The 56635-nt window shown below is 70.7% G+C and carries 53 protein-coding genes and 2 tRNA genes (1 of these 55 running past the window's edge); 8 read left to right on the top strand and 47 right to left on the bottom strand.

The features are described from left to right. From carB to pyrR, 6 genes are all read right to left on the bottom strand, one after another. Positions 1-36 carry the beginning of a carbamoyl-phosphate synthase large subunit gene (gene carB / locus ACFYPJ_RS13010; RefSeq protein WP_389014829.1) on the bottom strand. It extends 3273 nt beyond the left edge of the window, so the window shows 36 of its 3309 coding nt (coding positions 1-36); it begins with the start codon at positions 34-36; the stop codon falls past the left edge of the window. After that, complete coding sequence (gene carA / locus ACFYPJ_RS13005) at positions 29-1186, bottom strand: glutamine-hydrolyzing carbamoyl-phosphate synthase small subunit (RefSeq protein WP_389014826.1); 1158 nt, start codon at positions 1184-1186, stop codon at positions 29-31. Before carA ends, carB begins: the two co-directional genes overlap by 8 nt. Next, positions 1183-1776: a hypothetical protein gene (locus ACFYPJ_RS13000; RefSeq protein WP_389014823.1), complete on the bottom strand. Its 594-nt coding sequence runs from the start codon at positions 1774-1776 to the stop codon at positions 1183-1185. Before ACFYPJ_RS13000 ends, carA begins: the two co-directional genes overlap by 4 nt. Next, positions 1773-3059 (bottom strand): dihydroorotase, encoded by a 1287-nt coding sequence (locus tag ACFYPJ_RS12995; RefSeq protein ID WP_389014820.1) that lies wholly within the window; start codon positions 3057-3059, stop codon positions 1773-1775. The genes ACFYPJ_RS13000 and ACFYPJ_RS12995 overlap by 4 nt, the downstream gene beginning before the upstream one ends. A 5-nt stretch (positions 3060-3064) precedes the next feature. Next, on the bottom strand, positions 3065-4099 hold the full coding sequence (locus ACFYPJ_RS12990) for an aspartate carbamoyltransferase catalytic subunit (protein ID WP_389014817.1): 1035 nt from the start codon (positions 4097-4099) through the stop codon (positions 3065-3067). Positions 4100-4194: 95 nt separating this feature from the next. Next, the gene (gene pyrR, locus ACFYPJ_RS12985) at positions 4195-4764 is read right to left on the bottom strand and encodes a bifunctional pyr operon transcriptional regulator/uracil phosphoribosyltransferase PyrR (RefSeq protein ID WP_389014814.1); all 570 of its coding nucleotides are present in this window, start codon (positions 4762-4764) and stop codon (positions 4195-4197) included. A 253-nt stretch (positions 4765-5017) separates the two neighbouring features. On the opposite strand from pyrR, the gene bldD reads away from it, so the two are divergent. After that, entirely contained in the window at positions 5018-5521 is a 504-nt protein-coding gene (gene bldD, locus ACFYPJ_RS12980) for a transcriptional regulator BldD (RefSeq protein WP_376536443.1), read from the top strand. Between the two features lie 201 nt (positions 5522-5722). Here the strand turns inward: bldD and nusB are convergent, their stop codons facing one another. From nusB to ACFYPJ_RS12890, 18 genes are all read right to left on the bottom strand, one after another. Continuing rightward, positions 5723-6151 (bottom strand): transcription antitermination factor NusB, encoded by a 429-nt coding sequence (gene nusB / locus ACFYPJ_RS12975; protein WP_389014811.1) that lies wholly within the window; start codon positions 6149-6151, stop codon positions 5723-5725. 2 nt (positions 6152-6153) lie between these two features. Then, the gene (efp, locus tag ACFYPJ_RS12970) at positions 6154-6720 is read right to left on the bottom strand and encodes an elongation factor P (RefSeq protein WP_389014808.1); all 567 of its coding nucleotides are present in this window, start codon (positions 6718-6720) and stop codon (positions 6154-6156) included. A gap of 88 nt (positions 6721-6808) precedes the next feature. Then, positions 6809-7915, bottom strand: coding sequence for a M24 family metallopeptidase (locus ACFYPJ_RS12965; protein WP_389014805.1), 1107 nt, complete (start codon positions 7913-7915; stop codon positions 6809-6811). Positions 7916-8170: 255 nt separating this feature from the next. After that, complete coding sequence (locus ACFYPJ_RS12960) at positions 8171-9034, bottom strand: Pro-rich N-terminal domain-containing protein (protein WP_389014803.1); 864 nt, start codon at positions 9032-9034, stop codon at positions 8171-8173. Between the two features lie 194 nt (positions 9035-9228). Next, entirely contained in the window at positions 9229-10320 is a 1092-nt protein-coding gene (gene aroB, locus ACFYPJ_RS12955; RefSeq protein WP_389014800.1) for a 3-dehydroquinate synthase, read from the bottom strand. After that, complete coding sequence (locus tag ACFYPJ_RS12950; protein WP_389015100.1) at positions 10317-10799, bottom strand: shikimate kinase; 483 nt, start codon at positions 10797-10799, stop codon at positions 10317-10319. The genes aroB and ACFYPJ_RS12950 overlap by 4 nt, the downstream gene beginning before the upstream one ends. Positions 10800-10831: 32 nt before the next feature. Next, the gene (gene aroC / locus ACFYPJ_RS12945) at positions 10832-12016 is read right to left on the bottom strand and encodes a chorismate synthase (RefSeq protein ID WP_389014797.1); all 1185 of its coding nucleotides are present in this window, start codon (positions 12014-12016) and stop codon (positions 10832-10834) included. Positions 12017-12207: 191 nt separating this feature from the next. After that, entirely contained in the window at positions 12208-13059 is an 852-nt protein-coding gene (locus ACFYPJ_RS12940; protein WP_389014794.1) for a shikimate dehydrogenase, read from the bottom strand. Positions 13060-13132: 73 nt separating this feature from the next. Further along, positions 13133-14860 carry an endolytic transglycosylase MltG gene (gene mltG, locus ACFYPJ_RS12935; RefSeq protein WP_389014791.1) on the bottom strand — a complete coding sequence of 576 codons (1728 nt, stop codon included), beginning with the start codon at positions 14858-14860 and terminating at the stop codon, positions 13133-13135. A 122-nt stretch (positions 14861-14982) separates the two neighbouring features. After that, positions 14983-15447, bottom strand: a complete 465-nt coding sequence (gene ruvX, locus ACFYPJ_RS12930) for a Holliday junction resolvase RuvX (RefSeq protein WP_389014788.1) — start codon at positions 15445-15447, stop codon at positions 14983-14985. A 16-nt stretch (positions 15448-15463) separates the two neighbouring features. Then, a complete protein-coding gene (gene alaS / locus ACFYPJ_RS12925; RefSeq protein WP_389014785.1) occupies positions 15464-18136 on the bottom strand; it encodes an alanine--tRNA ligase in 2673 nt (890 codons plus the stop codon). Continuing rightward, a complete protein-coding gene (locus ACFYPJ_RS12920; protein ID WP_389014782.1) occupies positions 18136-18480 on the bottom strand; it encodes a hypothetical protein in 345 nt (114 codons plus the stop codon). The genes alaS and ACFYPJ_RS12920 overlap by 1 nt, the downstream gene beginning before the upstream one ends. 5 nt (positions 18481-18485) lie before the next feature. Continuing rightward, entirely contained in the window at positions 18486-18956 is a 471-nt protein-coding gene (locus tag ACFYPJ_RS12915; protein ID WP_389014779.1) for a DUF948 domain-containing protein, read from the bottom strand. A 294-nt stretch (positions 18957-19250) separates the two neighbouring features. Continuing rightward, on the bottom strand, positions 19251-19865 hold the full coding sequence (rpsD, locus tag ACFYPJ_RS12910; protein WP_389014776.1) for a 30S ribosomal protein S4: 615 nt from the start codon (positions 19863-19865) through the stop codon (positions 19251-19253). A 347-nt stretch (positions 19866-20212) separates the two neighbouring features. Next, a complete protein-coding gene (locus ACFYPJ_RS12905) occupies positions 20213-21568 on the bottom strand; it encodes a replication-associated recombination protein A (RefSeq protein WP_389014773.1) in 1356 nt (451 codons plus the stop codon). An 80-nt stretch (positions 21569-21648) separates the two neighbouring features. Continuing rightward, on the bottom strand, positions 21649-22308 hold the full coding sequence (locus tag ACFYPJ_RS12900; RefSeq protein ID WP_389014770.1) for a vitamin K epoxide reductase family protein: 660 nt from the start codon (positions 22306-22308) through the stop codon (positions 21649-21651). A 576-nt stretch (positions 22309-22884) separates the two neighbouring features. Then, on the bottom strand, positions 22885-24147 hold the full coding sequence (gene hisS / locus ACFYPJ_RS12895) for a histidine--tRNA ligase (protein ID WP_389014767.1): 1263 nt from the start codon (positions 24145-24147) through the stop codon (positions 22885-22887). 12 nt (positions 24148-24159) lie between these two features. Then, positions 24160-24870 (bottom strand): MBL fold metallo-hydrolase, encoded by a 711-nt coding sequence (locus ACFYPJ_RS12890; RefSeq protein WP_389014764.1) that lies wholly within the window; start codon positions 24868-24870, stop codon positions 24160-24162. Between the two features lie 169 nt (positions 24871-25039). Here ACFYPJ_RS12890 and ACFYPJ_RS12885 point away from each other — a divergent pair, with 169 nt between their 5' ends. Then, positions 25040-25864 (top strand): peptidylprolyl isomerase, encoded by an 825-nt coding sequence (locus tag ACFYPJ_RS12885; protein ID WP_389014761.1) that lies wholly within the window; start codon positions 25040-25042, stop codon positions 25862-25864. Between the two features lie 144 nt (positions 25865-26008). Further along, positions 26009-27238 (top strand): DUF349 domain-containing protein, encoded by a 1230-nt coding sequence (locus ACFYPJ_RS12880; RefSeq protein WP_389014757.1) that lies wholly within the window; start codon positions 26009-26011, stop codon positions 27236-27238. 181 nt (positions 27239-27419) lie between these two features. Here the strand turns inward: ACFYPJ_RS12880 and ACFYPJ_RS12875 are convergent, their stop codons facing one another. From ACFYPJ_RS12875 to pgsA, 15 genes are all read right to left on the bottom strand, one after another. Continuing rightward, positions 27420-29933: a RelA/SpoT family protein gene (locus tag ACFYPJ_RS12875; RefSeq protein ID WP_389014754.1), complete on the bottom strand. Its 2514-nt coding sequence runs from the start codon at positions 29931-29933 to the stop codon at positions 27420-27422. A gap of 240 nt (positions 29934-30173) precedes the next feature. Next, complete coding sequence (locus ACFYPJ_RS12870) at positions 30174-30713, bottom strand: adenine phosphoribosyltransferase (RefSeq protein ID WP_389014751.1); 540 nt, start codon at positions 30711-30713, stop codon at positions 30174-30176. Continuing rightward, entirely contained in the window at positions 30710-31816 is a 1107-nt protein-coding gene (secF, locus tag ACFYPJ_RS12865; protein ID WP_389014749.1) for a protein translocase subunit SecF, read from the bottom strand. The genes ACFYPJ_RS12870 and secF overlap by 4 nt, the downstream gene beginning before the upstream one ends. Positions 31817-31819: 3 nt before the next feature. Next, positions 31820-33577 (bottom strand): protein translocase subunit SecD, encoded by a 1758-nt coding sequence (gene secD / locus ACFYPJ_RS12860; RefSeq protein WP_389014746.1) that lies wholly within the window; start codon positions 33575-33577, stop codon positions 31820-31822. A 130-nt stretch (positions 33578-33707) separates the two neighbouring features. Then, complete coding sequence (gene yajC / locus ACFYPJ_RS12855; RefSeq protein ID WP_389014744.1) at positions 33708-34259, bottom strand: preprotein translocase subunit YajC; 552 nt, start codon at positions 34257-34259, stop codon at positions 33708-33710. A gap of 165 nt (positions 34260-34424) precedes the next feature. Next, on the bottom strand, positions 34425-35519 hold the full coding sequence (gene ruvB, locus ACFYPJ_RS12850; RefSeq protein WP_389014741.1) for a Holliday junction branch migration DNA helicase RuvB: 1095 nt from the start codon (positions 35517-35519) through the stop codon (positions 34425-34427). A gap of 30 nt (positions 35520-35549) precedes the next feature. Continuing rightward, positions 35550-36155: a Holliday junction branch migration protein RuvA gene (ruvA, locus tag ACFYPJ_RS12845; RefSeq protein ID WP_376525095.1), complete on the bottom strand. Its 606-nt coding sequence runs from the start codon at positions 36153-36155 to the stop codon at positions 35550-35552. Then, a complete protein-coding gene (ruvC, locus tag ACFYPJ_RS12840; RefSeq protein WP_389014738.1) occupies positions 36152-36703 on the bottom strand; it encodes a crossover junction endodeoxyribonuclease RuvC in 552 nt (183 codons plus the stop codon). The genes ruvA and ruvC overlap by 4 nt, the downstream gene beginning before the upstream one ends. Positions 36704-36858: 155 nt before the next feature. Further along, on the bottom strand, positions 36859-37611 hold the full coding sequence (locus ACFYPJ_RS12835; protein WP_389014735.1) for a YebC/PmpR family DNA-binding transcriptional regulator: 753 nt from the start codon (positions 37609-37611) through the stop codon (positions 36859-36861). 49 nt (positions 37612-37660) lie between these two features. Next, on the bottom strand, positions 37661-38266 hold the full coding sequence (gene pdxT, locus ACFYPJ_RS12830) for a pyridoxal 5'-phosphate synthase glutaminase subunit PdxT (protein ID WP_389014732.1): 606 nt from the start codon (positions 38264-38266) through the stop codon (positions 37661-37663). Positions 38267-38271: 5 nt separating this feature from the next. Continuing rightward, positions 38272-39120 (bottom strand): pyridoxal 5'-phosphate synthase lyase subunit PdxS, encoded by an 849-nt coding sequence (gene pdxS / locus ACFYPJ_RS12825; protein ID WP_389015097.1) that lies wholly within the window; start codon positions 39118-39120, stop codon positions 38272-38274. A gap of 204 nt (positions 39121-39324) precedes the next feature. Beyond that, positions 39325-39867 (bottom strand): hypothetical protein, encoded by a 543-nt coding sequence (locus tag ACFYPJ_RS12820; protein WP_389014729.1) that lies wholly within the window; start codon positions 39865-39867, stop codon positions 39325-39327. Between the two features lie 257 nt (positions 39868-40124). Then, entirely contained in the window at positions 40125-41294 is a 1170-nt protein-coding gene (locus tag ACFYPJ_RS12815; protein WP_389014726.1) for a glycosyltransferase family 4 protein, read from the bottom strand. Beyond that, a complete protein-coding gene (locus ACFYPJ_RS12810) occupies positions 41291-42199 on the bottom strand; it encodes a phosphatidylinositol mannoside acyltransferase (protein WP_389014723.1) in 909 nt (302 codons plus the stop codon). Before ACFYPJ_RS12810 ends, ACFYPJ_RS12815 begins: the two co-directional genes overlap by 4 nt. After that, positions 42196-42924 (bottom strand): phosphatidylinositol phosphate synthase, encoded by a 729-nt coding sequence (gene pgsA / locus ACFYPJ_RS12805; protein WP_389015094.1) that lies wholly within the window; start codon positions 42922-42924, stop codon positions 42196-42198. The genes ACFYPJ_RS12810 and pgsA overlap by 4 nt, the downstream gene beginning before the upstream one ends. Positions 42925-43153: 229 nt before the next feature. On the opposite strand from pgsA, the gene ACFYPJ_RS12800 reads away from it, so the two are divergent. Next, positions 43154-45352, top strand: a complete 2199-nt coding sequence (locus ACFYPJ_RS12800; RefSeq protein WP_389014721.1) for an elongation factor G-like protein EF-G2 — start codon at positions 43154-43156, stop codon at positions 45350-45352. 170 nt (positions 45353-45522) lie between these two features. Continuing rightward, complete coding sequence (locus ACFYPJ_RS12795) at positions 45523-47175, top strand: hypothetical protein (protein ID WP_389014718.1); 1653 nt, start codon at positions 45523-45525, stop codon at positions 47173-47175. A 180-nt stretch (positions 47176-47355) separates the two neighbouring features. Here the strand turns inward: ACFYPJ_RS12795 and ACFYPJ_RS12790 are convergent, their stop codons facing one another. The 4 genes from ACFYPJ_RS12790 to ACFYPJ_RS12775 form a co-directional block, all read right to left on the bottom strand. Beyond that, positions 47356-47916: an HIT family protein gene (locus tag ACFYPJ_RS12790; RefSeq protein ID WP_389014715.1), complete on the bottom strand. Its 561-nt coding sequence runs from the start codon at positions 47914-47916 to the stop codon at positions 47356-47358. A gap of 268 nt (positions 47917-48184) precedes the next feature. Further along, positions 48185-50161 (bottom strand): threonine--tRNA ligase, encoded by a 1977-nt coding sequence (gene thrS, locus ACFYPJ_RS12785; protein ID WP_389014712.1) that lies wholly within the window; start codon positions 50159-50161, stop codon positions 48185-48187. A 121-nt stretch (positions 50162-50282) separates the two neighbouring features. Further along, positions 50283-51506, bottom strand: a complete 1224-nt coding sequence (locus ACFYPJ_RS12780) for a hypothetical protein (protein ID WP_389014709.1) — start codon at positions 51504-51506, stop codon at positions 50283-50285. Next, entirely contained in the window at positions 51503-52069 is a 567-nt protein-coding gene (locus ACFYPJ_RS12775) for a DUF4365 domain-containing protein (protein ID WP_389014706.1), read from the bottom strand. The genes ACFYPJ_RS12780 and ACFYPJ_RS12775 overlap by 4 nt, the downstream gene beginning before the upstream one ends. 168 nt (positions 52070-52237) lie before the next feature. Here ACFYPJ_RS12775 and ACFYPJ_RS12770 point away from each other — a divergent pair, with 168 nt between their 5' ends. Then, on the top strand, positions 52238-52963 hold the full coding sequence (locus tag ACFYPJ_RS12770; RefSeq protein ID WP_389014703.1) for a 3'-5' exonuclease: 726 nt from the start codon (positions 52238-52240) through the stop codon (positions 52961-52963). A 388-nt stretch (positions 52964-53351) separates the two neighbouring features. Here the strand turns inward: ACFYPJ_RS12770 and ACFYPJ_RS12765 are convergent. From ACFYPJ_RS12765 to ACFYPJ_RS12750, 4 genes are all read right to left on the bottom strand, one after another. Beyond that, positions 53352-53423 (bottom strand) — tRNA-Val (locus tag ACFYPJ_RS12765). A gap of 39 nt (positions 53424-53462) precedes the next feature. Then, positions 53463-53909, bottom strand: a complete 447-nt coding sequence (locus ACFYPJ_RS12760; protein WP_389014701.1) for an SRPBCC family protein — start codon at positions 53907-53909, stop codon at positions 53463-53465. A 650-nt stretch (positions 53910-54559) separates the two neighbouring features. Continuing rightward, positions 54560-54631: transfer RNA gene (locus ACFYPJ_RS12755), tRNA-Val, on the bottom strand. A gap of 90 nt (positions 54632-54721) precedes the next feature. Then, positions 54722-55186, bottom strand: a complete 465-nt coding sequence (locus ACFYPJ_RS12750) for a TIGR02611 family protein (RefSeq protein WP_389014698.1) — start codon at positions 55184-55186, stop codon at positions 54722-54724. Positions 55187-55376: 190 nt separating this feature from the next. Between ACFYPJ_RS12750 and ACFYPJ_RS12745 the strand changes: the two genes are divergently transcribed. Together ACFYPJ_RS12745 and ACFYPJ_RS12740 are read left to right on the top strand one after the other, a co-directional pair. Continuing rightward, entirely contained in the window at positions 55377-55790 is a 414-nt protein-coding gene (locus ACFYPJ_RS12745) for an SsgA family sporulation/cell division regulator (protein ID WP_004002642.1), read from the top strand. A 258-nt stretch (positions 55791-56048) separates the two neighbouring features. Continuing rightward, entirely contained in the window at positions 56049-56609 is a 561-nt protein-coding gene (locus ACFYPJ_RS12740; RefSeq protein ID WP_389014695.1) for a CGNR zinc finger domain-containing protein, read from the top strand. The last annotated feature ends 26 nt before the right edge of the window (positions 56610-56635 follow it).

The raw sequence follows: 56635 nt of genomic DNA, 5'->3' as shown, positions 1-56635 counted from the left end.
GACCAGGACGGACTGGATATCGGTGCGCTTAGGCACGCTGGCCCTCCATCAGGGAGACGAAGCGGTCGAACAGGTAGGCGGCATCGTGCGGACCCGCTGCCGCTTCGGGGTGGTACTGGACGGAGAAGCCCGGCTGGTCGAGCAGGTGCAGCCCCTCCACCACATCGTCGTTGAGGCAGACGTGGGAGACCTCGGCGCGGCCGAACGGCGTGTCGCTGACCCGGTCGAGCGGCGCGTCCACGGCGAAGCCGTGGTTGTGCGCGGTGACCTCGACCTTCCCGGTCGTACGGTCCTGCACCGGCTGGTTGATGCCCCGGTGGCCGTACTTGAGCTTGTACGTCCCGAAGCCGAGGGCCCGGCCGAGGATCTGGTTGCCGAAGCAGATGCCGAACAGCGGCGTGCGGCGCTCCAGTACGGCGGTCATGAGGGCGACCGGGCCGTCGGCGGTGGCCGGGTCACCGGGACCGTTGGAGAAGAAGACGCCGTCCGGCGCCACGGCGTACACGTCCTCGGGGGTCGCGGTCGCGGGCAGCACGTGCACCTCGATGCCCCGTTCGGTCATCCGCTGCGGCGTCATGCCCTTGATCCCGAGGTCGACGGCGGCGACGGTGAACCGTTTCTCGCCGACCGCCGGGACGACGTACGCCTCCCGGGTCGCGACCTCCTCGTACAGGCTCGCGCCCTTCATGTGCGGCTGGGCCTGCACGCGCGCGAGGAGGTCCGTGGCGGGGGCGAGGGAGGCGCCGGAGAAGACCCCGGCCCGCATGGAGCCGCGCTCCCGCAGATGGCGGGTGAGGGCGCGGGTGTCGACGCCGGAGATGCCGACGACGCCCTGGCGGACGAGTTCGTCGTCCAGGGAGCGCGTGGCACGCCAGTTGGACGGCACGCGCGCGGGGTCGCGCACGACGTAACCCGAGACCCAGATGCGGCCGGACTCGTCGTCTTCGTCGTTCCAGCCGGTGTTGCCGATCTGCGGGGCGGTCGCGACGACGATCTGGCGGTCGTACGACGGGTCGGTCAGGGTCTCCTGGTAGCCGGTCATGCCGGTGGAGAACACGGCCTCGCCGAAGCTCTCCCCCACGGCTCCGTAGGCGCGGCCGCGGAAGATCCGGCCGTCCTCCAGGACGAGTACGGCGGGAATCACCTCTTTCCTCTGCGAGGCGTTCCCGTGTGTGGAGGTCGTCATCGTCCGGCGCCTTCCGTGCTGAGTGTCTTGATCATGGAGTTGAGGGCCTCGACCCACTCGTCGTGCTCCGCCGCGTGGTCGGAGCGGAAACCGGAGTCGATCAGCCGGTCGCCGTGCGCCCAGGTCACGACGAGCAGGCCGCCCTCGGTGAGGACCTTGCCCGCGATGCCCTTGTCGAGCCGCGCCTCGCGCAGCGCGGCGGCGGGCACGAAGAAGTCGGCCGCCCCGGGGCGTACGACGTCCAGGCCCGCGTCCGTCAGCGTCAGCTCGGCCCGGCTGCGGGTACCGAGGCCGCGGGCCACGATGCGGTCCAGCCACTGCCCGGCGGTGGTGGAGCCGTGGTAGCGGCCGGTCATCGTCAGTGCGGCCGGGCCGGGGTCCGGCGGCGCCGTCGGCAGCTCCGGCAGGTCGCCCTGGAGCGTGCCGCGCCACTTCCAGCCCTCGCGCATCAGCCAGTAGACGAGCGCCACGAAGAGGGCGAGTCCGACGAGCCAGCCGATGCGGCCGGCCCAGTCGGTGACCGGGGCCGACTTCTGTTCGGCGGCGAGCGCGGGCGCGAAATTGGCTGCGAGCAGCGTTGCAGGTGTCACGTGAGCTTCCCGTCGACGAGCGTGGCCTTGCCCCGCAGCCACGTGTGGGTGACACGGCCCGGCAGCTCGCGCCCCTCGTACGGGGTGTTGCGGCTGCGCGAGGCGAAGCCCGCGGGGTCCACCCGGCCACGGTATGCCGTGTCGACGAGGGTGAGGTTCGCGGGCTCGCCTGCCGAGACGGGACGGCCGTGGCCGTCGCACCGGCCGATCCGGGCCGGGGCGAACGACATGCGGTCGGCGACGCCCGCCCAGTCCAGCAGGCCGGTCTCCACCATCGTCTCCTGGACCACCGACAGCGCGGTCTCCAGGCCGACCATGCCCATGGCGGCCGCGGCCCACTCACAGTCCTTGTCCTCGTGCGGGTGCGGGGCGTGGTCGGTGGCGACGATGTCGATCGTCCCGTCCGCGAGCGCCTCGCGCAGGGCCAGCACGTCGCGCTCGGTGCGCAGCGGCGGGTTCACCTTGTAGACCGGGTTGTACGAACGCACCAGTTCGTCGGTGAGCAGCAGGTGGTGCGGGGTGACCTCGGCGGTGACGGCGATACCGCGGGACTTGGCCCAGCGGACGATCTCCACGGAGCCGGCGGTCGACAGGTGGCAGATGTGGACGCGGGAGCCGACGTGCTCGGCGAGCAGGACGTCCCGGGCGATGACCGACTCCTCGGCGACCGCGGGCCAGCCGCCGAGACCCAGCTCGGCGGAGACGACGCCCTCGTTCATCTGGGCGCCCTCGGTCAGCCGCGGCTCCTGCGCATGCTGCGCGACGACCCCGCCGAACGCCTTCACGTACTCCAGCGCGCGCCGCATGATCACGGCGTCGTCGACGCACTTGCCGTCGTCGGAGAAGACGGTGACGCCCGCGGCGGACTCGTGCATGGCACCCAGTTCGGCGAGCTGCCTGCCCGCCAGGCCGACGGTGACGGCGCCGATCGGCTGCACGTCGCAGTAGCCGTGCTCCTGTCCGAGCCGGTAGACCTGCTCGACCACGCCGGCGGTGTCGGCGACCGGGAAGGTGTTGGCCATGGCGAACACGGCGGTGTAGCCGCCGGACGCGGCGGCGCGGGTGCCGGTCAGCACGGTCTCGGAGTCCTCGCGGCCGGGTTCCCGCAGATGCGTGTGCAGGTCGACGAGGCCCGGGAGCAGGACTTTCCCGGCGGCCTCCACCACCTCGGCGCCGTCCGCACCGAGCCCGGCACCCACGGCGGCGATGGTCCCGCCGTCGATCAGGACGTCCTGCGGTTTGCCGCCGAGCACGTCGGCACCCCGGATCAGGATCTTGCTCATGGTTCTCACTTCTCCTCGGCCACGGTGGGCGGATGCGCGGAGCGCTCGTCGGAAGGGTGCTGGTGGGTGCCGGGGGACCGGGCGTGGGTGACGGCGGGCTCGTTGCCGCCGAGCAGCAGATACAGCACGGCCATCCGGATGGACACCCCGTTGGCGACCTGCTCGACGACGGTGCAGCGGTCGGAGTCGGCGACCTCGGCGGTGATCTCCATGCCGCGGACCATCGGGCCGGGGTGCATGACGATGGCGTGCGCGGGCATCCGCGCCATGCGGTCGGCGTCGAGACCGTAGCGCCGCGCGTACTCGCGCTCGGTCGGGAAGAAGGCGTCGTTCATCCGCTCCCGCTGCACCCGCAGCATCATCACGGCGTCGGACTTGGGCAGCGTCGCGTCGAGGTCGTACGACACCTCGCAGGGCCAGGCCCCGACGCCGACCGGCAGCAGGGTGGGCGGGGCGACCAGGGTGACCTCGGCGCCCAGGGTGTGCAGCAGGTCGACGTTGGAGCGGGCGACCCGGCTGTGCAGGACGTCGCCGACCAGGGTGATGCGCCGGCCGGCGAGGTCGCGGCCGAGACCGGCGTCCCGGCCGGTCAGCCGGCGGCGCATGGTGAACGCGTCGAGCAGCGCCTGGGTGGGGTGCTGGTGGGTGCCGTCACCGGCGTTGATCACGGCGGCGTCGATCCAGCCGGAGTTGGCCAGCCGGTAGGGCGCACCGGAGGCGCCGTGCCGGATGACGACGGCGTCGACGCCCATCGCCTCCAGGGTCTGGGCGGTGTCCTTCAGGGACTCGCCCTTGGAGACGCTCGACCCCTTGGCGGTGAAGTTGATGACATCGGCGGACAACCGCTTCTCGGCGGCCTCGAAGGAGATCCGGGTACGGGTCGAGTCCTCGAAGAAGAGGTTGACGACCGTGCGGCCGCGCAGGGTCGGCAGCTTCTTGATCGGCCGGTCGGCGACCCGGGCCATCTCCTCGGCGGTGTCGAGGATCAGGATCGCGTCGTCACGGGTGAGGTCGGCGGCCGAGATGAGATGACGCTGCATCTGTCAGGCTCCGTAAGGCAGTTCAGGTATCGGGAGATTCCGGGCAGGCGTGGGCATGGCGACGCGGCGCACGGTGCGGGCCGCGCACCGGCGTGCTAACGATCGCCAGGGGTGGCCTGCTTGACGCCGAGCAGGACGGTGTCGCGGCCGTCCTCCTCGGCAAGCTGGACCTTGACCGTCTCCCGCAATGACGTGGGGAGGTTCTTGCCGACGTAGTCGGCGCGGATGGGCAGCTCGCGGTGGCCGCGGTCGACGAGGACCGCGAGCTGGACCGCGCGGGGCCGCCCGATGTCGTTCAGGGCGTCGAGGGCGGCCCGGATGGTGCGCCCGGAGAACAGCACGTCGTCGACGAGCACCACGAGACGGCCGTCCACGCCCTGACCGGGGATGTCCGTGCGGGCCAGCGCGCGCGGCGGCTGCAGGCGCAGGTCGTCGCGGTACATCGTGATGTCCAGCGAGCCCGCGGGCATCGGGCGGTCGGTGATCTGCTCCAGTTTGGCGGCGAGCCGCTGGGCGAGGAAGACGCCCCGGGTCGGAATGCCGAGGAGCACCACGTCGTCGGCGCCCTTGGCGCGCTCGACGATCTCGTGGGCGATGCGGGTCAACACCCGCGCGATGTCGGGCCCTTCGAGCACGGGCCGGGCATCGGATGCTTGCATGTCCATATGAAACGGACCTCCTTCTCCGCCTCACGGGACGGATCTTAAAGGACGCCGGAATTGCGCCATCCACCGTAGCAGGTGGTCGGGACCCCTCCGATCACCCGTTTGGCCCAAAGCTCCGCGGCGACCACGGATGAGTCGGGGTGGACCATTCGGCTTGACGCAGAAGTGTCACGCTGCGTAACCTCACAGTGAGTTACCAGCCGCGCGGCGGGAATCGCAGCCGGCCGCGTCGACACAGTGTCCGGGGAGCTATATGTCCAGCGAATACGCCAAACAGCTCGGGGCCAAGCTCCGGGCCATCCGCACCCAGCAGGGCCTTTCCCTCCACGGTGTCGAGGAGAAGTCCCAGGGCCGCTGGAAGGCCGTCGTGGTCGGTTCGTACGAGCGCGGCGACCGTGCCGTGACCGTGCAGCGCCTCGCGGAGCTGGCGGACTTCTACGGCGTTCCGGTGCAGGAACTGCTGCCCGGCACCACTCCGGGCGGAGCCGCCGAGCCGCCGCCGAAGCTGGTCCTGGACCTGGAGCGGCTGGCCACGGTGCCGGTCGAGAAGGCAGGTCCGCTGCAGCGCTACGCGGCGACGATCCAGTCCCAGCGCGGCGACTACAACGGCAAGGTGCTGTCGATCCGCCAGGACGATCTGCGCACACTCGCCGTCATCTACGACCAGTCGCCCTCGGTCCTCACCGAGCAGCTGATCAGCTGGGGTGTGCTGGACGCGGACGCGCGCCGCGCCGTGGCCACCCACGAAGAAGCCTGAGTCGCCCGACGTCTCAGCAGAAACGTGCCGCCGGGGTGGCCGGAACATCATGGTTCCGGCCACCCCGGCGGTTTTTCCTGCTGTGCGGCTTCTCAGGGGCGCGGAGAGGGCGGGGGGAGGCCATGACGGGCCGCTGGCGGCCCGCAGGCGCCCCTCTGCCGCCTTCCCAGGGCCTCCCCGCCCCCTACAGCGCCGACGGAGCTATTCGCGGCGCAGCGACGGCTTCAGCTCCTTCAGCCGGCCCAGCAGGCCGTTGACGAACGCGGGCGACTCGTCCGTGGAGAACTCCTTCGCCAGCTGCACCATCTCGTCGAGGACGACGGCGTCCGGGGTCTCGTCGGCCCAGATCAGCTCGTACGCGCCCAGCCGCAGGATGTTGCGGTCCACGACCGGCATCCGGTCGAGCGTCCAGCCCACCGAGTACTGGGCGATCAGCTCGTCGATCCGCCGTGCGTGCTCGGCATAGCCCTCGACCAGCAGCATCGTGTACTCGCTCACCGGCGGCTGCCGGGGGTCGGAGCGCGCGAGCCGGATCCAGTCCGCGAGGACCGTCAGGACGTCGGCACCGCGCTGGTCCGCCTCGAAGAGGATCTGGAAGGCACGCTTGCGGGCCGTGTTGCGGGCAGCCACGGTTAGCTGTTCACCCGGCCGAGGTAGTCGCTCGTGCGGGTGTCGACCTTGATCTTCTCGCCGGTGGTGATGAACAGCGGAACCTGGATCTGGTGGCCGGTCTCCAGGGTGGCGGGCTTGGTGCCGCCCGTGGAGCGGTCGCCCTGGACGCCCGGCTCGGTCTCGGCGACGGTCAGCTCGACCGCGGCCGGCATCTCGACGAAGAGCACCTCGCCCTCGTGCTGGGCGACGGTGGCCTCGAAGCCCTCGATCAGGAAGTTGGCGGCGTCACCGACGGCCTTGCGGTCGATGTGCAGCTGGTCGTAGGTCTGCATGTCCATGAAGACGAAGTAGTCGCCGTCCATGTACGAGAACTGCATGTCGCGCTTGTCGACAGTGGCCGTTTCGACCTTGACGCCGGCGTTGAAGGTCTTGTCGACGACCTTGCCGGAGAGCACGTTCTTGAGCTTGGTGCGCACGAAGGCCGGGCCCTTGCCGGGCTTGACGTGCTGGAACTCGACGACGGACCACAGCTGGCCGCCATCGAGCTTGAGCACCAGGCCGTTCTTGAGGTCGTTCGTGGAAGCCACGGTTGCGGAATCTCCTGGACTGACGTGGACGACCCCGGGGGCACGAACCGAGCGGCGCCGGGGACGTGCCTGCACTTCCCTGCGGTCGCTACAGCGCGAGCAGCTCCTTGGTCGTAATGGTGAGTAGCTCGGGCCCGCCGTCCGCCTCGGGGCGTACGACGAGCGTGTCATCGATCCGGACACCGCCCCGTCCCGGGAGGTGGACTCCCGGTTCGACGGTGACCGGCACGCAAGCGTCCAGTTTACCCATGACAGCGGGGGCCAACTGAGGGTCCTCGTCGATTTCGAGTCCGACGCCGTGCCCGGTGAGGGGCTGCAGGCTCTCGCCGTAGCCCGCCGAATCCAGCACCTGGCGGGCCGCACGGTCCACGTCGCGGAACGCGACGCCGGGCACCAGGGCCTCCCGGCCGGCCCGCTGGGCGGCGAAGACCAGGTCGTACAGCTCGATCTGCCAGTCGGCGGGGGACGTGCCGATGACGAAGGTGCGGCCGATCTCGCAGCGGTAGCCGCGGTAGGCGGCGCCCAGGCAGACGGAGAGGAAGTCGCCCTCCTCGACCCGGCGGTCGGTCGGGCGGTGTCCGCGGTGGCCGGAGTGCGGTCCGGTGGCGACGGAGGTCGGGAAGGCGGGGCCGTCCGCGCCGTGGTCGACCAGGCGCCGTTCCAGCTCCAGGGCGAGGTGCCGCTCGGTGCGGCCCACCAGGATGGATTCCAGCAGCTCGCCGAGGGCCTGGTCGGCGATCTCCGCGCCGATCCGCAGGCAGGAGATCTCCTCCTCGTCCTTGACGACCCGCAGCTGCTCCACGGCCGCGCCGAGGGCGGCGAGCCGCAGCCGGGGGGCGACGGCGGCGACGGCTCGGTAGCGGGCCATGGTGAGGTGGTGCTCCTCGACCGCGAGGGCGTCGGCACCCTGGCCGTCGGCGAGGCGGGCGGCCGCCACGGCGGGGTCGCCGCCGGACGCGGGCAGGACGTGCACGCGCAGGCTCTCGTCCGGCCGCCCCTCCGTGGGGCGGTCGTCGGGCGGGAAGGCGCATACCAGCAGGTCCTCGCTGCTGCCGAGAAGCATGACCGCGTCCTGCGGGGCGGCGCCCGCCAGGTAGCGCACATTGGCTGGGCGGGAGATGAGCGCCGCCGCGGTGCCGGACGCGTTGCAGCATTCCCTCAGCCGGGATCGGCGGGTCGCGTACACCTCTGACATGAGTCGAGCGTAGAAGCGGTGACCGGATTGTGCCGGTCGGGGAGGTGCCGTTCGAGGGACCGACGGGACACGGACGGGATGCGGGGACCGCGTCGGGTGAGGTGCGGCGGGGCGGGGGGTACTGGGCCGGACGAGGTACGGACGACCGGCCGGCACCGGGCCGGACCATGTGCCGGGTGTCCGGGTCTTTCCGGCAGACAGGTGTTGGCCGTCGGTACGGTCGGCGGCGCGCGGGCGGGGGGCGCCCGTGCGCGGTCACCAGTTCGGGGGGCTCGCTATCGCCCTGGTCAGGACGTCGTTCAGGACCCGGGCCGTGCCCGGCACGTCCAGATGGGAATTGTCGATGATCGGCAGGCCCGAGCCGTACCACCCGGCCATGCGGCCGTGGATGCGGGCGACCTCTTCGTCGGTCAGCCTGCGGTTGCCGCTGCGCTCGGCGTTGCGTTCCAGGACAATGTCGAGGCCGGGCAGCAGGACGACCGGGAGCAGCCCGGGGCCCACATGACGTTTCCAGCCGCCCAGGCCCACCACCGGGCGGTCCGGGAACACGGCGTCGTCGAGGATGCAGGAGATGCCGTTGGCCAGGAAGTTCCGGGCGGCGAAACCGCAGGTCCGGCGGGCCAGGCGGTACTGCGCCTCGGAATACTCGTTCCAGCCGGTCTGGGGGTCGGCGAAGCCGGAGCGGACCCATTCGCGTACGTCGTCGAGGCTGATGTGCGCGGTGGGGACCCGGCGGTGGTCCGCCCAGTACTTGGCGACGCTCGTCTTGCCCGCGCCCGCCGGGCCGATCAGCAGCACGGCCAGCGTGGTGGTGGTCGGGTCGGGCGCGGCGGTGGTGGCGTGCGACGGGCTGGGCATGGCGACGGGCCCGCCGGGCGGCAGCGGCACATGGCCGGTGCCGTCCGGCACGAACGGGGCGGGGATGTGCTGCGGAGGTGCGGGCGGTACCGGGCCCGTAGGGGTTCCGGCCCCGGGGAAGCCGGGCGCCGGTGGCGGCGGGGGCACAGGGGCGGGACCCTGGTGGGCTCCCGGTCCGTTCGCGGCTGGCGGCCCTCCGGCGGTCGGTCCCTGCCCCGGCTGGTGGGGCGGCGGCAGCGGAGAACCCACTGCGTGCTGCATCCGGTGCCACTCCGTCTCGTTCTTCTCGGGCTCGTCCGCCGCTGGCCCTCGGCGCCGACAGCGGAGTGCGAGCCCCGCTCGCTACCGAACGGTACCGTCCCCGGCCGTCGTTTGGTGAAACGGCCGGGGGCGGTCCGAAGTGCCCGGTCCGCGAGGCGAATCGGACGGATGCCGCGTGGGCGGACCTGGCGGACCTACTGCCCCACTTCGCCGTAGGCGGCGAGCAGCACGGCCGGGTCCGGTCCCTCCAGAACGGTCGGTTTGGCGAGCCCGTCCAGGACGATGAAGCGCAGCAGGTCGCCGCGGGACTTCTTGTCGACCTTCATCGCCTCCAGCAGCCTGGGCCACTGGTCGTGGCGGTAGTGCAGCGGCAGCCCGACCGACTCCAGCACCGTGCGATGGCGGTCCGCCGTGGCGTCGTCCAACCGGCCCGCCAGGCGGCCGAGTTCAGCGGCGAAGTGCATGCCGACCGAGATCGCGGCACCGTGCCGCCACTTGTAGCGTTCGTTCTGCTCGATGGCGTGGCCGAGGGTGTGGCCGTAGTTCAGGATCTCGCGCAGGCCCGACTCCTTCAGGTCGGCGGAGACCACTTCGGCCTTCACCCGGATCGACCGCTCGATGAGTTCCGCGGTGTGCGGGCCCGCCGGTGTGCGCGCGCCCTCGGGGTCGGATTCGATGAGGTCCAGGATCACCGGGTCGGCGATGAAACCGGCCTTGATGATCTCGGCGAGGCCGGAGACGTAGTCGTTGACCGCGAGGGAGTCCAGGGCGGCGAGGTCGCACAGGACGCCGGCCGGCGGGTGGAAGGCACCGACCAGGTTCTTGCCCTCGGCCGTGTTGATGCCGGTCTTGCCGCCGACGGCCGCGTCCACCATGCCCAGCACCGTCGTCGGGACGGCGACCCAGCGCACTCCCCGCAGCCAGGTCGCGGCCACGAACCCGGCCAGGTCCGTGGTCGCGCCGCCGCCCACGCCGACGATGGCGTCGGTCCGGGTGAAGCCGCACTGGCCGAGCGCCTTCCAGCAGTACGCGGCGACCTCGGCGGTCTTGGCCTCTTCGGCGTTCGGCACCTGGATGGCGACGGTCTCGTAGCCCTGCTCGGCCAGGTCGGCGCGGACCGCCTCACCGGTCTGGTCCAGCGCCTCGGGATGGATCACCGCCACCCGGGCGGTCCGCCGTCCCAGCAGGCCGGGCAGTTCGCCCAGGAGCCTGCGGCCCACCAGAACCTCGTAGGGCTCGCTGCCCGCCGTGCCACCGACCTGGATGCGCGTCAGCGTCTCGCTCATGCCTGCTTCAACTCCAGTACGTCCAGGACTGCTTGGGTGACTTCTTCGGGTGTACGGCCGTCCGTCGCCACCACCGCCGCGGCGACCTCCTCGTACAGGTGCCGCCGCGCCTCCATCAACTCCCGCCACTGCCGGCGCGGATTGACCGCGAGCAACGGCCGCGCCGTGTTCAGACCGGTGCGCCGCACCGCCTCTTCCACGCCCATCGACAGATACACCACTCGATGTCCGGACAACAGCGCCCGGGTCCCCGCGTCGAGAACCGCACCACCACCGAGGGCCAGCACGCCCTCGTGCCCGGTCAGCGCCCGCCGCACCGACAGCTTCTCCAGCTCCCGGAAGGCGTTCTCCCCGTCGTCGACGAAGATCTCCGCGATGGTCCGGCCCTGCTCGGTCACGATGTCGTCGTCGGTGTCCCGGTAGCCGACCCCGAGCCGCTCCGCCAGCAGCCCCCCGATGGTGGACTTCCCCACACCCATCGGACCCACCAGCACGACCGCAGGCACGACGCTCACCGGATCACGAGACTGTCGAGGTACGACTGGACGTTGCGGCGAGTCTCGGGCACGCTGTCGCCACCGAACTTCTCGGCGACCGCGTCCGCCAGTACCAGCGCCACCATCGCCTCGGCGACGATCCCGGCCGCGGGCACCGCGCACACGTCGGAGCGCTGGTGGTGCGCCTGCGCCGCCTCACCGGTGGCCACGTCGACCGTGCGCAGCGCCCGCGGCACCGTCGCGATCGGCTTCATCGCCGCCCGTACCCGCAACAGCTCGCCCGTGGACAGGCCGCCCTCCGTGCCGCCGGAGCGGCCCGACGCCCGCCGGATCCCCTCCGGCGTGGTGACGATCTCGTCGTGCGCCTTCGAGCCCGGCACCCGTGCCAGTGCGAATCCGTCGCCGAGTTCCACACCCTTGATCGCCTGGATCCCCATCAGCGCGGCGGCCAGCCGGGCGTCCAGCTTCCGGTCCCAGTGCACGTGCGAGCCCAGGCCCACCGGCACCCCGTACGCCAGCACCTCGACCACACCGCCCAGCGTGTCCCCGTCCTTGTGGGCCTGATCGATCTCGGCGACCATCGCCTTCGACGCGTCCGCGTCCAGACAGCGCACCGGATCGGCGTCCAGCCGCTCCACGTCGGCGGGCGTGGGGCAGACACCGTACGGTGCCTTCGCCGTCGCCAGTTCGACCACATGCGAGACGATCTCGATGCCGGCGGTCTCCTTCAGGTACGACCGGGCCACCGCGCCCAGCGCCACCCGCGCCGCCGTCTCCCGTGCCGAGGCCCGCTCCAGTACCGGCCGCGCCTCGTCGAAGCCGTACTTCTGCATCCCCGCCAGATCCGCGTGCCCGGGCCGCGGCCGGGTCAGCGCCTCATTGCGCGCCTGCCCCGCCAGGATCTCGGGGTCGACGGGATCGGCCGCCATGACCTGCTCCCACTTCGGCCACTCGGTGTTCCCCACCATGACCGCGACCGGCGAACCCAGGGTCAGCCCGTGCCGGACCCCGCCCAGGAACGTGACCTCGTCCCGCTCGAACTTCATCCGCGCACCCCGGCCGTATCCCAGCCGCCGCCGCGCCAGATGGTCCGCCACCATCTCCGTGGTGACCGGCACACCGGCGGGAAGCCCCTCCAGCGTCGCGACGAGTGCGGGACCGTGGGACTCCCCCGCGGTAAGCCAACGCAGCCTGCTCAACGGTGCTCCTCTGAAGATCGCGCCCTGGTCCTGCCCTGCGTACGCGGGTCTTCGCGTACGGCGTCGGCGCCGCCCGGTTGCGCGGCTGCCCGGTTCGTCACCCCCGATCCTCCCACGTCCGCGGCCTGGACCCGGCCGCCGGTCCAGCAGGCGGGACGCGTGGGGACACTGAGGCGGGAGGCGTGCGAAGCTCAGCGGTCGGCCAGGGCCTTCTCCCCGGCCCGGCGCATGGCCTCCAGCGGAGCCGGGGTGCGGCCGGTCATCTGCTCGACCTGGAGCACGGCCTGGTGGACGAGGAGGTCGAGGCCGCTGACCACGGCCCCGCCGGCCATGGACCAGCGGGCCGCGAGGTCGGTCGGCCAGGGGTCGTAGAGCACGTCGAAGAGAGTGGCGGGCCGCTCCGGTACGGCGGCGGCGAGGGCGTCGGTGGTGCCCGCGGGGGTGGTGGCGATGACCAGGGGGGCGTGCAGCGCCTCGGCCGCGTCCGCCCAGTCCGCCGTGCGGACCTCGACGTCGAGCCGGCGGCCCCACTGCCGCATCTCGGCGGCGCGGGCGGCGCTGCGGACGTAGGCGACGACCTCGCCGGTGCAGATCCGGGCCAGCGCGGCGAGCGCGGAGGAGGCGGTGGCGCCGGCGCCGAGGACCGAGGCGGAGCCGACCTGTTCGATTCCGTGCTCGCGCAGGGCCGCCATGATGCCCGGGATGTCGGTGTTGTCGCCGAGGCGACGGCCGCCCTCGGTGAACACGACCGTGTTGACCGCGTCCACCGCTGCGGCCGTGTCACTGACCTCGTCGAGCAGCGGGATGACCGCCCGCTTCAGCGGCATGGTCAGCGAGAGCCCCGCCCACTCGGGCCCGACCCGCTCGAAGAAACCGGGCAGCGCGGCCTCGTCGACCTCGATACGGTCGTACGTCCAGCCGGTGAGGCCGAGTTCGGCGTACGCGGCCCGGTGCAGCACCGGGGAGAGCGAGTGCGCGATGGGGGAGCCGAGCACGGCGGCCCGCTTGTGCTTGACGTTCTCCATCACCGCTCCGCCGTTCATGCCGCCCCGATATCCGCGTCGGGCTGCAACGCTACCGGAGCCGCCCGCCGCCGTCCGCGGCGGGCGCCCGGGGTCAGCCGGCCGAATTGGCGTTGAACTTGTCCCGGAGCTGCCGGAATTCATCGTAGGTCTTGGCGAATTCCGTGTTGCTCTTTCCGTCGGTCGCCACGAAGTAGATCCAGCCGTCGTGGGTCGGATTCAGCGTGGCCTTCAGGGCGTCGTCGCCCGGGTTGCCGATCGGACCGGGCGGCAGGCCCTTGTTCGTGTACGTGTTGTACGGGTCCGTGTTGCCGTGCACCTCGGACTCGCTGATATGGATGTTGCTCGTGCCCTTCAGATAGTTGTAGGTCGAGTCGAATTGCAGCAGACCGTTGGTCTCGGTGTTCGTGGACTTGAGCCGGTTGTAGATCACTTCCGCCATCTTGCGGAAGTCGTCGTGCGTCTTACCCTCGGCCTGGACCAGGCTCGCCACCGTGACGAGTTGGAACGGGTTGGCGAGGTTGAGTTCCTTGGCCTTGGTTTCGAGGCCGGCGTCGGCGTACTTCTGCTTGGCCGCGGCGATCATCTGCTTCAGGACCGCGTCGGGCTTCATGCCCTTCGCCGCGGGATAGGTACCGGGGAGGAGGAAGCCCTCCAGCGGGTCCCGGAGCCGGCTGCTGTTCTGCGCCCAGCTCGGCATCCCGAAGGTCTTGTATCCCTTGTCCGCGGTCTTTTTCGTGGTGCCGGAGGCAACGCCGAGTTGTTTGTCGATCGCCTGGTACACCTGGGCATTGCGCTCACCCGGCTTGACGAGCACATTGCTCTGGCTTTTCGGGTCGAGCATCAATTTCACGGCGCTCGCGGCGGACATCTCTTTGTGCAGCGTGTAGGCGCCGGCCTGGATCGTGCCGCCCTGGGAGTTCTGCGACTGCGCGGAGACGAACGCGTCCACGCTCTTGACGACCCCGGAATCCTTGAGGCGTCGCCCGATCTCGTAGCCGCCCGCTCCCTTGGGGATTTCCACGGTCACGGTCTCGCTGGTGCCGTTGCCCGCGTAGTCCGGGGCCGCACCGAAACGGTTCTGGTAGAACTTCAGGCCGAAGTATCCGACCCCGCCGAGGCCGCCGCCGAACACCAGGACGACCACCAGGCAGGCGCAGCCGCTGCGCCGCTTCTTGGCTCCCTTTCCGCCCTTGGCGTTCTTGCCCCGCCCAGCACCGCGTCCGCGGCGCCCCTTCGGGTCGTCGGCGAGTTCGTCGTCGGAGTCCTCGTCGCCCGAGAAAAACGCGTGTTCGCCCTGGTCCGGGCCGGGGTCCCAGTCGCTCTCGGGATCCGGCTCGGGACGTCTTCGCCCCGGCGGTTGCGGGGGCGGGTAGGCATCGGGGGTGCCGTAGAGGTCGGGCTGCTCCGCGCCGTACGCCGCGGGCTGCTGGCCGTAGGGGTCGCCCGGGTCCGCGGCGTGCGGCACATGCCCATGGGAGCCGCTGGCGTCCCAGCCGCCCTGCTGGTATTGGGGCTGGGACGGCCCCGGGTACGGCGGCTGCTGACCCGGGTAAGCCTGCGGGTCATAGTGCTGGTTGCCCGGCTGCGGGTAGCGCTGGTTGCCGTGCTCGTCGTAGTGCGGGTACTGCTGCTGACCGTACCCGCCCTGCTGCTGGTCCCATTCTCCGTACTGCGGCTGCTGGGGACGGTGCTGCGGCACGCCGCCGTAGGGGGACTGCTGACCCGCCTGGGCCTGCTGTCCTCCCCATCCGCCGTCCCCGTACAACGGGTCCTCGGGATGCCATGGTTCGGAGCCCGGGCCCCGGCCATACTCAGTCATCGATCCCCTAGAGCCACGAGGCGGCGGTCCCGCGGCTGCCTCGCCGGGTCCCTGTTCCGCCTCTTGATGTGCGGCAGCTGTTCGAAAACCGCCGCATCGCGCGGAACGTTACCGTATCGCGATCAGATGACCACTTCGACGCCCTCACCCGGGGCTTTACCTGACACTCGTTCGGATTCCAGGGCCTGCTGGAGGATGATCACAGCGGCCGCCTGGTCGATGACCGAGCGGCCCTTCTTGGCCGTGACCCCGGACGCGCGCAGCCCCTGGCCTGCCGTCACGGTCGTCATCCGCTCGTCGACGAGACGCACGGCGACGGGTGCGATGCCCCTGGCCAGCTCCTGGGCGAAGCCCCGCACCTTCACCGCGGCCGGGCCCTCGCCCCCTTTGAGGGAACGGGGCAGGCCGACGACGACCTCGATCGGCTCATACTCCTCGACGAGTTGCCTGAGCCGACGGTGGGCCCCCGGAACGTCCCGTCCGGGGACGGTCTCCACGGGTGTCGCGAGGATCCCGTCGGGGTCGCACGAAGCGACCCCGATACGGGCGTCCCCGACGTCGATCGCGAGCCGGCGTCCTCTGCGCATGATTCCTGACCGATTCTTACTTGGCGGTCTCGCCGACCAGGCGCTCGACGGCGTCCACGGCGTCACCGATGGCGGCGGGGTGCTGGCCGCCGCCCTGGGCGACGTCCGGCTTGCCGCCGCCTCCGCCGCCGAGGGTCTTGGCGGCGGTACGGACCAGGTCGCCGGCCTTGAGGCCGCGTTCGCGGGCGGCCTCGTTGGTGGCGATGACCGTGAGCGGCTTGCCGTTGTTCACCGTGAACAGGGCGACGACGGCGGCCCGCCCGCCCTGGATCCGTCCGCGCACGTCGAGCACGAGCTTGCGCAGGTCGTCCGGGGTGGTGCCGTCCGGGACGCGGCCGGTGACGACGGCGATCCCGCGGACGTCCTTGGCGGACTCGGCGAGCCCGGCGGCGGCCTGGAGCACCTTCTCGGCGCGGAACTTCTCGATCTCCTTCTCCGCGTCCTTCAGCCTGCCGAGCATGCCGGAGACCTTCTCGGGCAGGTCCTCCGGACGGCCCTTGAGCAGTTCGGTCAGCTGGTTGACGACGGTGTGCTCGCGGGCGAGGAAGCTGTAGGCGTCGACGCCCACCAGGGCCTCCATACGGCGCACACCGGAGCCGATGGACGACTCGCCGAGCAGCTTCACCAGGCCCAGCTGGGCGGTGTTGTGCACGTGCGTGCCGCCGCACAGTTCCTTGGAGAAGTCGCCGATGGTGACCACGCGGACCCGCTCGCCGTACTTCTCGCCGAACTCGGCGATGGCACCCTGCTTCTTGGCCTCGTCGATGCCCATGATCTCGGCGCTGACGTCCAGGTCGCGGGCGAGCACCTCGTTGATCTTCTGCTCGACGTCGGTCATCACGGCCGTGGGCACGGCGGACGGCGAGCCGAAGTCGAAGCGGAAGCGGCCGGGCTGGTTCTCCGAGCCGGCCTGGGCGGCGGTCGGGCCTAGGGCGTCGCGCAGCGCCTGGTGGGTCAGGTGGGTGGCCGAGTGGGCGCGGGCGATGGACTTGCGGCGGCGGGAGTCGATCGTGGCCTGCGTCTTGGCGCCGAGCGTCACCTCACCGACCTGGACGACGCCCTTGTGGACGTACACACCGGGGACGGGCTTCTGGGTGTCGCGGACCTCGATGACGGCGCCGGAGTCCGCCCTGATGCGGCCGGTGTCGCCGATCTGGCCGCCGCCCTCGGCGTAGAACGGGGTGCGGTCCAGGACGATCTCGACCTCGTCGCCCTCGGTGGCGGCGGGCGAGGGGACGCCGTCGACCAGGATGCCGACGACCGTGGACTCGCCCTCGGTGTCGCTGTAGCCGATGAACTCGGTCTCGCCGGAGGTGTCGGCGATCTCCCGGTAGGCGCCGAGGTCGGCGTGGCCGGTCTTCTTGGCCTGGGCGTCGGCCTTGGCGCGCTCCCGCTGCTCCTTCATCAGGCGGCGGAAGCCGTCCTCGTCCACGGTGAGGCCCTGCTCGGCGGCCATCTCCAGGGTGAGGTCGATCGGGAAGCCCCAGGTGTCGTGGAGCAGGAACGCCTTGTCGCCGGCAAGGACGGTGGAACCCGTGGCCTTGGTCTCGGTGACGGCCGTGTCGAGGATGTTGGTGCCGGACTTCAGGGTCTTGAGGAAGGCGTTCTCCTCGGCGAGGGCGACCTTCTCGATGCGCTCGCGGTCGGTGATCAGCTCCGGGTACTGCTGCCCCATGACGCGGATGACGACGTCGATGAGGTCCGACACGACCGGACCGGTGGCGCCGAGCAGGCGCATGTTGCGGATGGCCCGGCGCATGATGCGGCGCAGGACGTAGCCGCGGCCCTCGTTGCCGGGGGTCACGCCGTCGCCGATGAGCATGGTGGCGGTGCGCATGTGGTCCGTCACCACGCGCAGGGACACGTCCGAGCCGTGGGCATCGCCGTAGCGCACTCCGGTCAGCTCGGTGGCCTTGTCGATCACGGCCATGGAGGTGTCGATCTCGTACATGCTCTGCACGCCCTGCAGAATCATGGCGAGCCGCTCCAGGCCGAGGCCCGTGTCGATGTTCTTGCTCGGCAGGTCGCCGAGGATCTCGAAGTTGTCCTTGCCGGTGCCCTCGCCACGCTCGTACTGCATGAAGACGAGGTTCCAGATCTCCACGTACCGCTCGTCGTTGACGGCGGGGCCGCCCTCGGCGCCGAACTCCGGGCCGCGGTCGTAGTTGATCTCGGAGCAGGGGCCGCACGGACCCGGTACGCCCATGGACCAGTAGTTGTCCTTCATGCCCAGGCGCTGGATGCGCTCCCTCGGCACGCCGACGACCTCGTGCCAGATGCGCTCGGCCTCGTCGTCGTCCTTGTAGACGGTGATCCAGAGCTTCTCCGGCTCCAGGCCGTAACCGCCCTTGTCCTGGGGAGCGGTGAGCAGCTCCCAGGCGAGCTTGATGGCGCCTTCCTTGAAGTAGTCGCCGAAGGAGAAGTTGCCGCACATCTGGAAGAACGTGCCGTGCCGGGTGGTCTTGCCGACCTCTTCGATGTCGGGCGTGCGCACGCACTTCTGCACGCTGGTGGCGCGCGGGAACGGCGGCTTGACCTCACCCAGGAAGTAGGGCTTGAAGGGCACCATGCCGGCCGGGACGAGGAGCAGAGTCGGGTCGTCCGCGATGAGCGACGCCGAAGGGACGACGGTGTGACCGCGCTCCTCGAAGAAGCTCAACCAGCGGCGACGAATCTCAGCCGACTCCATCAGTGGTCCTCATTCCGGTTGTACGAGTACGTCGTCGGATCGGCGTACTTCGGGTTGCTGCGGTTCTCGATGGCGGCGTAGCGCGGGGGGACCGGGAGCTCCGGGGTCTCCCGGATGCCGAGCGCGTCTTCGAGTTCGGCTTCCCGCTGGGCCATGTTGTCCCGCACGTCGAGCGCGAAGCCCACCGCGCGGTCCTTGACGCGCCGTCCCGTCACGAGCGCCTTGCCCGCCGCGGTCGCGGCAAGACTCTCGGGGGTCAGCTGCTTCAGCTTGCGGTTGACCTTGCTGGTGGCCCACACACCGGCGGCGACACCCGTGGTGAACCAGAACGTACGGCGGAACATCTCGGTCAGTCTCTCTTTTCCCGGGTGTTCCGCTTCCCCCGTCGCGCGGACGGGACGGTGCGGCCCACGATCACGGTACGCCGGGGCGCCTTGCCGGGCGCGTCCTCGCGGCCCCCGTCGGCCGGCTCCGGTCGGCGGCCGGTGATCGCCCGGCGCACGCCGTAGCCGAAGGCCGCGACCTTGACGAGGGGGCCGCCGAAGGTGGACGCGACGGTCGTCGACAGCGCCGACGCGTTCGACGTGACTTCCTGGACGTCCGAGGCGATGGCGTCGACCCGGTCGATCTGGGTCTGCGCCGAGCGCACCGCGGCGGAGGCGTCGGCGAGCAGCGGGACGGCCTGGTCGGTCACGTCCGCCACGAGCTTGGTGGTCGCCTTGAGCGTCTGGGCCAGCCTCGCCAGGGCGACGGCGAGGAAGGCCACCAGGATCGCCCAGAAGACGGCCACCAGGATCCCGGCAACCTCTCCACCGGACACGCTGCACCGCTTCCTGTTGTCACTGGAGTGCCCATGGGCTCTCGGCGGGCGCTTGCCGACGGGCACTCTCGAAAGTCGCCATCCGACCCTATCGCGCCGGTGGCGGCCCGCCGTACCGGATTTCGGCATACGGAAGGGCGTCCGGCACCGCGCCGATTGTACGCAGCGCGGCCGTGCACTCACGCCTCGCGGTGCCGGGCCGGGCCGCGGACGACAGCGCCCGCTGCTTCCCACCGGTGCGGTGGGAAGCAGCGGGCGCGGGCGCGAGGCCGGTGGTACCGCCGCCGAGGGTGATCAGCGGGCGTAGTACTCGACGACGAGCTGCTCGTCGCAGATCACCGGAACTTCCTTGCGGTTCGGCTCACGGTCCAGGCGGAACGCCAGGGCCCTGAGGTTCACCTGAAGGTAGCGCGGGGTCTCGCCGTCGGGGGCGAAACCGCCCTCACGGGCGATCTGGAAGAGCGTCTTGTCCTTGCTGCGGTCGCGGACCTGGATGACGTCGTCAGGACGCACCCGGTAGGACGGCTTGTCGACCTTCTGCCCGTTGACCTGGATGTGGCCGTGGACGACCATCTGACGGGCCTGGTAGATCGTGCGGGCGATGCCCGAACGCAGGACCAGCGCGTCGAGACGACGCTCCAGCTCGACGATCAGGGCCTCACCGGTCTTGCCCTGGACCTTGGACGCACGATCGTAGGCGCGCACCAGCTGACGCTCGGAGATGTCGTACTGAGCGCGCAGCCGCTGCTTCTCCAGCAGACGGACCTTGTAGTCCGAGTTCTGCTTGCGGCCGCGTCCGTGCTCACCCGGCGGGTAGGGGCGGGCCTCGAAGTACTTGACGGCCTTCGGGGTCAGCGCGATACCGAGGGCACGCGACTTCTTGACCTTGGGGCGGGACTGGTTCGCCATGGAACCGAACACCTCATGTTCTCTGTACGAGTACGGCTTCACCAGGGTTAAGGGAGGTCGCATCCGCAGCCGGGGATTCCCGCCGGGTCCGCAGGACGGACCGGGTGGGCAGCCGCTCCCCTGGTCTGGGCACATACGTGCAGCACGCGAGTGGCCCACCGGCCGGCCCCGGAGCCCCGGGTGGTGGTGGGCTGCCCGCGACACCGTTCGACGGTGCGCGACGCTCCTGGATCCCCCGGTCCTCGCGGACCTGGGGTTCCGGCTGGATGTCCCGTTCTGGTGGTGCCGGTTCTCCTTGCGGAGGCACGGACACGGGACGCAGCACTTCGCGGAAGTCTACAGGGCGCTCAGGACCGCTTGCGACCGAGGTGTTTCCTGGTCCAGTCGACCGCGTCCGCGTACCGGGCCTCGGCGCCGTGCCGGGTCGGGGCGTAGTACTCGCGGTCCTGGAGGGCGTCCGGCGCGTACTGCTGGGCGGCGATGCCCTCGGGCAGGTCGTGCGGGTACACGTACCCCTGGGCGTGGCCGAGCTTGGCGGCGCCCTTGTAGTGCCCGTCGCGCAGATGCCGTGGGACCGGGCCCGCCAGGCCCTTGCGTACGTCGTCCAGGGCGGCGCCGATCGCCGTGGTCGCGGCATTGGACTTGGGGGCGAGGGCGAGGGCGATGGTGACGTGGCTGAGGGTGAGGGCCGCCTCCGGGAAGCCGATCATGGCGACGGCCTGGGCGGCGGCCACCGCGAGCGGCAGGGCGTTCGGATCGGCGAGGCCGATGTCCTCACTGGCGGAGATCATCAGCCGGCGGGCGATGAAGCGGGGGTCCTCGCCGGCCTCGATCATCCGCGCCAGGTAGTGCAGCGCCGCGTCCACGTCGGAGCCGCGGATGGACTTGATGAGGGCGCTGGCCACGTCGTAGTGCTGGTCGCCGTCGCGGTCGTACTTCACCGCGGCCCGGTCGACCGTCTCCTCCAGGGTGCCGAGGGCGATCTCCGGCTCGCCCTTGTCGAGCGCGGCACCGGCCGCCGCCTCCAGGGCGGTCAGGGCCCGGCGGGCGTCGCCGCCCGCGATCCGCAGCAGGTGCTCCTCGGTCTCCTCGGGAAGGGTGACGGCAGCGGCGAGGCCCCGCTCGTCGGCCAGGGCGCGGCGGAGCAGGCCGCGCACGTCGTCGTCGGTGAGGGGTTCGAGGGTGAGCAGGAGGGAGCGGGACAGCAGGGGGGAGATCACGGAGAAGTACGGGTTCTCGGTGGTGGCCGCGATCAGGGTCACCCAGCGGTTCTCGACGGCCGGGAGCAAGGAGTCCTGCTGGGCCTTGCTGAAGCGGTGGATCTCGTCGAGGAAGAGGACGGTCTCCTTGCCGAAGCCCCCGGTGGCCCGCCGGGCGCCGTCGATGACCGCCCGGACCTCCTTGACGCCCGCGGTGATCGCGGACAGTTCCACGAAGCGCTTGTCGGTGGCCTTGGAGACGACGTACGCCAAGGTCGTCTTGCCGGTGCCGGGCGGGCCCCAGAGGATCACCGAGGAGGGTCCGGCCGGGCCGCCAGCGCCCTGCCCGACCAGTCGGCGCAAGGGCGAGCCGGGCTTCAGCAGGTGCTGCTGGCCCACCACCTCGTCCAGGGTGCGCGGGCGCATCCGCACCGCCAGGGGGCTGCCTGCCGGGTCCTTCTCCTGGCGTTCTTCCGCCGCGGCGGTGAACAGGTCGGGTTCCACGGTGAAACCCTAGTTCACGGCACTGACAACGCGGCCGGGCCCTGTCGCCGGTCCGGCCGGCGCAGGGACTCGTACCGGGCTCAGCTGGTCCAGAAGTCCCACCAGCGGGTCAGGATCAGCATGCCGATGATGCCGACGTGCAGCACCGGCACCACCCAGGTGAACTCCCCGAAGAAGCCCTTCAGCCAGCCCGGCGCGGGCAGGAAGCCCTTGCGGATGTTGAACGACGTCACGTACCAGAACATGACGATCGTGGCGACCCAGGCCAGGGAGCACCACAGGCACAGCGCGTTGATCCGGTACAGGGACTGGAACTGCAGCCAGGTGCAGAAGCCGACGCCGAAGAGGGTGCCGAAGTTGAAGGTCAGCCAGTACCAGCGGGGGAACCGGGCCCGGGCGAGCAGGCTCATGCCGACGCAGATGACGATGCCGTAGCAGACCAGGCCGAGCATCGGGTTCGGGAAGCCGAAGGCGGCGGCCTGCTTGCTCTCCATGACGCTGCCGCACGAGACGACCGGGTTGAGGCTGCACCCGGGGGTGAAGGTCTTGCCCTCGACCTTCGCCTCCAGCAGTTTGAACTTGTCGATCGTGATGACCCAGGCGGCGAGCAGGCCGGCCGCGCCGGTGATCACCAGCAGCAGGGCGAAGGCACGGCTGCCGCCCTCCGTCCGCGCGCCGAGGGCAGGCTCGGAGTCGGGCCCGGGCTCCGTGGAGGCGTCCTTGACTGTCGTCTTGCTCATCACGCCGATTCCGTCTGCTTGAGAGTGGGACCTGCTTCGGGCACGGGCCATTGTGCCGCACCAGGGGCCTGAACATCCTCCGGTGGCCGCAAGTAACCGTTCTGAGAAGGTACGCACGATCGTCCGGAAGCGTTCGGTTCCGGCCGACGCGCACCGCCATGGCAGCACGGGCGGGCGCATTCCCGGTGGACGGGCGGGGGACGCGTACGGGGCCGCGCGCACGGCACGCCAATCGCCTGGCCGGACGAGACGACGGCGCCGGGTTGACGCCCCGGCGGAAGGGGTGTCAGGCGCCGTTCCTTCGTCGGCGGCCCGCGGCCCGCGCCGTGGCGGGTCGGCCGGGCGGTTCCCCACCTGTGCGGGCGGCGGCGCCCCACTGCTGGGGCGTGTTCCGAAACTCCCGCCGGGGCCGCGACGCTCCCCCCCAGCCTGCCGACTGGGAGGTGCCCCCAGGCACCGCACCTCGTCGCGTCGCCGGAGTCCTCCACGTACGCCCGGTACGAGGACGATCCTCCGCCTTGCGATGCACGGCACCAGACGCCGCGGCCTGATCCGACGCTGCGTTCGAACCACGCCCTAGCCGAGGCGCGACTCCAGTTCGGCCACGATCTCGTTCACGCCGATCGAGGTCTGCTCGCCGGAGTCCATGTCCTTGAGCTGGACGACGCCGTCGGCGAGGTCCCGCTCGCCGGCCACGATCGTGTAGCGGGCGCCGCTGCGGTTGGCGTTCTTCATGGCGCCCTTCAGGCCCCGGTCGCCGTAGGAGAAGTCCGCCGCGATGCCCACCTTGCGCAACTCGGTGACCTTGGCGAACAGCACACGCTTCGCTTCCGCCCCGAGCGGGACCGCGAACACGCTGACCGGCGACGGCAGGTCGAGGTCGACGCCCTCCGCCTCCAGGGCCAGCACCGTACGGTCGACACCGAGCGCCCAGCCGACCGACGGGAGCGCCGGGCCGCCGATCATCTCCGACAGGCCGTCGTAGCGTCCGCCGCCGCCGACCGCGGACTGCGAGCCGAGGCCGCCGTGCACGAACTCGAAGGTCGTCCGCGTGTAGTAGTCCAGGCCGCGCACCAGCTTCGGGTCGTCCTCGAAGGCCACGCCTGCCGCCGTGATCAGCTCACGGACCTCCTCGTGGTACGCCTTGCAGGCGTCGCACAGGTAGTCCCGCAGCAGCGGCACACCCGTCAACTGCTTCTGCACGGATTCGCGCTTGTCGTCGAGCACCCGCAGCGGATTGATCTCGATGCGCCGGTGGGTGTCCTCGTCCAGGTCGAGGGCGCGCAGGAACTCCTGGAGCGCCGTCCGGTAGACCGGCCGGCACTCCTTGTCGCCGAGGCTGTTCAGCAGGATGTGGAAGTTGCGCAGCCCCAGTGAGCGGTACGCCTGATCCGCCAGGATGATCAGCTCGGCGTCCAGCGCGGGGTCCTCGGCGCCGATCGCCTCGGCGCCGACCTGTGAGAAGTGGCGGTAACGGCCCTTCTGCGGACGCTCGTAGCGGTAGTACGAGCCGGAGTACCAGAGCTTGACGGGGAGGTTGCCCGCCTTGTGCAGGTTGGCCTCCAGAGCCGCGCGCAGCACGGAGGCGGTGCCCTCTGGACGCAGGGCGAGTCTGTCGCCGCCCTTGGTCTCGAAGGCGTACATCTCCTTCGTCACGATGTCGGTGGACTCGCCGACGCCGCGCGCGAAGAGTTCCACGTTCTCGAAGCCGGGCGTCTCGATGTAGCCGTAACCGGAATTGCGCAGCGGCGCGGCGATCGCCTCACGGACGGCCAGGTACTTGGCGCTCTCCGGGGGGATCAGGTCGTACGTGCCCTTGGGGGCGTTGAAGGTGCTCACGGAAAATTCTCGTCACAATCCTCGTCGGGGAGCGCCCTCGTCCGCTCCCGGGCCGGCGGCCACCTGCCGCAGATAGGGGTTGGTGGCGCGTTCACGGCCGATGGTCGTGTGCTCCTGGTGGCCCGGAAGCACCACGGTGGAGTCGTCGAGCGGCAGGACCACGCGGGCCAGCGATTCGAGCATGTCCGCCATGGAGCCACCGGGCAGATCGGTACGTCCGATGGAGCCGGCGAACAGCAGGTCGCCCGAGAACAGGACCGGCGGGATCTCCGCCGACTCGGGCAGACCGAAGGTCACCGACCCCTTGGTATGGCCCGGCGCGTGCGTCACGGTCAGCTCCAGACCGGCCAGTTCCAGCCTGGCCCCGTCCGTCAGCTCCTTGACGTCGCCCGGCTCCCCCACCGTCAGCTCGCCCATGAGCGGCATCCCGATGGCGCGGCCGATGGCCTTCTCCGGGTCGCTCATCATGTACCGGTCCTCGGGGTGGATCCAGGCGGGCACGTCGTGCGCGCCGCACACCGGGACGACCGAGGCGACATGGTCGATGTGGCCGTGCGTCAGGACGACGGCAACGGGCTTGAGCCGATGCTTTCCGAGCGCTTCCTCGACTCCTTCGGCGGCCTGATGACCGGGGTCGATGATCACGCACTCCTCGCCGGCGGCGGGGGCGACGAGATAACAGTTCGTCCCCCAGGCCCCGGCGGGGAACCCGGCAATGAGCACGATCGTCCTTCGTTGTGTTGATTACGGGGCGGCTTCAGCTGTCGTCAGAGCCTACCGGCGCTGCCGATCCCTCAGCTAACCCATATACGGTACGGGGCTAAACGCGGCGGTCGGCTCACAGAACCCACGCGTACCGGTCGGCACACGACACGCATGAGGAGAGAACCCGGTGGTCAGCCAGGAGCAGCGGCGGCGTCAGCTCGCCCGGGAGAAGTTCTTGCGGCAGCAGCAGCGGCGTACGTCCGCGCGACGCAAAGCACGTATGCGCAACTCCGTGATCGCGTCGGTACTCGGCGTGATCGTCATTGGCAGCGTCGCGCTGTACACGACCGGAGTGTTCAAGAAGGACGACAAGGCCAACGCCAGTGCCGAGGTGACGCCCAGCCCCTCGGCCCCCACCCCCAGCAAGGGCCCCGATCCGTGCGAGAAGCCCGCCAAGGGGTCGGTGGAAAAACTCAGCTGGAAGAAGGAACCGGCAGTGACGGTCGACAAGTCGGCCGATTACACGATGAAGCTGGACACGACCTGCGGCGAGATCGGCATCGGGCTGAAGACCGCGGCGGCTCCGCACACCGTGAACTCGTTCAACTTCCTCGCCGGCAAGGGCTTCTTCGACCACACCAAGTGCCACCGGCTCACCACGAACGGGATCTACGTGCTGCAGTGCGGCGACCCGACGGGCACCGGCAGCGGCGGTCCCGGCTACACCATCCCGGACGAGAATCTGAAGGACAACAGCCTGAAGAACAGCGTCTACCCGGCGGGCACGGTCGCGATGGCGAACACCGGCCAGCCGCACACCGGCGGCAGCCAGTTCTTCCTCGTGTACAAGGACAGTCAGTTGCCGCCCAGTTACACACCGTTCGGGACGATCGACCAGGCGGGCATGAAGGTGCTCAAGAAGATCGCCGACGCGGGCGAGAGCACGGGTGCCGGTGACGGTGCCCCGAACGCGACGGTCGTGATCAACAAGGCGACGGTCACCAAGTCCTGACGACCATGACGGTCGGCCGTGGAATTTCGGTCGCGCGGGATGCGGACAGGCAACCCGCCGGTCGCCTATGTTGGCCGTGACGAAACTGTGGACGATGCCCGGGGGTGTACGAGCCCTGCGCAGGCATCATGTGGAGGAGGCGCTGTGAGCAGCGACCCGTGGGGCCGCGTCGACGAGACGGGGACCGTGTACGTGCGTACGGCCGACGGCGAGCAGGTCGTCGGTTCCTGGCAGGCCGGCTCCCCCGAGGAGGCACTGGCCTACTTCGAGCGCAAGTACGAGGGCCTGGTCGTCGAAATCGGCCTCCTCGAAAAGCGAGTGCAGACCACCGACCTGTCGGCGAAGGACGCCCAGACCGCGATCGGTCATCTCCGCGAGCAGTTGGACGCGCATCACGCGGTGGGTGACCTGGACTCGCTGCGCGGTCGGCTGGACAAGCTCGTGGCGACCGTCGAGGCCCGCCGCGAGGAGCGCAAGGTACAGCGGGCCAAGCAGTCCGACGAGGCCCGCAAGGCCAAGGAAGACCTGGTGGTCGAGGCCGAGCAGCTGGCGCAGTCCGACCAGTGGCGGTCCGCCGGTGAGCGGCTGCGTGCCCTGGTGGACACCTGGAAGGGTCTGCCGCGGCTCGACCGCAAGTCGGACGACGAGCTGTGGCACCGCTTCTCGCACGCCCGGTCGGCGTTCTCCAAGCGCCGCAAGGCGCACTTCGCGCAGCTGGACGCGCAGCGCGAGGACGCCCGCAAGGCCAAGGAGCGGCTGGTCGCCGAGGCCGAGTCGCTCTCCGGCTCGACGGACTGGGGTCCGACGGCGGCCCGCTACCGCGAGCTGATGACGGAGTGGAAGTCCGCGGGCCGCGCCCAGCGGGAGCACGAGGACGACCTGTGGAACCGCTTCCGCGGTGCGCAGGACGTCTTCTTCGCCGCCCGCAGTTCGGTGTTCGCCGAGCGGGACGCCGAGCAGTCGGAGAACCTGAAGCTCAAGGAGGAGCTGGCCGAGGAGGCGGAGAAGATCCTGCCGATCACCGACCTCAAGGCCGCCCGGGCCGCCTTCCGTTCGATCAACGAGCGCTGGGAGGCCATCGGCCATGTGCCGCGCGACGCGCGTCCCCGGGTCGAGGGCCGGATGCACACGGTCGACCGGGCGATCCAGGAGGCCGAGGAGTCCGAGTGGCGCCGGACCAACCCGGAGGCACGCGCGCGTGCCGAGGGGCTGACCGGCCAGCTCCAGGCCGCCGTGGACAAGTTGCGGGGCCAGATCGAGCAGGCTCGGGCCCAGGGCAACACGTCCAAGGCCGAGAAGCTGGAACGGGAGCTGGAGGGCCGTCAGGCACTCCTCGACCAGGCATTGAAGGGTCTGCAGGAGTTCGGCGGCTGATTTCCGGCCGGACCGCTCCGCCTGCCGCCCGCGAGAGGGCCCTGTACGCCGTGTACAGGGCCCTCTCGCCGTTGCGGACCCCTGGCCGGCCCTTTTGGGCCGCCGGGCCGCCCGAGCCGGTGTACGGGCGCTGTACGGGCCCTCGCGCGGGCCACCGGGTCTCACCGGCTGCCGGAGCCGATCACCTGCTGCGGGCCGAGGTCACCCGGTACACGTCGTACACGCCCTCCACGCCCCGGACCGCCTTCAGGACGTGCCCCAGGTGCTTCGGGTCGCCCATCTCGAAGGTGAACCGGGAGGTGGCGACGCGGTCACGCGAGGTCTGGACGGCCGCGGAGAGGATGTTCACGTGCTGGTCGGACAGGACGCGGGTGACGTCCGACAGGAGCCGGGAGCGGTCCAGTGCCTCGACCTGGATGGCGACGAGGAAGACCGAGGACTGGGTGGGCGCCCACTCGACCTCCAGGATCCGCTCGGGTTCCCGGGACAGCGATTCCACGTTGACGCAGTCGCTGCGGTGCACCGAGACGCCGTTGCCGCGCGTGACGAAGCCGATGATCGGGTCACCGGGCACCGGCGTGCAGCAGCGGGCCAGCTTGACCCACACGTCCTCGACGCCCTTGACGACCACGCCCGGGTCGGCGCTGGAGCGGCGGCTCCGGCCCCGGCCGTGCGAGGGCGGCACGCTCTCGTCGATCTCCTCGGTGGCCGCCTCCTCGCCGCCGAGCGCCTGCACCAGCTTCTGCACGACGTTCTGCGCGGAGACATGTCCCTCGCCGATCGCTGCGTACAGCGCGGAGATGTCCGGGTAGCGCATCTCGTGCGCGAGCGTGACGAGCGAGTCGCCGGTGAGGATCCGCTGGATCGGCAGGTTCTGCTTGCGCATCGCGCGGACGATGGCATCCTTGCCCTGCTCGATCGCCTCGTCGCGGCGCTCCTTGGAGAACCAGGCCCGGATCTTGTTGCGGGCGCGCGGTGACTTGACGAAGCCGAGCCAGTCCCGGGAGGGGCCGGCGCCGGGTGCCTTGGAGGTGAAGACCTCCACCAGGTCGCCGTTGTCCAGGGTGGATTCGAGCGGTACGAGGCGGCCGTTGACCCGGGCTCCTATGGTGCGGTGGCCGACCTCGGTGTGCACCGCGTAGGCGAAGTCGACCGGGGTGGCACCGGCGGGCAGCGCGATGACATCGCCCTTGGGCGTGAAGACGAAGACCTCGTTGCGGGACAGGTCGAAGCGCAGCGACTCCAGGAACTCCCCGGGGTCCTCGGTCTCCTTCTGCCAGTCCAGCAACTGCCGCAGCCACGCCATGTCGTTGATGGCGGCGGCTTCCTTCCCGGCCTTGCCCGCGGGCTTGGGCACGTCGGTCCGGACCTTGGAGGCGCCGGCGACAGCCTCCTGCTTGTACTTCCAGTGCGCGGCGATGCCGTACTCGGCGCGGCGGTGCATGTCGAAGGTGCGGATCTGCAGTTCGACGGGTTTGCCGTTGGGACCGATCACCGTCGTGTGCAGCGACTGGTACATGTTGAACTTGGGCATCGCGATGTAGTCCTTGAAGCGCCCCGGAACCGGGTTCCAGCGCGCGTGGACGGTGCCCAGCGCCGCGTAGCAGTCGCGGACGGTGTCCACCAGGACGCGGATGCCCACCAGGTCGTAGATCTCCGCGAAGTCACGGCCGCGGACGATCATCTTCTGGTAGACGCTGTAGTAGTGCTTCGGCCGGCCGGTGACGGTCGCCTTGATGCGGGCGGCCCGCAGGTCGGCCTGGACCTCGTCGGTCACTATGGCCAGGTACTCGTCACGTTTCGGTGCCCGCTCGGCCACCAGCCGGACGATCTCGTCGTACATCTTCGGGTAGAGGATCGCGAAGGCGAGGTCCTCCAGCTCCCACTTGATGGTGTTCATGCCCAGCCGGTGGGCGAGCGGCGCGTAGATCTCCAGGGTCTCGCGCGCCTTCTTCTCCTGCTTCTCCCGCTTGAGGTAGCGCATCGTGCGCATGTTGTGCAGCCGGTCGGCGAGCTTGATGACCAGGACGCGCGGGTCCTTGGCCATGGCGACGACCATCTTGCGCACGGTCTCGGCCTGCGCGGCCTCACCGAACTTGACCTTGTCCAGCTTGGTGACGCCGTCGACGAGCAGGGCGACGACGTCGCCGAAGTCGCGGCGCAGGTCGTCGAGGCCGTACTCGGTGTCCTCGACGGTGTCGTGCAGCAGCCCGGCCATCAGGGTGGCCGGGTCCATGCCCAGCTCGGCGAGGATGGTGGTGACCGCGAGCGGGTGGGTGATGTACGGGTCGCCGCTCTTGCGCTTCTGGCCGCGGTGCCAGCGCTCGGCGACCTGGTAGGCGCGCTCGATCTGGCGCAGGGTGGCGTTCTCGATCTTGGGGTCGTTGCTGCGCACTATCCGCAGCAGCGGCTCCAGGACCGGGTTGTACGGGTTCGCGCGCTGGACGCCGAGCCTGGCGAGGCGGGCCCGGACGCGGTTCGAGGAGCCGGAGCGCGCCGACTGGCCGGTCGCGGAGCGGACCGCGGGCGGGACGGGCTTGGGGCGCACGGGTTCGGCCGAGCGCTCGACGGGCGCGGACTGGGCGTGCTCGATCTGCCCGCGGGTGTCCTTCTTGGTGGGCGGCGCGGGCTTGGCCGCGGGCGCCGAGGCGGACTCGGGCTTCGCGGCGGTCAGTGGCTGGGCCTCGTCTGGCAAGAGGACTCCTCGTGCGCTCTCTCCGGCACCCCGGTCAGGCTCCGAATAACCCATGGTATCGATCCTGGGCTCCGTCATCGCCTCCAGCCCGGTGTGCGGACCGTCCACAGCCCAACGCGAGAGGCGGGCGCCGGATTCCTCCGGGCCCGCCTCAACGGTGTACTACAGGTGTTTCAGGGGTGTCACGCGCTGCTCGCGCGGGTGGCGCGCACGTGGTCGCGCGGTCCTGCCCGGGACGGCTCAGAGCTGGAGCAGCGCCTGAAGCGGTGCCCCGCGCAGGGCCTGCTCCAGTCGGCTCCGGCCGTCCAGGAAACCCAGCTCCATCAGCACCGCGACACCCGCCACCTCGGCACCCGCGCGGTGGATGAGCCGGATCGCGGCCTCCGCGGTGCCGCCCGTGGCGAGGACGTCGTCGACGACCAGGACGCGGTCGGCCGGGGTCAGGTCCTCGGCGTGCACCTCGATCTCGGCCGAGCCGTACTCCAGGTCGTACGCCTGACGGAGGGTGGCTCCGGGGAGCTTGCCCGCCTTCCGGACCGGGATGAAGCCGAGGCCGGCGCGGACGGCGACCGGGGCGCCCAGGATGAATCCCCGGGCCTCCAGGCCGACGACCTTGGTGGCGCCGGTGGTCCCGGCGAGGTCGGCCAGCGCGTCGGTGAGCGCCGTGAACGCCGCCGGGTCCGCCAGGAGCGGCGTGATGTCCTTGAACGTCACGCCCTGCTCCGGATAGTCGGGGACATCGCGGATGCGGCTGAGCAGCAGCTCCTGGATGCCGGTCATCGGCGCTTCCCCGAGGGGCGGCCGCGGCCCCGGTTGCGGGACGCGGGCTGGTTGCGCAGGCCCACGCCCGCGGGGGTGGCGTCCTCGGGTTCGTCAGCGGGATCGGGGCGGCTCGCCGCCGTCTCCTCCTCGGTGGAGGACTGGGCCCGCTTGGCCATGACCCGCTTCCTGAGGGCCTTCATCTGCGGCTCGCGTTCCTTGAGGTCGGCGACGAGCGGCGTGGCGATGAAGATCGAGGAGTACGCACCGGCCGCGAGGCCGACGAACAGCGACAGCGAGATGTCGTTGAGCGTGCCGGCGCCGAGGAAGCCGCCGCCGATGAACAGCAGGCCCGCCACCGGCAGCAGCGCGACCACCGTGGTGTTGACGGAGCGGACCAGGGTGCCGTTGATCGACTGGTTGGCGATGTCCCGGTAGGTGAAGCGGGTCTGCTTCGTGATGTCCTTCGTCTGCTCCTTGAGGCTGTCGAAGACGACGACGGTGTCGTACAGCGAGTAACCGAGGATGGTCAGCAGACCGATGATCGTGCCGGGCGTGACCTCGAAACCGACCAGGGCGTAGATGCCGGTGGTGATGGTGATGTCGTGGATCAGCGCGACGAGCGCGGCGATGGCCATCCGCCATTCGAAGGCGATCGCCAGATAGATCACGACGAGCACCATGAAGATCGCCAGGCCCTCCCAGGCCTTGTTGGCGATCGTCTCGCCCCAGCTGGGACCGACCAGGTCGGCGTTGATGGACTCCGCGTCGACCTTGAAGTCCTTCGCGAGGACGGTCTTGACCTGGTCGGACTTCTGGGTGTCCATGCCCGCGATCTGGATGCGCAGACCGCCGGAGCCGAGCTTCTGCACGACCGCGTCGTGGCCCGCGGCGTTCTGCGCGAACTCTTCCGCCTGTGTCACGGAGACGCTGGTCTTCGGGGTGGTGAAGACCGCACCGCCCTGGAAGTCGATGCCCATGTTCAGGCCGCGCACCGCCAGGCCGACGATGGCGGTGATGGTGATCAGGATGGAGACGCCGTACCAGATCTTGCGCTTGCCGACGAAGTCGTAGCTGATCTCGCCGCGGTGGAGTCGGGCGCCGAGGTTGCCGAGTTTCGACATCGCTCACGCTTCCTTCGGGTCGACAGGGCCGGCGGCAGGTCCGGCGGGACGGCGGGTGCGGCGCAGCGGCGGTTTGGCGCCCAGACTCTTCGGGTCGAGCCCGGACCACTTGTGGCCCTGTGCGAAGAACTTCCGGCGGGCGAGCAGCGTCATCAGCGGCTTGGTGAAGAAGAAGACCACGACGACGTCGAGCACGGTCGTCAGACCGAGCGTGAACGCGAAGCCCTGGACCTTGCCGACGGTCACGATGAACAGCACGGCGGCGGCGAGGAACGACACGAAGTCGGAGACCAGGATGGTGCGCCGGGCACGGGGCCAGCCGCGTTCGACGGCCGGACGCAGCGAGCGGCCTTCGCGGATCTCGTCCCGGACGCGTTCGAAGAACACGATGAACGAGTCCGCCGTGATACCGATCGCCACGATGGCGCCGCAGACCGCGGGCAGGTTCAGTGCGAAGCCGATCGTCGGGCCGAGCAGCGACATGATCACGTAGGTGAGGACCGCGGAGACCAGCAGCGAGGCCATCGCCACGAGCGACAGGCCCCGGTAGTAGGCCACCAGGTAGATGACGACCAGGGCGAGGCCGATGGCGCCTGCGAGCAGACCCGCGTGCAGCTGCTCACCGCCGAGCGCGGCGGTCACCGTGGTGACGCTCTCTTCCTTGAAGGAGAGCGGGAGCGCACCGTACGACAGCATGTTGGAGAGGCTCTGCGCCTCCTCCTGGGTGAACTTGCCCGAGATCTGCGCCTGGCCGCCGGCGATGGACTGGCTGACGTACGGGCTGGAGACGACCTCGCCGTCGAGGACGATGCCGAACTGGTTCTGCGGGCTCGGGTTCTTGGCGAGCTTGCCGGTGATGTCGGCGAACTTCTTGGAGCCGCTGGAGTTGAAGTTCATCTGGACCTGCCAGCCGGCCGCGGTCTGCGTGTCGAAGACCGCCTGCGCCTTCTTGACCTCGGTGCCGTCGACGGCGGCCGGGCCGAGCAGGTACTTGTACCAGGCGCCGTCGATCTTGCCGCAGCCCACGGTCGTGTCGCCGGGCTTGGCCGTCTTTCCGACGGTGGCCCGGTCCGTCGCCTTGGAGCAGTCCAGCTCGGCGTACTGGGCCTCCACCTTGCCGGAGGCGCCGGAGCCTGCGGTGTCCGTGGCACTCGGGCTCGGGGCGCCGGAGGCGCCCGACGACGCGGACGGTGAGGCGTCGGCCTTCAGGCCGTCGGTCACGGCCCGGCCCTGGGAGGTCGCGGAGGCCGTCGGCGACTTCGGGGAGGACGCCTTCTGGTCGGACGACGCGCTGCTCGACGGCGACGGCGAGGCGCTGCCACTGGGAGATGCGCTCGGCGACGCGCTCGGCGCGGCGGAGCTGGCCTGGCTCTGCAGGACCGGGCGGAAGTACAGCTTTGCGGTGGTGCCGACCTGTTGGCGGGCCTCTTCGGAGTTGGTGCCCTTGGGGATGTTGACGATGATGTTGTTCGTCCCCTGGGTCTGCACCTCCGCCTCGGAGACACCCAGGCCGTTGACACGGCGGTTCATGATCTCGACCGCGGTGTCCATGTTGGCCTTGTTGATCGCGGACCCCTGGTCGGCCTTCGCCTGGAGCGTGATGCTCGTACCACCGGCGAGGTCGATGCCGAGACGCGGGGTGGTGTGCCCGGAGAGGAACATTCCACCGGTGAGCGCCACGATGGCGATCAGGATGAGGGCCAGCGAGCGCCCCGGCTTGCTCTGGGCGCTCGCGCTCCGGCCCTTCTTAGGTGCTGCCACCTTCTTGTACTCCCTCTCGGGCCGTCCCGCGCCGGGTCAGCGCGGCTGCGGCCATGACGTGGTTCGGGACCCCTGCGAGAAGCACACGTCGAGGGGTGCCCGAGCCGGAACCGCGCACCCCTGGACGTTACTACTTCGCGTCGGAGCCGCCGTCTGTCTTCTTCGACTCGTCGTCCGCCTTCGGAGCGTCGTCCGCCGCCGCGCTGTCGGCGGGCTCCTCGGCCGCGGCCTCCTTGCCGGAGCCGGCGGGGGCGGCGTCGGCGGGCTCCTCGGCGACGTCCTTCTTGCCGAGGTCGATGGCCTTGTCGGCGGCCGGGGCGGCATCGGCGGGCTCGTCGGTCTCGGTGAGGGAGGAGGCATCGTCCGGGACGATGTCGAGGTCCGACTTCAGGTCGTGCTCGATGCCGTGCACGATGCGGTTGTACTCGTCGTCGGTGAGGACGGCACCGATGGCGTTCTTCGCGAAGAGGAGATCGACGCCCGGGCCCGCGTCAAGGAGGACGGTTTCCTCGTTGACCTCCTTGACCGTCGCGTAGATGCCCCCGATCGTGCGGACACCGGAACCGGGCTGCATCTGGTTCCGCATGTCACTGGCCTGCTGCTGCTTCTTCTTGGCCGAGCGTGTCATCAGGAACATGGCCGCGATGAGCACGATGAACGGGAGAAGGGTCAAGGTATTCACGGGTCGGGATTTCCTTCGCACGACCGCGACGGGCTGCGGCCTGGTGGCTGGGGGTGTGGACGCGCCGCTTGTTGGGCGGCATCGGCGGAGTCTAAGCGAGTCCGCGCGCATGGAACAACGCTCAGCATGGCACCTGGGTTCCTGTCCCGGCCACTGCGCCCGCGGTCACGTCCCGAACAAGTCCGGTTGTCCGTTTCCCGCAGCCGCCGCGCGGGGCGGGGTGAGGCCGAGATGCGCCCATGCCGCGGGCGTGGCGATCCGCCCGCGTGGCGTACGGGCCAGCAGTCCCTCGCGGACCAGGAAGGGCTCGGCGACCTCCTCGACCGTCTCGCGCTCCTCCCCCACCGCGACGGCGAGGGTCGACAGGCCGACCGGACCGCCGCCGAACAGCTTCAGCAGGGCATTCAGGACGGCGCGGTCGAGCCGGTCGAGGCCGCGCTCGTCCACCTCGTAGACGGCGAGGGCCGCACCCGCGATGTCGCGCGTGATGAGCCCGTCGGCCTTGACCTGCGCATAGTCCCGGACGCGGCGCAGCAGGCGGTTGGCGATCCGGGGCGTGCCGCGGGAGCGGCCGGCGATCTCGGCGGCGCCCGCGGACTCGATCCCGACGTCGAGCAGCTGGGCCGAACGGTGCACGACGCGCTCCAGTTCGGCGGGCTCGTAGAACTCCATGTGGGCCGTGAAGCCGAAACGGTCGCGCAGCGGGGGCGGCAGCAGGCCCGCGCGGGTAGTGGCGCCGACCAGGGTGAACGGGGGCAGTTCGAGCGGGATGGCGGTGGCGCCGGGGCCCTTGCCGACGATGACGTCGACCCGGAAGTCCTCCATCGCCATGTAGAGCATCTCCTCGGCGGGCCGGGACATCCGGTGGATCTCGTCGAGGAAGAGGACCTCGCCCTCCTGGAGCGAGGAAAGGATCGCCGCGAGGTCGCCCGCGTGCTGGATGGCGGGGCCGCTGGTGATGCGGATCGGGGCGCCCATCTCGGCCGCGATGATCATCGACAGGGTGGTCTTGCCCAGGCCGGGGGCGCCGGAGAGCAGCACGTGGTCGGCGGTGGCGCCCCGCGCGCGTGCGGCCCGCAGGACGAGGTCGAGCTGTTCACGGACCTTCTCCTGGCCGATGAACTCACCGAGGTCCTTGGGGCGCAGGGCGGCCTCGACGGCCTGGTCCTCGCCGTCGGCGGCGGAGCCCACCAGCCGGTCCGCCAAGGGGGCGACGGGCTGCTCGGGTGCGGAGCCGCCGGTCGTGTCGTCCCAGTTCACTGAGGTCTCCTAGCTGGGTGGCCCAAGTGGTCAGCGGGCACGGTTGAGGGTCTGGAGGGCGGCCTTCAGCAGCTGACCGACCTGCGGGGCGCCGCCGGCCGCCTCGGCCTGCGGGGTCACCGCGGCGACCGCTTCGTCGGCCTCACGGGTGGCGTATCCGAGGCCGATCAGGGCTGCGTGCAGCTGGTCGCGCCAGCCCTGGGTGACCGGCGCACCGACGGCGGGGGCGCCGATCGGCTCGCCGAGCCGGTCCTTCAGTTCGAGCAGCAGTTTCTGGGCGCCCTTCTTGCCGATGCCGGGGACGGCGACGAGCGCCTTCTCGTCCCCGGTGGAGACCGCCCGGCGCAGCGCGTCGGGGGCGTGCACGGCCAGCATGGCCTGGGCGAGACGCGGGCCGACGCCGCTGGCGGTCTGCAGCAGCTCGAAGACCTGGCGTTCGTCGTCGTCCACGAAGCCGTACAGGGTCAGCGAGTCCTCGCGGACCACCAGGGAGGTGGCGAGCTTGGCGGGCCGGCCCACTCGGAGCGTGGAGAGCGTGTTCGGCGTGCACTGGACGGCCATGCCGACACCGCCCACCTCGACCACCGCGGTGTCGGGAGCGAGTGCGGCGACCGTGCCGCTCACGAAGGCGATCATTCCGTACGGCCTTTCGGTGCTGCGGGCGGTGTTCTGGCTGCGTGCAGGGCCACCGCCTGCTGGAGTCGGTTCTGCGCGGGGGCACGCCAGATGTGGCAGATGGCCAGGGCCAGGGCGTCGGCGGCGTCCGCGGGCTTCGGTGGCGCGGCCAGCCGCAGCAGCCGGGTGACCATGGCACCGACCTGGGCCTTGTCGGCGCGGCCGGTGCCGGTGACGGCCGCCTTGACCTCGCTGGGGGTGTGCAGGGCGACGGGGATGCCCCGGCGGGCCGCACAGAGCATGGCGACGGCGCTGGCCTGGGCGGTGCCCATCACCGTGCGCACGTTGTGCTGGCTGAAGACGCGCTCCACCGCCACGTACTCGGGACGGTGTTCGTCGAGCCAGGCCTCGATGCCCTGCTCCACGGCGACCAGCCGGTGGGCCGGTTCGGCGTCCGCGGGGGTGCGGACGACACCCACGCCGAGCATCGTGAGCGGACGCCCGGCGACGCCCTCGACCACCCCGACGCCGCAGCGGGTCAGCCCCGGGTCCACCCCCAGCACACGCACGCGCCCGTCCCTTCGCTCTCCCCGGCTCTGCCGGCCGGTCCCCCAGTTCGTGCAGGCTATCGGGTGCCACTGACAACGCCGGGCAAAGGGACGGGCCGACGGGTGTGTCCCGTCGGCCCGTACGCCCGTGCAGCCCTGCGGATGTGGTCGCGGCGTTACGCGTCGACCTTCTCCATGACCTCGTCGCTGACGTCGAAGTTGGCGAAGACGTTCTGCACGTCGTCGCTGTCCTCCAGTGCGTCGATCAGCTTGAAGATCTTCTTGGCGCCCTCCTCGTCCAGTTCGACCTGCATGGTCGGGACGAAGTTGGCCTCGGCGGAGTCGTAGTCGATCCCGGCGTCCTGGAGGGCGGTGCGGACTCCGACCAGGTCGGTGGCCTCGCTGAGCACCTCGAAGGACTCACCGAGGTCGTTGACCTCCTCGGCACCCGCGTCCAGGACGGCGCCGAGGACGTCGTCCTCGCTCAGCCCGCTCTTGGGGACGATCACGACGCCCTTGCGGTTGAAGAGGTACGACACCGAGCCCGGGTCGGCCATCGAGCCGCCGTTGCGGGTCATGGCGACCCGGACGTCGGAGGCGGCGCGGTTGCGGTTGTCGGTGAGGCATTCGATGAGCACCGCGACACCGTTGGGGCCGTAGCCCTCGTACATGATCGTCTCGTAGTCGGCGCCGCCGGCCTCCAGGCCCGCGCCGCGCTTGACGGCGGAGTCGATGTTCTTGTTCGGGACCGACTGCTTCTTCGCCTTCTGGACGGCGTCGTAGAGCGTCGGGTTGCCCTCCGGGTCGGCGCCGCCCATCCGCGCCGCTACCTCGATGTTCTTGATGAGCTTCGCGAAGAGCTTGCCGCGCTTGGCGTCGATCACGGCCTTCTTGTGCTTCGTCGTGGCCCATTTAGAGTGGCCGGACATCTGCCTGTCTCCTTCGCGTAACCCGTCTCTGCAGCGAACGCCAGCGATCCTACAAGGACTCAGCCGTGCGTTTCGCGCGCACCATGTCGACGAACAGGGCGTGCACCCGGTGGTCGCCGGTCAGTTCCGGGTGGAACGAGGTGGCGAGCGCGTTGCCCTGGCGGACCGCGACGATGTGGCCGGCGTGCTCGGCGAGCACCTCGGCCGCCGCCCCGACCGACTCGACCCAGGGGGCGCGGATGAAGACGCCCTCTACAGGATCGCCCGCGATCCCGGTGACGTCGACCGCCGCCTCGAAGGACTCGTTCTGCCGCCCGAAGGCGTTACGGCGCACGATCATGTCGATCCCGCCGACGGTCTCCTGGCCCGAGCGCGGGTCGAGGATCTTGTCGGCCAGCATGATCATGCCCGCGCAGGTGCCGTACACGGGCAGGCCGGCACGCACGCGCGCGCGGAGCGGGTCCATGAGGCCGAAGAGGACGGCCAGTTTGGAGATGGTGGTCGACTCGCCGCCGGGGATGACGAGTCCGTCCACCTCGGCGAGTTCGTCGGGGCGCCGCACCGGCCTGGCCACGGCATCGGCCGCGGCCAGGGCGACGAGGTGCTCCCGTACGTCGCCCTGGAGGGCCAGGACACCGATCACAGGAGTGCTCATCGGGGTTACCAGCCGCGGTTGGCGTAGCGCTCGGTCTCGGGGAGGACGTCGAGGTTGATGCCGACCATGGCCTCGCCGAGGTTGCGGGACGCGTCCGCGATGATCTTCGGGTCGTCGTAGAAGGTGGTGGCCTTCACGATGGCGGCGGCGCGCTTGGCCGGGTCGCCGGACTTGAAGATTCCGGAGCCGACGAAGACGCCCTCGGCACCGAGCTGGCGCATCAGGGCGGCGTCGGCCGGGGTGGCGACACCGCCGGCGGAGAACAGCACGACCGGCAGCTTGCCCAGTTCGGCGACCTCCTTGACCAGCTCGTACGGGGCGCGCAGCTCCTTGGCCGCGGCGTACAGCTCGTGGCTGTCGAAGCCGCGCAGCCGGGCGATCTCGTTCTTGATCTGGCGCAGGTGGCGTACGGCCTCGACGACGTTGCCGGTGCCGGCCTCGCCCTTGGAACGGATCATCGCGGCGCCCTCGGCGATACGGCGCAGGGCCTCGCCCAGGTTGGTGGCGCCGCACACGAACGGCGTGGTGAACGCCCACTTGTCGGAGTGGTTGACCTCGTCGGCCGGGGTGAGGACCTCGGACTCGTCGATGTAGTCCACACCGAGGGACTGCAGAACCTGGGCCTCGACGAAGTGGCCGATGCGGGACTTGGCCATGACCGGGATCGACACGGCGGCGATGATGCCCTCGATCATGTCCGGGTCGGACATGCGGGCCACGCCGCCGTCCTTGCGGATGTCGGCCGGGACCCGTTCCAGGGCCATGACGGCGACGGCGCCCGCGTCCTCGGCGATCTTCGCCTGTTCCGGCGTGACGACGTCCATGATCACGCCGCCCTTGAGCTGCTCGGCCATGCCGCGCTTCACGCGGGCGGTGCCGGTCTCGGGGGCCTGGTTCTCCGAAAGCGTGCTGGACACGGGGTGACCTCACTCGGTGGAAGAGGGATTCTGCTGCACCGAGAAAACGCGATTGGACCATTCCACAGCAAGGGCCAATGGTGAGTCGGTGGATCCTTTTGAGCGGGGGTGGGGGCCGGGATGCCGTGCGGAGAGGGGGTCTCAGGCGACCCGGTCCACGAGGGCGGCGGGCGGCTCGTCGTCCATCTCGAAGGCCAGCGGGAAGGGTGCGTGACCGGCCAGCCGGAACCACCTCACCTTCCGGTGCTCACGGAGCCTGCGGGCCGCGCCCACCGCGTCGTTGTGGAAGCGGCGGGCCATCGGCACCCTGCGCACCGCCTCGGTCAGCTCGCGGGCGGCCGCCTCTCCGCCCGGTGCCCGGCGGACCTCCTCGACCTGCTGGACCTCGGCGAAGACGGCGCGCAGCGCCTGGCTCAGCTCGCTCTCGGCGACCTCGCGCTGTTCCTCCTCGGCCTGTCTGGCGGCGTGCGCGGCCTCGTAGAGCACCATCGAGGCGGCCGGGTCCAGCACGCTTGAGGTCGCCAGTTCCTGGGCGACGGAGGCCCGCCGCAGCAACTGGGCGTCGAGGGCGGCGCGGGCCGCGTCGATCCGGGAGTGCAGGCGGTCGAGCCGGCCGGCCGTCCAGCTGAGGTACAGGGCGACGGCGACCAGGGCGACGAGGATCCAGATGAGGGTTGCGCTCACGGCGGGAAAGGCTACCGGGGCGCTCCGCCGGGGCGGGTGGGAGCGGATGCGTCGGCCCGGATCGCCGGAGAGCACCGCGGCTCGGGTGAGCGTCCCCGGGCTGTCGCCCCGGACCCCCGCTTCGGCCTGGACTGCCCCGTCCTCAAGCGCCGGAAGGGCTGTTCGGCGACCACCCGCCGGACGGACCGTCCGGGGGACACCGCCCCCAGACCGGGCCCTCCTCCGTCCGCGGGTTCAGTCCCGCTCCGTCCTGCGGTTCAGTCCCGGTCCCGGGCGAGGCCGAAGCGGGCGCGCAGGCCCGTCGTGCGCTCGTCCGCCGCGACCGCCGCCGTGCCCGTCGTCACCGTCTCGTAGACCGACAGGATGTCCGCGCCGACCGTGGACCAGTCGAACCGCCGTACGTGGGCGCTGCCGCGTTCGCGCAGTTCCGCGCGGCGGGACGGATCCGCGAGCAGCCGGATCGCCGCGTCGGCGAGGGCGTCGGCGTTCTCGTTGGCGAACAGTTCCCCGGCCGCGCCCTGGTCGAGGACCTGGGCGAACGCGTCGAGGTCGGCGGCGAGGACCGGGGCACCCGCCGACATCGCCTCGACCAGGATGATGCCGAAGCTCTCGCCGCCGGTGTTGGGCGCCACGTACAGGTCGATGCTGCGCAGGAGCCGTGCCTTGTCCGCGTCGCTGATCATGCCGAGGAACTCGACCCGGCTGCGCAGGCCGGCGGGAAGGGTCTCGACGGCCTCCTCCTCGTCGCCGCGGCCGGCCACCAGCAGCCGGGTCCCCGGGCGGGCGGCGAGGATCTTCGGCAGGGCCTTCATCAGCACCGGCAGGCCCTTGCGGGGCTCGTCGATACGGCCGATGAAGCCGATCGTGTTCCCCTGCCACTCGGGCTTCGGCTCGGCGCGCGCGAAGAAGTCGACGTCGACGCCGTTGGGGATCACCACCGCGTCTCCGCCCAGGTGCTCGACCAGCGTGCGCCGGGCGTACTCGCTCACCGCGATGCGCGCGCTGATCTTCTCCAGCGCGGCCTGGAGGATCGAGTACGCGGCGATCATCGCGCGCGAGCGGGGGTTGGAGGTGTGGAAGGTGGCCACGATCGGACCCTGCGCCGCCCAGCAGGTCAGCAGGCCCAGCGACGGCGACGTCGGCTCGTGGATGTGGACCACGTCGAACGCGCCGTCGTGCAGCCAGCGCCGCACCCGTGCGGCGGAGAGGAAACCGAAGTTCAACCGGGCCACCGAGCCGTTGTAGGGCACGGGCACCGCCCGGCCGGCCGAGACGACGTACGGCGGCAGCGGGGTGTCGTCGTCGGCGGGCGCGAGGACGGAGACCTGGTGGCCGAGGCGGATGAAGTACTCGGCGAGGTCCCGGACGTGGAACTGGACGCCGCCCGGCACGTCCCAGGAGTACGGGCAGACGATGCCGATCCTCACGAGGTTCCCTTCGGCGGGTGAAGGTCGGCGACCCACAGCCGTTGCAGCATGTGCCAGTCCTCCGGATGCTCGGCGATCCCTGAGGCGAAGGCATCGGCCAGCGCCTGTGTCATGACAGACGTCCTTTCGGCCCGCGTACCTGTCTCGGGTACCTCGACCGGCGGATGGACCTGGCCGCGCATCACCGGAGAGTCGTCGTACCAGAGCGTGACGGGCAGCAGCAGCGCGCCCGTCTGCTGGGCGAGGAGCGCCGGGCCCGCGGGCATCCGGGCCGACTCGCCGAAGAACGTGACCGGCACGCCGCTTGCGGACAGGTCGCGGTCCGCGACCAGGCAGACCAGGCCGCCGTCGCGCAGCCGACGGGCCAGGGTGCCGAACGCGGTGCCCCCGCTGTGCGGCAGCACCTCCATGCCCAGCCCCTCGCGATAGGCGACGAAGCGGTCGTACAGCGTCTCCGGCTTCAGGCGCTCGGCGACCGTGGTGAAGGGGGTGCGCAGCGCGGTGGTGACCCAGGCGCCCGCAAGGTCCCAGTTGGCCAGGTGCGGCAGGGCCAGGACGACGCCCCGGCCGGACGCCAGGCCGTCGGTGAGGCGGTGTATGTCCTTGGGGTCGAATCCGGTGCTGATCCGCTCGGGACTCCAGGCGGGCAGCCGGAAGGACTCCATCCAGTAGCGCAGGTACGAGCGCATGCCCGCGCGCGAGAGCTCGGCCAGGCGCTCCGGGGTGGCGCCCGGCACCACGCGCGCGTAGTTGCTCTCCAGACGTCGCACGCCCTTGCCCCGCCGTTTCCAGGCGAGGTCGGCGACGGCGCGACCGAGCCGTACGGCGGCCGGCTCGGGAAGCGTCTTGACGGCACTCCAGCCGAATCCGTACAGGGCGTCGGTCAGGCGCTCCTGGGCGCTCACTTCGCCGCCCCGCTCCCCTGGGACGCGTTGGGGTGGCCTGCCTCGGCCTCGGCGGATTCCCGGCGGACCGTGACGACGCGCTGGACCAGGGTGATCAGGCTGCCGACGGCGACGATCCACAGGGCGATCGGGAGCAGCCACTGGATGCCCGGCACACCGAACTTGTGGAAGCCCGCGAGTCCCGCCGCGACCAGCGAGATCACCAGCCGTTCGGCGCGTTCGACGAGGCCGTTGACGGCCACCGGCAGCCCGATCGCCTCGCCACGGGCCTTGGTGTACGACACCACCTGGCCGCTGGCCAGGCAGAAGATGGACACGGCACACAGAACATTGTTGTCCCCGTTGCCCGCGTACCACAGCGCGAAGCCGCCGAAGACGGCGCTGTCGGCCACCCGGTCCAGGGTGGAGTCCAGGAAGGCGCCCCAGCGGCTGGAGCGGCCCAGCTGGCGGGCCATGTTGCCGTCGACCAGGTCGGAGAAGACGAACAGCGTGATCACGATCGTGCCCCAGAAGAACTCGCCCCGGGGGAAGAAGACCAGCGCACCCGCGACCACTCCGGCCGTGCCGATGAGCGTCACCGTGTCGGGGCTGACTCCTCTGCGGATGAGATACGCGGCGAACGGTGTGAGGACACGCGTGAAGAATGCACGCGCGTACTTGTTCAGCATGGCCTTCCCGACGGTCGGTGTCGCCGCGCGGCCCCTGCTGGCCACCGGCTGGCCCATCGTAGCCACAGCGCGTGTGCGTCATGGCCGGGCACCCGGACCGCCTCCGCAGACCGGCAAAAGCCGGCCGCAACCCCTGGTGGACGGCGGGATCGCGTCGCTTGTATGGACGTTCCGTGACGGGAGTGGAAAGCTCGAATGACCGCGGGCGTCGCCTACGCCGCCACCACACGCGGCCTGCGCGCCTCCCGCGCCCACTGTGACCTCACCGTGCACGGGAGGCAAAGTCATGGGCGACAAGACGAACACACATCCTGGGGCCGCCGGCAGGGCTACGGCGGCCGACCACCCCGCGTCCGTTCGGAATGTGGTGCTGGTCGGCCACTCCGGATCGGGCAAGACCACCTTGGTGGAGGCTCTCGCGCTGGCCGCGGGAGCGGTGAACCGGGCGGGCCGCGTGGAGGACGGCGGCACCGTCTCCGACTACGACGAGATCGAGCACCGGCAGCAGCGGTCCGTACAGCTCTCGCTGGTGCCCGTCGACTGGGACGGCTTCAAGATCAATCTTCTGGACACCCCCGGGTACGCCGACTTCGTGGGAGAGCTGCGGGCCGGTCTGCGCGCCGCGGACGCGGCCCTTTTCGTGGTCTCGGCCTCGGACGGGGTGGACGGCTCGACCCGGATGGTGTGGGAGGAGTGCGCGGCCGTCGGCATGCCGCGGGCCATCGTCATCACCCATTTGGAGGCAGCCCGCGCGGATTTCGAGGAGATGACCCGGGTGTGCGCCGAGGCGTTCGGCGCGGACGACCCGGACGCCGTGCTCCCGCTCTACCTGCCGCTGCACGGCCCGCAGACCGCGGACGGGCACGCGCCCGTGACCGGGCTGATCGGCCTGCTGACGCAGCAGCTGTCCGACTACTCGGCCGGGCAGCGCAAGGAGTCCGAGCCGGGGCCCGACCTGCTCCCGCGGATCGAGGACGCCCGCAACCGCCTCATCGAGGGGATCATCTCCGAGAGCGAGGACGAGACCCTGATGGACCGCTACCTCGGCGGTGAGCGGATCGACGTCAAGACGCTGATCGAGGATCTGGAGCGAGCCGTCGCGCGCGGTGCCTTCTTCCCGGTGCTGGCCGCCGCGCCCGCCGCGGAGAACACCCGCCAGGGGCTCGGCACGGTCGAGCTGCTGGAGTTGATCACCCGTGGCTTCCCGACCCCGGCGGAGCACACGGCGCCGGACATCACCACGATCGACGGCAGGACGCGCGCGCTCAGGCCGTGCGATCCGGGCGGGCCGCTGGTCGCCGAGGTCGTGAAGACCTCCTCTGACCCGTACGTCGGCCGGGTCTCGCTGGTCCGGATCTTCTCCGGCACCCTGCGCTGCGACGAGACGGTGCACGTCTCCGGGCACGGGCTGGCCGACCGCGGCCACGAGGACCATGACGTCGACGAGCGGGTCGGCGCCCTGTCCACCCCGTTCGGCAAGCAGCAGCGGCCGGTGACGCACGCGGTCGCCGGCGATCTGGCGTGCGTGGCGAAGCTGGGCCGGGCGGAGACCGGGGACACCCTCTCCGCCAAGGACGACCCGCTGCTGATGGCGCCGTGGGAGATGCCCGACCCGCTGCTGCCGCTGGCCATCCAGGCGCACAGCAAGGCGGACGAGGACAAGCTCTCGCAGGGCCTCGGCCGGCTGGTCGCCGAGGACCCGACGATGCGTCTGGAGCAGAACCAGGACACCCATCAGGTGGTGCTGTGGTGCCTGGGCGAGGCGCACGCGGACGTCGCCCTGGAGCGGCTGCGCAACCGGTACGGCGTCCAGGTCGACGTGGTGCCGCACCGGGTGTCCCTGCGGGAGACGTTCGCGCACCGGGCGTCGGGGCGCGGGCGGCATGTCAAGCAGTCCGGCGGGCACGGGCAGTACGCCATCTGCGAGATCGAGGTGGAGCCGCTGCCGGGCGGTTCGGGCATCGAGTTCGTGGACAAGGTGGTCGGCGGAGCCGTGCCGCGGCAGTTCATCCCGTCGGTGGAGAAGGGCGTACGGGCCCAGGCCGCCAAGGGGGTCGCCGCCGGTTATCCGCTCGTCGACGTGCGGATCACGCTGCTGGACGGCAAGGCGCACTCGGTGGACTCCTCCGACGCCGCCTTCCAGACGGCGGGCGCGCTGGCACTGCGGGAGGCCGCGGCGGACGCGACGATCCATCTGCTGGAGCCGGTGGCCGAGGTGAGCGTCCTGGTGGGCGACGACTACGTGGGCGCCGTGATGAGCGACCTGTCGGGCCGGCGCGGGCGGGTGCTGGGCACCGAACAGGTGGGCCAGGGACGGACTCTCGTACGGGCCGAGGTGCCCGAGTTCGAGATCGGCCGGTACGCCGTCGACCTGCGGTCCCTCTCGCACGGCACCGCGCGCTTCGGCCGTGCCTACGCCCGGCACGAGCCGATGCCGGCGCAGATCGCCATAAGGATCCGCGAACAGGCGAAGGAGGCCTCGTAGTTGTCGTCGTTGTCCTTCTGACGTTCAGCACGGCTGTTCGGCGGGCGGCTTCGGCCGTCCGCCGACGCTTCTCGGTGGCGGCGGATACGCTGATGACCTGATCAACAGGTGTGCGGTGGGCGGAAGTCGGGAAAGCCGCAGAAGCAGGACGGCGGGAAGTGGGGGCGGGAATGAGCTTTGAGGACTTCTTCGGGCCACAGGTGCCCAGGCCCGGCAGCGATGCGCAGGCTCCGACCTTCGCCCTGGCCTCGGCGGCCTACCGGGACACTCCGATGGAGGAGATCAAGAAGGCCGACAACGAGTGGCACCAGTCGTCGGTGAACGAGGGCCGCAAGTGGGCGAAGATCTTCCGGCCCAACTTCGGTGAGGCGTACGCGCAGGCGGTCATCGACCGGATGCTGGGCGTCGGCCGCAAGCCGCTCATCCAGTCCTTCGGCTTCGAGCCCCAGATGGTGGTCGAGCACTGCCTCGCGGCCAACCGCATCCGCCGGGAGCGCGACAAGAAGCTGACCGCCCTCATGCTGCTGTGCGGCGTGCTGTTCCTGCCCGGCCTGGTGGTCTGGCTGCTCGTCTTCCAGCTCCGGGCCGGCATGCTGAAGAACGGCAACAAGCGGGTCTCCGGGCTCGGCACCGGCCTGCTGGCCATTGTGGGTGTCGCCGCGGTGATCCTGCTGATCCGGATGCCGTTCACCGGTCTGCTGGGGTGGTATGTGCGCGGCTGCGTCGTGCTCCCCGTCGCCGGCTGGTACCTGGCCAAGCGGATCTGTGAGAACGCCGCGAAGGACCTGCGGGAGAACTGGGGCGGCCTGCTCTCGGGCGGGAGCGTCGGCGCGAAGATCCCCGAGGCGGTGCCGACCAGCCCCGACCAGGCCGCGGCCGAGCAGTTGCGCCAGTCGCTGGCCCGGCTCAGCGCCGAGCAGCAGTCCAACTCGGTCTTCTACGCCGGTCCCAGGGGCATACTCGGCATGGGCACCCGCTGGGGTGCCTGGCACCTCGCCGAGGAACTGGTCCCGCTCGACCCGGTCAAAGGCATCCACGAGTTCCGCAGCTGGACGGTCGTCCGCGCCATCCACGACGAGCTGAGCGTGCTGCACCGGCAGCATCTGAAGACCGGTGGCTTCCCCGAACCGCAGGTGCGGCACTGGATCGTCACCCATGTCGGCGAGGGCGCCAAGTCGGTGTCCCGGCCCGAGGGGACCGACGTCGAGGCGTACCAGGTCAAGCCCAGGGCCGTCGAGGACATCTGCAACAACCAGCAGTTCAACAGCGGTGAGCGGCACTACCTGGGCGTGCAGTGGCCGAACCTGTGGAACGGCGATCTGGTCCTCACCATGATGATCACGGTGACGGTGCTGAAGGAGACCCTGCGCATCGAGGTCACCGGACACGCTCTCGGCCCGGTCAACGGCCTGTTCGGAGGCAAGCCCGAGGCCCCCACCAAGAAGGTCGCCAAGACCGTCCGCTTCTGGGAGACCCGGACCATCAAGCTGCCGCTGGTCACCCCCGACGAGGTGGTCCGGCTCGCCGCCCGGGCCGCCGTCGGCTGGTACCCGCCGCTGCTGAAGTGGCTCGGCGGCTCGATCGGCCTGCCCGAGCCCTTCGGCCTGCGGCACGCCTGGGCCGACCAGCCCTGGAAGCACCGCTTCATGGCCGACGACGCGCTGCGCGCGGCCACGCCGATACTCCGTGCGGTGCACCGGGCCGCGCTCAGGGTGCTCAAGGAGCACGACGTCGACATCGAGAAGTTCAGCTCCCGCGCGTCGGCCCTCAGCGGGTCCGTGCAGGACGTCTCGCCGAAGAAGGCGGACTCCTACGACGCCTGAGCGCTCCGCGCCGGGCCGTTGCCCGCCGGCGTTCTCGCCCGGGTTCCCGGCTTCCTCCGGGTTCCGGGCGCCGCTCGGACCGGGGCACCGCCGCGCGGCGGCATCGCGCGGGGCGTGCGGTTCGCCCGCGTCCCTCGGGGCGCGGACGGACCGCAGAAGGACCGCGGCGGGCCCGACGGCTCACCCGTTGGGCCAGGCCTCCGCGAGCATCTGCCGGGTGTCGGCCAGCAGCTGCGGCAGCACCCGTGTGTGGCCCACCACCGGCATAAAGTTCGTGTCGCCGCCCCAGCGGGGCACGATGTGCTGGTGCAGGTGGGCGGCGATACCGGCGCCCGCGACGGCACCCTGGTTCATCCCGATGTTGAAGCCGTGGGCGCCGGAGGCGGTGCGCAGCGCCGTCATCGCCTGCTTGGTCAGCTCGGCCAGCTCCGTGGTCTCCGGCCCGGTCAGCTCGGTGTAGTCGGCGACGTGCCGGTAGGGCACGGTCATCAAGTGACCGCCGTTGTACGGGTACAGGTTGAGCACCGCGTACACGTGCTCACCGCGCCGGACGATCAGGCCGTCCTCGTCGGACTTGGCCGGGATCGCGCAGAAGGGACAGCCGTCGCCGGCCCCCGGACCGGTCGGCTTGTTCTCGCCCTGGATGTAGGCCATCCGATGAGGCGTCCACAGGCGCTGGAACGCATCCTGCGTCCCCACTCCGATCTGCTGTTCCGGCTCACTCGTCATGCTAGGCAGCATATGGCTTCACCCGTTCGCGGCGTGTCGTCGGGGCGGCGGCAACCGGGGCACCCCGCGGGGCCGCGGCGGGCGACGGCTGCGCACGGTGCGCCCTGCCGCCGGGTACGAGGTGCCGTCGGGGCTCCCCGCGCGGGCGTCCGGCGGCGGGCGGGTCGCCGGGCCGCCGCGCCCGGCCGGGGTGCTGCCGCCACCGCCCTGGGAGCCCCCGTGGGACGGCGAACGGCCCCCGGGAAGCCGAGCCTCCCGGGGGCCGCCGCGTGGGCCGGATTCAGACCTGGGCCCGCTCCTCCACGACCTTCAGGATCTTCGCGATGGCGTCGTCGAACGGGATGCCGTTCTCCTGCGAGCCGTCGCGGTAGCGGAACGACACCGTGGCCGCGTTCATGTCCTCGTCGCCGACGATGACCATGAACGGTACCTTCTGCTTCTGCGCCGTCCTGATCTTCTTCTGCATCCGGTCCGAGGACGAGTCCACCTCGACCCGCAGACCCTTCTTCTTGGCCGCGACGGCGAATTTCTCCAGGTACTCGACGTGCGCGTCCCCGACCGGGATGCCGATCGCCTGCACCGGCGCCAGCCAGGCGGGGAAGGCGCCCGCATAGTGTTCGAGGAGCACCGCGAAGAAACGCTCGATGGAGCCGAAGAGGGCCCGGTGGATCATGACCGGCCGCTGCTTGGAGCCGTCGGCGGACGTGTACTCCAGGTCGAAGCGCTCCGGCAGGTTGAAGTCGAGCTGGATCGTCGACATCTGCCAGGTGCGGCCGATCGCGTCCTTGGTCTGGACGGAGATCTTCGGCCCGTAGAACGCGGCGCCGCCCGGGTCGGGCACGAGCGGCAGGCCCTGCTTCTCGGCGACCTGGCGCAGCGTCTCGGTCGCCTCTTCCCACGCCTCGTCGGAGCCGACGAACTTCTCCGGGTCCTTGGTGGACAGCTCCAGGTAGAAGTCGGTCAGACCGTAGTCGCGCAGCAGGCCCAGCACGAAGGTGAGCGTCTTGTCGAGTTCGTGCGACATCTGCTCGCGGGTGCAGTAGATGTGCGCGTCGTCCTGGGTGAAGCCACGCGCCCGCGTCAGGCCGTGCACGACGCCGGACTTCTCGTACCGGTACACGGTCCCGAACTCGAACAGCCGCAGCGGCAGTTCACGGTAGGAACGCCCGCGCGCGTCGAAGATCAGGTTGTGCATCGGGCAGTTCATGGGCTTCAGGTAGTAGTCCACGCCCTCGTCGAGCTGCATGGGCGGGTACATGCCGTCGGCGTACCAGTCCAGGTGGCCCGACGTCTCGAAGAGTTTCCCCTTGGTCGCATGCGGGGTGTAGACGAACTCGTAGCCCTCCTCCTCGTGGCGGCGGCGCGAGTAGTCCTCCATCACGCGGCGCACGATGCCGCCCTTGGGGTGGAAGACCGCGAGGCCGGAGCCGATCTGCTCGGGGATGGAGAACAGGTCGAGTTCGCTGCCCAGCTTGCGGTGGTCGCGCTTCTCGGCCTCGACGAGGAAGTCGAGGTAGGCCTTCAGCTCGTCCTTGGACGGCCAGGCGGTGCCGTAGATGCGCTGGAGCATGGGGTTCTTCTCGCTGCCGCGCCAGTAGGCGGCGGCGTTGCGCATCAGCTTGAACGCCGGGATGTTCCGGGTGGAGGGCAGGTGCGGACCGCGGCAGAGGTCCTTCCAGCACAGTTCGCCGGTCTTGGCGTCCAGGTTGTCGTAGATCGTCAGCTCGCCGGCGCCGACCTCGACGTCAGCGCCGTCGTCGGAGGACGCCGACCCCTTGAGGCCGATCAGCTCCAGCTTGTACGGCTCTGCGGCCAGTTCCTCACGGGCGGCCCCGTCGGTCACGGCACGGCGGGAGAACTTCTGCCCCCGCTTCTGGATCTCCTGCATCTTCTTCTCGACGGCCTTGAGATCCTCGGGCGTGAACGGCTTCTCGACATCGAAGTCGTAGTAGAAGCCGTCCTTGACCGGCGGGCCGATGCCCAGCTTGGTCTCCGGAAACAGCTCCTGCACGGCCTGCGCCATCACGTGCGCGGTGGAGTGGCGCAGGATGTTCAGGCCGTCCTCGGAGGAGATCTCCACGCCCTCGACGGTCTCGCCGTCCTTGACCTCGTAGGCGAGATCCCTCAGCTCACCGGCCACCCGGGCGGCGATGACGGAGCGCTCGCCGGCGAAGATCTCGGCGGCCGTAGTGCCCGTCGTCACCGTGCGCTCTTCCCGCTCGGAATCGCGTTGGATGATCACACGGACGTCTGACACCGGTCTCTCCTGACTGCAGGTGGATGCGAGCGCCATACCAGGAGCGCGCGCAATAGGGGATCGTACCGACCCGGGCCCGCCCGCGGCCAAACGGTGGCCCTGCGTGAGGGGCCGCCTCCGGTCAGTCGCAGTCGTCCCCGCTGCACGCCTCCTCGAAGAAGTCGAGGTTGTCCTGGAGGGACTTCAGCAGCCGGTCCCGCTCGACCTCGTCGACCTGCACCGGTACGACCCCGAAGGCGCCGGTCAGGCGGCGGAATCCGCCCCGGCTCTCCAGCCGGCCGTGCACCCGTACCGGCAGCCCGACGAGGTGCGCGTGCCCGGCGATGCGGTAGTCCTCCTCGTCCAGGGTGACCCGGACCTGCGGCACCTCGGCGCCGTCGATCACCCGCAGCCGTACGGTGCCCGCGCCGCGCGTGCCCGAGCGGCGCATCCGGACCACGGTGCCGGTGACGCGGACCGGGACGGAAGGCTCCGCACGCAGATAGCGGGCGCCGGCCTCCCGCAGCACGGGCAGGTCGCCGGGCGAGAACTCGACGGGCTCGTCGGCCACCGCGCAGTCCTCGGGGACACCGGCGGCGGGCGCCCATGCGACGGCGACGCGGGCGCCTTCGGTGCCGCGCACGAGGGCGATCAGCGCCTCGGTCAGCTCACGGCTGACGCCCGCCTCGACGGCCGCGTCGAAGGCGTCCATGCCGCCGGTGGCCCGCTGGTAGTCGATCGCCTCGCGGGCGGCGCACAGGGCCTGGTGGAGGCGGACGGCGAGGGGGCGCGCGGTGTCCACCGGGACGAAGGCGGTGAGGCCGCCGGCCGCGGCCGGTCCGACGAGGACGTCGTCGAGCATGGCGGCGGAGGAGCGGCGGTGCCGGGCACCGTAGTAGCCCGCGCGACCGCGGCCGGCGAGCGCGCCCGCGAGCAGCATCTGCCGGGCCGCGGTGCGCAGTTGCTCCTCGGCCGTCCAGGTCGCGGCGGGCGCCGGGCCGCTCGGCACGTCCCGCCACCAGTGGATCTCGTCGCTGGGCACGGCAAGCCCGACCAGCACCTCGCGCGCGGCGGGCGTCCCGCTGCGCGCGAGCGCGTCGAGGGCTTCGCCGAGCAGGTCGTCGCTGTCGGGGAAGGCACGGTTCTCGGGCACGAGCAGGCTGGTGCCGCCGCCGCCCGGACCGGGCGGGGTCCAGCGCCCGTACCGGCCGGGGGCGCCACCGCGGCGCTGCCAGCCGTGCCGGTGCAGCAGGGCGCTGAGCACCGCGGGGTCGACCGCGGCGGGGTCGGGTGCGGGGTTCCCGTACGCGTCGGCGGGGTGCGGTTCGACCTCCCGCAGGGGCTCGTCGGCCGGACGGTGCCTCATGGTCTGCCTCCCGTCCCGACCCGCGTCATGATCTCGCACAGCGCCCGGTCGTCGAAGATCCGCGTGGTCGGTACGCGCACGGTGGTCCGGTGCCGGCCGGTGACGGGCTGCCCGGCCAGGTTCACCCAGTAACAGCAGTGCCTGAGGTCGAGCCGGTCGTGGCTGGCGCGCAGCCAGTCGTCCTGGGAGCGCGGGACGAGCATCACGACCAGGATCTTGTGTACCGAGACCGGTGTCCGGGCGAGCTTTCTCAGATGGTCGTTGTCGAGAGTGAAGGAGAAGAAGCGGCCCGGGGGGTTGGGCGCGATCTGGTAGGTGCATTTGAGCTGCACCTTGATGGTCACTTCGTCGTCGACGGTGTGTCCGGGCGCGCTGTGGCTGACGTGCCAGTCGATGCCGTTGTCGGGGAACGGCTGGGACAGTGAACAGCCCGCGGCGGCGGCGACCGCGTGCAGATAGCCGACCTGCAGTGTCTCCATGCAGGCGGTGGTGGCGAGTGTGCCGCGACGGGGGCCCGTGCGTTCGGGGAGCAGCCCGCCCCGCTCGGGCTGCGCTATCGCCATGACCAACAGCCTTCCAAGCCGGATGTTTTGCCTCGACGGGCCGCTGAACTGCAAAGACCCGTACTCCTGTTGTGTCCTTGCGGCGTACGGCGCAAACAGCCCGGGTATCACCAAACGGGCAGAAGACGGATCGTCATCTGCCGTGGGTGAACGAGGAGTTGTGTAGGCATGACGTGCTGGTACGAGGGACCCCTGGCCGCATTCGACACGGAGACCACGGGCGTGGATGTGGAGACCGACCGGATCGTGTCGGCCTCCGTCGTCGTCCAGGACGGGCCGGGCACCCGCCCCCGGGTGACCCGCTGGCTGGTGAACCCGGGTGTCCCGGTGCCCCGGGCGGCGACGGCCGTGCACGGACTGACGGAGGAACACCTGCACCGCAACGGCCGCTGGCCGGCGCCGGTGATGTTCGAGATAGCCGAGGAACTGGCGGGACACGCGGCGATGCGCCGGCCCCTGGTGGTGATGAACGCGCCGTTCGATCTGACCCTGCTGGACCGGGAGTTGCGCCGGCATCGGGCGTCGTCGCTGGACCGCTGGTTCGAGCCGGCACCACTGCTGGTCCTGGATCCGCGGGTGCTGGACAAGCATCTGGACCGCTATCGCAAGGGCCGCCGGACGCTGACCGATCTGTGCGTGCACTACGACGTGACGCTGGAGGGCGCGCACGACGCCGCCGCGGACGCGCTGGCCGCGCTGAACGTCGTACGCGCGGTGGGCCGCCGCTTCGCGACCCGCCTCGAACGCCTCTCCCCCGCCGAGCTGCACACGCTCCAGACGACGTGGCACGCGGCGCAGGCGCGGGGTCTGCAGGCGTGGTTCGCACGCAGCGGCTCCGAGGAGACGGTGAGCACGGACTGGCCGCTGCGTCCGGAACTCCCCACGGCGGCGTGAGGATGCGGGACCGCCGGGACCCGCGCCCCGTGCGCCACCAGGGTCCGCCGCCTCTCCCGCGGGCGCCGCCGCCGACGCCCCAGCTGAAAAAACCACCGCCGGAACCGTCATCGGGACCACCACCGCAACCGCCGCGGGAACTCCCGTCCGGGACCGCGGTACCGACGTGCGACGACCGGCGCCCGGCTCCCACGCCGTCCGGCGTCCGGACCGCGCCTTCCCACGCCCGGACCCGCGCCGGCGCACGGAGGCGGCCGGACCGCCTCCTCCGCCTTCGCTTCCGTCCGCCTTCCCCACCGCTCATGGCGCCTGCCGAGACGCACCTGGCACGACGACGGGCCGCAGACACGAAAACGCCGGTCCGCGTGTGCGGACCGGCATCTCCCGGTGGGCGATACTGGGTTCGAACCAGTGACCTCTTCGGTGTGAACGAAGCGCTCTTCCACTGAGCTAATCGCCCGGGAACGCACTGAACAATACAGGTCCCGGCGGGTTCCGTTCAAACCGCGCGCAGGTGTGCGAGCAGCCCCCGCCGTCCGGCCCGCATCATCAGCCGGTGGTTGGCCCGGAAGAACGGCCGCCCGGGGACCGCCAGTCGGCGCAGCAGCGGCTTCGTGACGTCGACGACCTGGTCGTAGCGGGCGTGGGTGCCGGTGCCGGCGGCGTCGACCGTCCAGCGGGCCCAGCCCTCGATGTCGCCGGTCATCGCGATCTCCAGCACGCCGGCCGCCGGATCGTGCCGCGCCGCGCGCGCCGTGAACGTCATGTCGTACGGCAGGACCGAGCGGATGGTGATGACGCCGGTGGTGTCGTTCAGCCGGCTCACCGTGCGCACCTGGCGCCACCAGCGGGGGTAGTCCTCGGCTCGCTCCAGGGCGGCGTAGACGGCGGCGGGCGGCGCGGGCAGGGGCCACAGGCTGCGGAAGCGGTAGTGGGTCCAGTCCATGGACGGAGTCTGCCCGCGGGGCCCAGCCGAGTACGCGCGCTCATGCCTCGTGCAGTGGTCCGAGCCACACTCGCGGGTACGAGCGCCGCCGCCCGTACGACGGCGCTCCACTCCCCTCCGTCTCCCGTGCCGCACCCGGCCCGGGTTCCCTGGACCGTCAAAGGTGACCCGGACTCAGTTCACCTGTCCGTGCCCCCTACTTGAGGAAACTGGAAAAAGCTCTCTTGTCGTACTTCCGGAGAACTCAGACGGTATTCCAGAAATCATTCGGAGGATTTCCGCCCACGGTGGGTGCACGAGGCTTCTACCGGAACCATTGGAACGTCCGGAAGTCGGCCTTGACCGGATCTTCGGGTGTTTCTTCGCGAAGCGCGCGATGATCCAATCAATCTTCCCGGCCACCCCTCGCCACCTTTCCGGAAGTAACGGAACGTGACCGTTCTGTTCCGGTCCCGTTCGGCCTTCTTCCTCACTGCCGCCGGCCCGGTCCCGTTGCCCGATCGCAGGGAGCGGTTCCAGCAAGCCCTTGCTGGATCAGGCCACGGCGGACACCCGGCAAGCCTTCTCGGGGACGCGCCGGAAGCGGGCCGTCCAGGTGCGGACACGACGGCGGCCCGCCTGCGCATTCGCAGACGGGCCGCCGGTCCGGGTGGGCGATACTGGGTTCGAACCAGTGGCCTCTTCGGTGTGAACGAAGCGCTCTCCCACTGAGCTAATCGCCCGGACGCAGGAAGAACATTACCCCATGTCAGGGAGTGCCTTCGCGCAGGACGGGGCGGCGCCACCGCCGGTCCGGGCGAGCGCCCCGCCGATCACTGGTCCTTGATCTTCCATGGCATGACGATGCCGAACTTCCAGAGGTAGATCCCGAGCAGTACCCCCATGATCACCAGGCCGATCACCGTCAACGTGATGTTGCGGCGGCGCACCCGGGGATCCAGCGCCCGCTGGGCCGCCTCGGTCACCTTGCGCTTCGTCCAGCGCAGCACGAGTTGGGCCCAGACGAACTCGGTCGCCCAGATCGCCATGCCGCCGAAGATCACCACCCAGCCGGGTCCGGGCAGCGGCAGCATGATGATGCCCGCGACCACGACCGCGAGGCCGACGACGAAGACGCCGACCTGCCAGCTCACGTGCAGGGCGCGACGCGCCTTGACGAACTCCGGCGCCCGGGACCCGAGCCCCCGCCGCTCCGGCGCCTCCGCCTGCTTCGTCTGCGCCTCGTCCGGGCCGGAGACCGTGGCAGCCTCGCGGGATCCGTCACTCCCCGTATTCATACGACCAAACCCTACCCGAGTGAAACCGGTCACTGGAATGGTGGCCGCACCCTGATGATTCTCGGCCGGAAGAGGTACCTAAAGACACGCAAAACACTCAGAGGGGTTTACAACGGCACCGTAGGTGGCATGTCGATTTCGCCGACGTGCGAATCCCCGAGCGCACACTGAGCGAAAGGCCCTGGCGCTTATGAACACCACGGTCAGCTGCGAGCTGCACCTGCGCCTCGTTGTGTCGAGCGAGTCATCCCTGCCTGTCCCCGCAGGCCTGCGGTACGACACGGCCGACCCCTACGCCGTGCACGCCACCTTCCACACCGGAGCCGAGGAGACCGTCGAGTGGGTGTTCGCCCGCGACCTCCTCGCCGAAGGGCTGCACCGGCCCACCGGCACCGGCGACGTCCGCGTCTGGCCATCCCGCAGTCACGGCCAGGGCGTCGTGTGCATCGCCCTCAGTTCCCCGGAGGGAGAAGCACTGCTGGAGGCCCCTGCGCGAGCCCTGGAGTCCTTCCTGAAGCGAACCGACGCCGCCGTGCCCCCCGGCACGGAACACCGGCACTTCGACCTGGATCAGGAGCTCTCACACATCCTGGCGGAGAGCTAGGCCGCCCTCGAAGCAGCCCGGCGCCGTCCACTCGGGGAGACGGCTCGGGCCAAGACAACCGCATACGGCGTAGCCGTAGCCGCCGCCGCGAGCAGTCGCGGGGGCGGCTACGGCGTGCCCTCGGCCCGTGGTGCGGGGCAGGGCCCCGCACCACGGCGTGAACCGCGCCACGCGGGGAGCCGTTCTTCCGGCTGCCGGCCGTTACCATCGGCCAGCATCGGCGGGCACCCGCCCGACCCTCATGCCAGGGAGCGAAACGTGCTGATCACCCACGACACCCGGTGCGCGCTCGACACCGTGGTGGATCTGGTGAACACCGCGCCGGAGGACGATGCGGCGCCGGACGGGCTGCCGGACGTCGCGACGCTCGCAGATTTCGTACGAAACCACAAAATAAGCGATGTGGGGGTGCTCTCCGAGTTCGACCTGTCGGCCGTGCGCAAGGTCCGCGGCCGGTTCACGGCGATCTTCACCGCCCCGGACGCCCGGAGCGCCGCCGGGATGATCAACGAGCTGGTCGCGGCGGCCGGCACGACCCCGCGGCTCACGGACCACGACGGCTACGACTGGCACGTGCACTACTTCGCGCCCGGCGCCTCGATGGCGGACCATCTCGCCGCCGACTGCGGGATGGCACTGGCGTTCTTCGTGGTCGCCGGGGAGCAGGAGCGGCTGCGACGCTGCGAGGCCCCCGACTGCCGGCGTGCCTTCGTCGATCTCTCCCGCAACCGCTCGCGTCGCTACTGCGACAGCCGCACCTGTGGAAACCGCTTGCACGTGGCCGCGTACCGGGCCCGGCGCAAGGAGGCGGCGGGCTGATCACCCGCGGGTCTCCGATGCCGACG

Origin of the sequence: Streptomyces sp. NPDC006012 (assembly GCF_042871185.1) — a bacterium.
Lineage (GTDB): Bacteria > Actinomycetota > Actinomycetes > Streptomycetales > Streptomycetaceae > Streptomyces.
The sequence above is the reverse complement of the archived record's forward strand: the minus strand, read 5'-3'. Positions and strand labels throughout refer to the sequence as shown.

Excerpts from the sequence above, each read along its gene's own strand:
- carA (WP_389014826.1), bottom strand. The coding sequence starts at position 1,186 with ATGACGACCTCCACACACGGGAACGCCTCGCAGAGGAAAGAGGTGATT.
- ACFYPJ_RS12995 (WP_389014820.1), bottom strand. The coding sequence starts at position 3,059 with ATGAGCAAGATCCTGATCCGGGGTGCCGACGTGCTCGGCGGCAAACCG.
- ACFYPJ_RS12990 (WP_389014817.1), bottom strand. The coding sequence starts at position 4,099 with ATGCAGCGTCATCTCATCTCGGCCGCCGACCTCACCCGTGACGACGCG.
- pyrR (WP_389014814.1), bottom strand. The coding sequence starts at position 4,764 with ATGGACATGCAAGCATCCGATGCCCGGCCCGTGCTCGAAGGGCCCGAC.
- bldD (WP_376536443.1), top strand. The coding sequence starts at position 5,018 with ATGTCCAGCGAATACGCCAAACAGCTCGGGGCCAAGCTCCGGGCCATC.
- ACFYPJ_RS12965 (WP_389014805.1), bottom strand. The coding sequence starts at position 7,915 with ATGTCAGAGGTGTACGCGACCCGCCGATCCCGGCTGAGGGAATGCTGC.
- ACFYPJ_RS12960 (WP_389014803.1), bottom strand. The coding sequence starts at position 9,034 with ATGCAGCACGCAGTGGGTTCTCCGCTGCCGCCGCCCCACCAGCCGGGG.
- aroB (WP_389014800.1), bottom strand. The coding sequence starts at position 10,320 with ATGAGCGAGACGCTGACGCGCATCCAGGTCGGTGGCACGGCGGGCAGC.
- ACFYPJ_RS12950 (WP_389015100.1), bottom strand. The coding sequence starts at position 10,799 with ATGGGTGTGGGGAAGTCCACCATCGGGGGGCTGCTGGCGGAGCGGCTC.
- ACFYPJ_RS12940 (WP_389014794.1), bottom strand. The coding sequence starts at position 13,059 with ATGAACGGCGGAGCGGTGATGGAGAACGTCAAGCACAAGCGGGCCGCC.
- mltG (WP_389014791.1), bottom strand. The coding sequence starts at position 14,860 with ATGACTGAGTATGGCCGGGGCCCGGGCTCCGAACCATGGCATCCCGAG.
- ruvX (WP_389014788.1), bottom strand. The coding sequence starts at position 15,447 with ATGCGCAGAGGACGCCGGCTCGCGATCGACGTCGGGGACGCCCGTATC.
- alaS (WP_389014785.1), bottom strand. The coding sequence starts at position 18,136 with ATGGAGTCGGCTGAGATTCGTCGCCGCTGGTTGAGCTTCTTCGAGGAG.
- ACFYPJ_RS12920 (WP_389014782.1), bottom strand. The coding sequence starts at position 18,480 with ATGTTCCGCCGTACGTTCTGGTTCACCACGGGTGTCGCCGCCGGTGTG.
- rpsD (WP_389014776.1), bottom strand. The coding sequence starts at position 19,865 with ATGGCGAACCAGTCCCGCCCCAAGGTCAAGAAGTCGCGTGCCCTCGGT.
- ACFYPJ_RS12900 (WP_389014770.1), bottom strand. The coding sequence starts at position 22,308 with ATGAGCAAGACGACAGTCAAGGACGCCTCCACGGAGCCCGGGCCCGAC.
- ACFYPJ_RS12870 (WP_389014751.1), bottom strand. The coding sequence starts at position 30,713 with ATGACCGGCATCCAGGAGCTGCTGCTCAGCCGCATCCGCGATGTCCCC.
- secF (WP_389014749.1), bottom strand. The coding sequence starts at position 31,816 with ATGTCGAAACTCGGCAACCTCGGCGCCCGACTCCACCGCGGCGAGATC.
- ruvA (WP_376525095.1), bottom strand. The coding sequence starts at position 36,155 with ATGATCGCCTTCGTGAGCGGCACGGTCGCCGCACTCGCTCCCGACACC.
- ACFYPJ_RS12835 (WP_389014735.1), bottom strand. The coding sequence starts at position 37,611 with ATGTCCGGCCACTCTAAATGGGCCACGACGAAGCACAAGAAGGCCGTG.
- pdxT (WP_389014732.1), bottom strand. The coding sequence starts at position 38,266 with ATGAGCACTCCTGTGATCGGTGTCCTGGCCCTCCAGGGCGACGTACGG.
- pdxS (WP_389015097.1), bottom strand. The coding sequence starts at position 39,120 with ATGGCCGAGCAGCTCAAGGGCGGCGTGATCATGGACGTCGTCACGCCG.
- pgsA (WP_389015094.1), bottom strand. The coding sequence starts at position 42,924 with ATGGGCCAGCCGGTGGCCAGCAGGGGCCGCGCGGCGACACCGACCGTC.
- ACFYPJ_RS12800 (WP_389014721.1), top strand. The coding sequence starts at position 43,154 with ATGGGCGACAAGACGAACACACATCCTGGGGCCGCCGGCAGGGCTACG.
- ACFYPJ_RS12795 (WP_389014718.1), top strand. The coding sequence starts at position 45,523 with ATGAGCTTTGAGGACTTCTTCGGGCCACAGGTGCCCAGGCCCGGCAGC.
- ACFYPJ_RS12790 (WP_389014715.1), bottom strand. The coding sequence starts at position 47,916 with ATGCTGCCTAGCATGACGAGTGAGCCGGAACAGCAGATCGGAGTGGGG.
- ACFYPJ_RS12780 (WP_389014709.1), bottom strand. The coding sequence starts at position 51,506 with ATGAGGCACCGTCCGGCCGACGAGCCCCTGCGGGAGGTCGAACCGCAC.
- ACFYPJ_RS12775 (WP_389014706.1), bottom strand. The coding sequence starts at position 52,069 with ATGGCGATAGCGCAGCCCGAGCGGGGCGGGCTGCTCCCCGAACGCACG.
- ACFYPJ_RS12770 (WP_389014703.1), top strand. The coding sequence starts at position 52,238 with ATGACGTGCTGGTACGAGGGACCCCTGGCCGCATTCGACACGGAGACC.
- ACFYPJ_RS12760 (WP_389014701.1), bottom strand. The coding sequence starts at position 53,909 with ATGGACTGGACCCACTACCGCTTCCGCAGCCTGTGGCCCCTGCCCGCG.
- ACFYPJ_RS12750 (WP_389014698.1), bottom strand. The coding sequence starts at position 55,186 with ATGAATACGGGGAGTGACGGATCCCGCGAGGCTGCCACGGTCTCCGGC.
- ACFYPJ_RS12745 (WP_004002642.1), top strand. The coding sequence starts at position 55,377 with ATGAACACCACGGTCAGCTGCGAGCTGCACCTGCGCCTCGTTGTGTCG.